Consider the following 56,916-nt stretch of genomic DNA (forward strand, 5'->3'; position numbering starts at 1 on the left):
GGATCGGGTCCGGCACCAGGATCATGATGACGTCGGCCTCGGCCGCGGCCTCGGACGGGCTCACCACGCGCAGGCCCTGCTCCTCGGCCTTCGCCTTCGACTTCGATCCCTCGTGCAGACCCACCCGCACGTCGACACCCGAGTCGCGCAGCGACAGGGCATGGGCGTGACCCTGGCTGCCGTAACCGATGACCGCGACCTTGCGGCCCTGGATGATGGACAGGTCGGCGTCGGCGTCGTAGAACAGCTCGGCCACTGGGTTCTCTCCTTGGTGTGCGGGTTGTGCGTCCCACCGTATGCCGGTGAGGGGGCGGGAAGTTTCCGGGTCTCGGCATACGGGCGGCGGTGTCGCCCGCGCGCCCGTACGCGTCGCCGTGTGTCGTTACGCCGATCGGTCGAGGGCGCGCAGCGACCGGTCCGTGATCGAACGGGCGCCGCGGCCGATCGCGATGGTGCCGGACTGCACCAGCTCCTTGATGCCGTACTGCTCCAGCATCTTGAGCATGGCGGTCAGCTTGTCGCTGGATCCGGTGGCCTCGATGGTCACGGCCTCCGGGGAGACGTCGACCGTCTTGGCGCGGAAGAGCTGGACGATCTCGGTGATCTGGGAGCGCGTCTCGTTGTCGGCGCGCACCTTCACCAGGACGAGTTCGCGCTGCACGGCCGAACCGGGTTCCAGTTCGACGATCTTCAGCACGTTGACGAGCTTGTTGAGCTGTTTGGTCACCTGCTCCAGCGGCAGGTCCTCGACACCGACCACGATGGTGATGCGGGAGATGTCGGGGTGCTCGGTGACACCGACCGCGAGGGAGTCGATGTTGAAGCCGCGGCGGGAGAACAGGGCGGCGATCCGGGCGAGGATGCCGGGGGTGTTCTCGACCAGGACCGAGAGCGTGTGCTTGGTGGACATGACGGGCGTACCTTCCTGAAGTCCCGGACGGCTCTCAGTCGTCGTCGTTGTCGCCGAAGTCGGGGCGGACGTCCCGGGCGGCCATGATCTCGTCGTTGGAGGTGCCGGCGGCGACCATCGGCCAGACCATCGCGTCCTCGTGGACGATGAAGTCGACGACGACCGGGCGGTCGTTGACCGCGTTGGCCTCCTCGATGACCTTGTCCAGGTCCTCGGGGCGCTCGCAGCGGATCGCGTAGCAGCCCATGGCCTCCGACAGCTTCACGAAGTCGGGGACGCGGGTGCCGCGGGCGTCCGGGTTGACGTCGTCCGGGCCCGAGTGCAGGACCGTGTTGGAGTAGCGCTGGTTGTAGAAGAGGGTCTGCCACTGGCGGACCATCCCGAGGGCGCCGTTGTTGATGACGGCGACCTTGATCGGGATGTTGTTCAGGGCGCAGGTGGTCAGTTCCTGGTTGGTCATCTGGAAGCAGCCGTCGCCGTCGATCGCCCAGACGGTCCGCTCGGGCCTGCCCGCCTTGGCGCCCATGGCGGCCGGGACGGCGTAGCCCATGGTCCCGGCGCCGCCGGAGTTCAGCCAGGTGGCGGGCTGCTCGTACTGGACGAAGTGCGCGGCCCACATCTGGTGCTGGCCGACGCCCGCCGCGAAGATGGTGCCCTCGGGGGCGAGCTGCCCGATCCGCTCGATGACCGCCTGCGGGGACAGCGAGCCGTCCCCGGGCTGGTCGTAGCCGAGCGGGTAGGTCTCGCGCCAGCGGCTGAGGTCGTTCCACCAGGCGGTGTAGTCGCCCCGGTGGCCCTCGGCGTGCTCCTTCTGGACGGCCTGGACCAGGTCGGCGATGACCTCGCGGGCGTCGCCGACGATCGGCACGTCGGCCTCGCGGTTCTTGCCGATCTCGGCGGGGTCGATGTCGGCGTGGACGATCTTGGCGTACGGGGCGAAGCTGTCCAGCTTGCCGGTGACGCGGTCGTCGAAGCGGGCTCCGAGGGCGACGATCAGGTCGGCCTTCTGCAACGCGGTGACGGCGGTGACCGCACCGTGCATGCCCGGCATCCCCACGTGCAGCGGGTGGCTGTCGGGGAATGCGCCGAGCGCCATCAGGGTGGTGGTGACGGGCGCTCCGGTCAGTTCGGCCAGCACCTTCAGCTCGGCGGTGGCCCCGGCCTTCAGGACGCCGCCGCCGACGTAGAGGACCGGCCGCTTGGCGGCGGTGATGAGCTTGGCGGCCTCGCGGATCTGCTTGGCGTGCGGCTTGGTGACGGGCCGATAGCCGGGCAGGTCCGTGGCGGGCGGCCAGGAGAAGGTGGTCTGCGCCTGGAGGATGTCCTTGGGGATGTCGACCAGGACCGGGCCGGGGCGGCCGGTGGAGGCGATGTGGAACGCCTCCGCGATCGTCCTCGGGATGTCCTCCGCCCGGGTGACCAGGAAGCTGTGCTTGGTGATCGGCATCGTGATGCCGACGATGTCCGCCTCCTGGAAGGCGTCGGTGCCGATCGCCTTGGAGACGACCTGGCCGGTGATGGCGACCAGCGGCACCGAGTCCATGTTGGCGTCGGCGATCGGGGTCACCAGGTTGGTGGCGCCGGGGCCCGAGGTGGCCATGCAGACACCGACCTTGCCGGTCGCCTGGGCGTAGCCGGTGGCCGCGTGGCCCGCGCCCTGCTCGTGCCGCACCAGCACGTGGCGCACCCGGCTGGAGTCCATCATCGGGTCGTACGCGGGAAGGATCGTGCCACCGGGAATGCCGAATACGGTGTCGACCCCGACCTCCTCGAGAGAGCGGATGAGGGACTTCGCACCCGTGACGTGCTCGGGCGCGGACTGGTGTCCTCCGGATCGGGGCCGCGGCTGCGGATGGTGGGCCCCGGTGGCCTGCTCGGTCATCGGCATTCTCTTCTCGATGCTGAGGTTCTGCGAGGGTTCGGGTGTCGGCTTTCGCCAGGTTCGCACGGTCTGGGACCGCGGTGCGGCAGGTGTCCGTGCAACAAAAAACCCCTCGTGCCGTGAGGCAAGCGAGGGGAGCGCGCCGGTGAGGGTCGCCGGGGTTCGCGGAGAGATCCGCTGGGCCCAGCTCAGCCGACGCGCTGTCCAAGTACGAGAATTCGGGTGCGCATGGAAATGACCCTCCCCCCGGCACGCATCCACTGTCAAGTGGGTGGGACGGGAGTCTCATCATGTGGGCGCAGGCTCGACCCGCCGCCGAAGACGACCGGCAGCTGACCGGCGCGGACGCCCGTCCCGCCGCCGCCCGCGAAGGCCGGTTCGGCCGCTCCGTGGTGCACCGGGTAGTGGCCGGAAGCGAGCGCCCGGCGCAGCCGGTACTCGTCCAGCGGACCGGAGAACGCCATGCCCTGGCCGTGGGTGCAGCCCATCGCGCGCAGCGCGGCCGCCTGCTCGGGCAGGTCCACTCCGTCGGCCACCGACTGGAGACCGAGGTCGCCCGCCATCCGCAGCAGCCCGCCGGTGATCTTGTGCAGCCGGGCCGACTCGACGACCCCCTCGACCAGGGAGCGGTCGAGCTTGAGCACGTCGACGGGGAGGCGGCGCAGGGCCATGAGGGCGCCGTGGCCGCTGCCGAAGCCGTCCAGGGCGATGCGTACGCCGATCCGGCCGAGGGCCGACAGACGGCGCTCCAGCTCGTCCGGCGACACCCGCGGGTCGGTGTCGGCCAGCTCGACCACGAGCGACCCGGCGGGCAGCCCGTGCCGGGTCAGCAGGGCCTCGACGGCGCCCGGCGGCATGGAGCGGTCCACCAGGCGGCGCGCTCCGACGCGGACCACCACCGACACGTTCAGGCCGGTCCTGGCGCGCTCGGCGGCCTGCTCCACGGCCTCCTCCAGCATCCAGCGGCCCAGCTCGGCCGTCCGGTCGCTGTCCTCGGAGACCCGCAGGAACTCGGCGGGCGTGAACAGCACCCCCTGGGAGGAGCGCCAGCGCGCCTGGGCGGCCACCGCGGTGATCCGGCCGGTGGCCAGGCAGACCACCGGCTGGTGCAGCAGCGTGAACTCGCCGTCGTGCAGCGCGGAGCGGAGCCGGGTGGCCAGTTCCGCCTTGCGGACGACGTCCTGCTGCATCTGCGGCTTGTACAGCTCGACGCGGCCCTTTCCGGCCGCCTTGGCGCGGTACATGGCGAGGTCGGCGTTGCGCAGCAGCTCGCCCGCGCCGAGGCCCGGCTCGGCGAAGGCGACGCCGATGGAGGCGGCCACGCGGACATCGTTGCCGTCGATGAGGTAGGGCTGCGAGAGGGTGACACGCAGGCGGTCGGCCAGTTCCAGGATGTGCCCCTCGCGGGCGGTGCGGTCGCGGGTGCCGTCGCCGACGATGAGCGCGGCGAACTCGTCACCGCCGAGCCGGGAGGCGGTGTCCCCGTGGCGGACCGCGTCGTGGAGTCTGCGGGCGGCCTGGACGAGCAGCGCGTCCCCGGCCTGGTGCCCGATGGTGTCGTTGACGGCCTTGAAGCCGTCCAGGTCGATGAAGAGCACGGCGGTGCCGCGGTCGGTGGAGCGGCGGCCGGACAGCGCCTGCTGCACGCGCCGGGTGAACAGCGCCCGGTTGGGCAGGTCGGTGAGCGGGTCGTGCTCGGCGTTGTGCTGGAGCTGCGCCTGGAGGCGCACCCGCTCGGTGACGTCCCGGCTGTTGAAGATGAGGCCGCCGTGGTGGCGGTTGATGGTCGACTCGACGTTGAGCCAGCCTCCCCCGCTCCCGCTCCCGCTCCCGCTCCCGTCCTCGCCCGAGCGCGGGGCGCTCCCGCCGGAGCGGAACCGGCACTCGATGCGGGTGGTGGGCTCCTCGCGCGGACTGGCGGCGAGGAAGCGGCGCACCTCGTGGACCACGCAGCCGAGGTCCTCCGGGTGGATGAGACCGGCGAGTTCGGTGCCGACCAGCTCTTCGGCGGGGCGGCCGTACACCCCGGCGGCGGCCGGGGAGACGTATCTGAGGATGCCGTTGGGCGCGGCGATCATGATGACGTCGCTGGAGCCCTGCACCAGGGAGCGGAAGTGGTTCTCCTTCTGGGCCAGCTCCTGGGTGAGGGCGATGTTGTCGAGCAGCATGATGCCCTGGCGCACGACGAGGGCGAGCACCACGGCACCGGCGGTGATCAGCACCACCCGGTCGACGCTGTGGCCGTTCAGCACGTTGTACAGCACGCCCAGCGTGCACACGGCGGCGGCGGCGTAGGGCGTGAGGGCCGCGAGGGAACCGGCGATGGGCCGGGTGGCCGGATACCGCTCGGTGGCGGCCTCCGGGACGGGCGGGCGGACGGCCGGGCGCGGGGGCGCCTGGCGCTGGCCGGGCACCCGCTCGGGCGCCGTACGCGTGTGGCCCTCGGTCCCGGGGGCGTCGCCCGCGGGGGCGTGCCCGTCGGCCTCGGGCAGCTGTCCGTCGGCCACGCGCGCGTGCGGGACGGCGGTCTCGTGAACGTGCGGGACGGCGGTCTCGTGAACGTGCGGTGCGGCCGTCTCGTGGTCGGTGGTGCTGTGGTGCGTGGTGCGGTGGTCCGTGGTGCGCCGGGCCGTGGTGGGGTCGTCGGTGGTGCGGTCGTCGGTGGTGCGGCGCTCGGCGGTGTGCGGGCCCACCCAGGGGGCGTACGCCAGCAGCAGTGAGCCCGCGAACCAGCCCGCGTCGAGCAACTGCCCGGAGCGGTAGCTGTGGTGCATCAGCGGCGAGGTGAACAGGGCGTCGCTCAGCACGGTCAGGGCCAGTCCGCCGATCGCGGTGTTCACCGCGGTGCGGTTGAGCGGTGAGCGCCGGAAGTGCAGCGCCAGCACCATGCTGACCAGGACGATGTCCAGCAGCGGATAGGCCAGGGAGAGCGCGGTGTGCGCGACGCTCGGGCCGTCGAATCTGGCCGCCTGGGCGAGCGCGAGGCTCCAGGAGAGGGTGAGCAGCGAGCCGCCGATCAGCCAGGCGTCCAGCACCAGGCAGACCCAGCCGGCCCTGGTCACCGGGCGCTTGGCGAGCACCAGCAGTCCGACGATCGCGGGCGGCGCGAAACACAGGAAGAACAGGTCCGCGTAGCTGGGGCTGGGCACCGGCACGGCGAGGACGACCTCGTACCACCCCCAGATCCCGTTGCCCAGGGAGGCCATCGCCGAGGAGAGGGCGAACAGCAGCCAGGCGGAGCGGAAGCGGACGCGCTGCCCCCGCGCGAACAGGGCGCACGAGACGGCGGCGGTGCCGGCCGCCGCGGACAGCCCGAAGTCGCCCATGATCAGCGCGGCCTGGCGGGAGCCCCAGTCGCAGGCGGAACCCACGGCGTACCCGGCGCACACCAGTGCCAGGGTCAGCTGGGAGGCGAGCCGGCGCCGTCCGCCCGGTGCGGGCGGCGGTCCGGCGGGCCGGACGGGCGGCGGGGGCGGGACGCGGCGCGCCGCGTCGGGCGCGGTGACGGCGGAGACGGGCGGGCTCACCGGAGCCACCCGGTCCGCACCGCCGCTTCCCCGGCGCCCCGCGGCCGCGGACGGACCGGGTGCGGGCGCCTCCGGCGGGCACCGGTCCGGTCGTCCCCGCGGCTCCCGCCGTGCCGGTCACCGCGGTCTGCGCCGTACCGGTCGCCGCCACCGGCGCCGTACCGGTGGTCTCGGCTGCCGCGGCCGTCACCGAGGCCGCCGCCGCGCCCTTCGCCGTGCGGGCCGCTGTCGTACGCGGCCGTGTGCCAGGGCCTCCGGTGGCGGCTCCGCCGCGTCGGATCGTTCGTCCATAGGCCGTGCATCGCCCGTCGCCCCCCTCACAGTCCGAAATGTCCATCCCCGGCGCCGAATGTGCACGGCGCAGCCCCTGTCGGGGACGATACACCAGTCTCGTCACTCAGGGACATAGCCTCTCTACGCTCCGTGACGACCAGCGCATATGCGAATACGCCCCGCGTCCGGAGGGTCGCGGACGGTGCCCGGAGGGGGTTATACGCCCGCCGCGCCCGTCGTCAGCACCACGTTCGCGAGCGGCTCATGGTTCACGAACCGGTGCAATTGCCCCGTCAGCAGCCGCTCGGCGCGCGGCCGGAACGCCGAGGTGGGTCCGCCGACGTGCGGACTGATGAGCACCCCCGGAGCCTGCCACAGGGGGTGACCGGCGGGCAGCGGCTCGGGGTCGGTGACGTCGAGGGCGGCGGTGATCCGGCCGCGCTCCAGCTCGGCCAGGAGCGCCCCGGTGTCGACCACGCCGCCGCGCGCCACGTTCACCAGGAGCGCGCCGTCCTTCATCCGCGCCAGGAACTCCGCGTCGGCCAGGCCGCGCGTGGTCTCGGTCAGCGGCGTGGAGAGGATGACCACGTCGGCGTCGGGCAGCAGGGCGGGCAGGTCGGTGAGCGGGTGCACCGGACCGCGCGGCGTGGTGCGCGCCGAGCGCGCCACCCGCGTCACGCGCGCCACCTCGAAGGGCACCAGCCGGTCCTCGATGGCGGCGCCGATGGCCCCGTAGCCCACGATGAGGACGTTCCGGTCGGCGAGCGCCGGGTGGAAGCCCCCGCCCCAGCGGCCGCGGTCCTGGTCCCGTACGAAGCCGGGGACGCCGCGCAGGGAGGCGAGGACGAGCGTCAGGGCCAGCTCCGCCGTGCTCGCCTCGTGCACCCCGCGCGCGTTGCACAGCAGCACGCCCGGCGGGAGGTGCCGCAGACCGGGCTCCACGGCGTCGGTGCCCGCGGACAGGGTCTGCACGACCCGCAGCGCGCGCATCCGCTCCAGCGGGCGGATGCCGGTCCTGGCGGGGCGCATGTACGGCACGACGTAGAACACGCAGTCGGCCGGGTCGCCGGGGAACTCCTGCCCGCCGTCGTCGCCGCCGTCCCAGAAGAGGTAGTTCGGCCCCTTCGGGAGCCCTTCGATCTCCTCCGGCGGAAGCGGCAGCCATATGTCAGCAGTCATGGTCAGGAGGCTATGCCAGGGGCGCGCGCACGCAGAGGTTAGGTTGGTCCACCGAGCAGAGGGAGGGTTACGGCGAGGTGGAGCGCAGGACGATCGGCGCGGCGGCACTCGCGGTGGGGGCCGTAGGACTTGGCTGCATGCCGATGAGCTGGGCCTACAGCACGTCCCGGCAGCGGGGGGAGGAGTCGCTGCGGGCGGCGCACCGGGCACTGGACCTGGGCTCGTCGCTGCTGGACACCGCCGACATGTACGGCCCGTTCACCAATGAGCTGCTGCTGGGCCGGGTGCTGAAGGAGCGGCGCTCCGACGCCTTCGTCTCGACCAAGGTCGGGCTGCTGGTGGGCGAGCAGCACATCGTGGCCAACGGGCGCCCCGGGTACGTGAGACGGGCCTGCGACGCGTCGCTGCGGCGGTTGCAGACGGAGGTGATCGACCTCTACCAGCTGCACCGGGCCGATCCGGAGGTGCCGGTGGAGGAGACCTGGGGGGCGATGGCGGAGCTGGTGCGGGCCGGGAAGGTGCGGGCGCTCGGGCTGAGCACGGTGGGGGCGCGCGGCGGGCGCCGGTCCCGGGGGCGGCTCCATGACGGAACGATCCGGCAACTGGAGCGGGTGCAGCAGGTGTTCCCGGTGAGCGCGGTGCAGGCCGAACTGTCGGTGTGGTCGCCCGACGCACTGGAGTCGCTGCTGCCGTGGTGCACCGCGCGGGGCGTGGGCCTGCTGGCCGCGATGCCGCTCGGCAACGGCTTCCTGACCGGCACGCTCACCCCCGGCGAGGGCTTCGAACGGGACGACCTGCGGGCCCGCCACCCCCGCTTCACCGCCGAGATGATGGCCGCGAACCAGCCGGTCGTCGCCGGTCTGCGCCGAGTGGCCGCCCGGCACGGCGACGGCGTCACCCCCGCCCAGGTGGCCCTGGCCTGGGTGCTCGCCCAGGGCCCGCACGTGATCCCCGTGCCGGGCGCCAAGCGGGAACGCTGGGTCACGGAGAACGCCGCCGCCGCGGACCTCCGCCTGACCGCCCGAGACCTCGCGGAACTGGGCGCACTGCCCGCGGCACGGGGGTCGTGGGACTGAGCGGGAGCCGGTCACCCACGGACCCGGGGTCCCGGGACGCGGCATCCCGGGACGCGGGCGCCTGCCGGGACGGGATCCGGCCGATCGGCGGCCCGGCCCGGGTACGGGGGTGTATGAGATGAGGGGGACCGCCGCGTCGAAGGGACAGGCATGAACGTGCGGGCTGGAGCTGTGACCGGGGCGCTGGCCGCCGCCCTGCTGCTGGCGGCCGGGTGCTCGTCCGGGCCGCCGCCGCCCGGGGACCGCGGCACACCGCCCGGCTCGGCCGCCGCCAGCCCCTCGCCGGGCCGGACCGCCGGGGAGAGCGCCCCGCCGGCCAAGGGCACCGTCACCGTGCTGCGCACCGTCGCCGAGGGCCTGGACTCACCGTGGGGCCTGGCCCCGCTGCCGGACGGCGGGCTGCTGGTCTCCTCCCGCGACCGGGCCACCCTCACCCGCGTGGACGAGCGGACGGGCCGTACGACGGAACTGGGCACCGTGTCCGGGGTGGCACCGCAGGGCGAGGGCGGCCTCCTCGGCATCGCCCTCTCCCCCGGCTTCGCCTCCGACCACATGATCTACGCGTACTTCACCTCCGCCTCCGACAACCGCATCGTCCGGATGCTGTACGACCCGAAGAAGCCCCCCAAGGAGCAGCTCGGCGCGCCCGACACGGTGTTCCGGGGCATCCCCAAGGGGTTCGTGCACAACGGCGGCCGGATCGCCTTCGGCCCCGACGGCATGCTGTACGCGGGCACCGGCGAGAGCGGGGAACGCGGCCTGGCCCAGGACACCAGGTCGCTGGGCGGCAAGATCCTGCGGCTGACCCCGGAGGGCGAACCGGCCCCCGGCAACCCCTTCCCGGACTCCCCCGTGTACTCCTACGGCCACCGCAATGTGCAGGGCCTGGCCTGGGACAGCAGGCAGCGGCTGTTCGCGTCCGAGTTCGGCCAGGACACCTGGGACGAGCTGAACGCGATCGTGCCCGGCGGCGACTACGGCTGGCCGGAAGCGGAGGGGAAGTCCGGCGACCGCCGGTACCGCGACCCGGTCGCCCAGTGGCACACCGACCAGGCGTCCCCCAGCGGCATCGCCTACGCCGACGGCTCGATCTGGATGGCGGGGCTCAAGGGCGAGCGGCTGTGGCGGATCCCGCTGCGCGGCACGGCCGCCTCGGCGGCCCCGCAGTCCTTCCTGACCGGTGAGTACGGCCGCCTGCGCACGGTCGCCCCGGCGGGTGACGGCAGGCTGTGGCTGGTCACCAGCAACACCGACGGGCGCGGCAGCCCGAAGAAGGGCGACGACCGGATCCTGGAGATCCGGGTGACGTGACACGGGGGGAGACACGGGGGGGGGAGAGAAGGGAGGAGGTCGGGCGGGCAGGGCAGGGCAGGGGCCCGTGCGGGCCCGGTGGTTACCCGGCGCCCTCCTCGGGCTCCCCGGCGTCCTCGGGCGCCCTGGCTTCCTCGGGCTCCCCGGCCTCTCCGGCTTCCTCGGGCCCTTCGGCTTCCGCCGCGGGTCCGGGCGGGCGGACGACGACCTTTCCGGAGGCGAGGTCTATCGGTCCCCGGCCGGGGTCGTTGTCCCCGATGTCCTCCCGGCTCAGCTCCAGCCGCTTCTGCTCGTCGTGGGTGTGCTTGCGGCCCGGTGCGAACAGTTCCTCGAAGGCGTTGAACACGGCCCCTCCCTCCCGGTCCCCACCACCGTACGTCTCAGCCGGGCGCGGGGGCGGTGAGCGGGTCACCGGGGAAGAGCTCCAGCCGGTGCGCCACCGCCGCCGCCTCGCCCCGGCCGGAGACGCCGAGCTTCGCCAGGATGTTCGACACATGCACGCTGGCCGTCTTGGGCGAGATGAACAGCTCCTCGGCTATCTGGCGGTTGGTGCGGCCCCGGGCGACCAGGCGCAGCACGTCGCGCTCCCGCTGGGTGAGGCCCAGGGCCTCGGCGGGATCCGCGGGCGCCCTGGGCGGCGGGGCGCAGGTCAGGGAGAGGCGGGCGCGCTGGGCGAGCAGGGCCGCGGAGTCGGCCAGCGGCCGGGCCCGCAGATGCTCGGCGACCGCGTGGGACAGCCGGAGCAGTTCCGTGGCGCGCTCGCGGCCGTCCTCGCCCCCGGTGAGCAGCGCCTCGGCCAGGCGCAGCCGGACCCTGGCCAGTTCGTAGGGGCGCTCCAGGGTCTCGAAGGCGGCGACGACCGGCGCCCAGTCCTCGGGGTCCGCGCTCCCCTCGGCGTACGCGAGCTCGGCGTGCACCCAGCGCTCGTACGCCAGCCAGACGGGCACGTTTACGGTCAGTGCCCCGGCGGCCCGGCGGATGCGGGCGAGGGCGTCGGCGCGTCCCTCCTCGGTGGCGGGCAGCCCGGCCGTGCGGGTCTCCACGGTGGCGGCGCTCAGCAGCAGCGGCCAGGCGTAGCGCTGGGTGCCGGGCGGGAAGCCGTCCTTCAGGGCGCGTCCGGCTTCGGCGCGGGCGTCCAGCAGACGGCCCTCGCCCGCCGCGACGCCGATGGCGATACGGACCAGGGGCAGGGTGTGCTGCGGGGCGCAGTCATGGGTGCCGAAGTAGGCCCGGCCGTCCGCCAGATGGGCGGCCGCCTTGGCCAGCTCGCCCCGGGCGAGGGCGAGTTCGGCGCGGATGCGGGCGTGGAAGGCGCGCGGTTTGGCGCTCTGCCCGACCCGCCGCGAGCGGCAGGCCGCTTCGGCCGACTCCTCCCAGCGGCCCAGGGTGAACAGCGACTCGGCGAGATTGCCCCAGACGTACGCCTCGTGGTCGAACCGGCCGAAGCGTTGGGTGTACTCGATGCCCTGCTCCAGCAGGGGCACGGCCTCGCGGGAGCGGCCCACGGACTCCAGCTCGGAGGGCAGGTTGACGTAGGAGCGGCCGGCCACGGAGGCGATGCCGTCCGCCACCGTGCGCCGGTTGACCTCGCGCATCTCGGCGAGTCCGGCGTCCACGTCGCCCGCCTCGACCCGCAGGCCGCCCAGGGTGAGGCGGGCGGTCATCTCGATCTCCTGGGCGCCGACCATGCGCGCGTACTCCACGGCCTGCTCGGCGGCCGAGAAGGCGTCGGGGCCGGGCTCGTGGATCATGGACCAGTTGGCGACGTTGGCCAGGACCTCGGCGTGCACCTCGGAGGGCGGCAGGCCGCGCACCAGGTCCTGGGCGCGGGCCAGTTCCTGCCAGCCGTCGCCCTGGGCCTTCGCCTGGACCAGGCGGGAGCGCTGGATCCAGAACCAGGCGGCGCGCAGCGGGTCGTGGTCGTCGTCCAGATGGCGCAGCGCCCGCTTGATGATCTTCATGGCGCGGTCCCGCTCCCCGCACAGGCGGCCCGCGACGGCGGCCTCGGCCATCAGGTCCAGATAGCGCAGCGGGGTGGTGGCCGGATCGCAGCCGCACGGGGGGTAGACCTCGGTGTAGTCCACCGGGCGCAGCCGGGCGCGCACCTCCGCGGGGGCGGTGTCCCACAGCTCCATCGCCCGCTCCAGGAGGCGCAGTTGCTCGCTGTAGGCGTGCCGGGCGCGGGCGGTGACGGAGGCGTCGAGGACGGCGGGCAGCGCCTTGGCCGGGTCGTGGGCGTGGTACCAGTAGCTGGCCAGCCGCAGGACGCGCTGGTCGGCGGGGACGAGGGAGGCGTCGGCCTCCAGGGCTTCGGCGTAGCGGCGGTTGAGGCGGGAGCGCTCGCCGGGCAGCAGGTCGTCGCCGACGGCCTCGCGGACCAGGGCGTGCCGGAAGCGGTAGGCGTCGCCGGTGGGGGCGGCGGTGAGGATGTGGGCGTTCACCGCGGCGCGCAGCGCCTCGATGAGGTCGTCCTCGGCGAGCCGGGCCACGGCGGCGAGCAGCCGGTACTCGACGGTGGAGCCGCCCTCGGCGGCGATCCGGACGACCCGCTGGGCGTCCTCGGGCAGGGCCTCGACGCGGACGAGGAGCAGATCGCGCAGGGAGTCGCTGAGGTCGGCGCAGCGCTCGCTGGCGCAGACGGCCAGTTCCTCGACGAAGAAGGCGTTGCCGTCGGAGCGTTCGAAGATGCGGTCGATCTGCGCGGGGTCGGGTTCGGTGGCGAGGATGCCGGCGATCTGGCGGCCGACCTCCTGCCGGGTGAAGCGCTCCAGTTCGATGCGGCGGACCGTGCGCAGCCGGTCGAGCTCGGCGAGCAGGGGGCGCAGCGGGTGGCGGCGGTGGATGTCGTCGGAGCGGTAGGTGGCCAGGACGACCAGCCGGCCGGTGCGCAGGGTGCGGAAGAGATAGCTGAGCAGGTGCCGGGTGGAGGCGTCGGCCCAGTGCAGGTCCTCCAGGACGAGGAGGACGGTGTGACCGGCGCCGATCTGCTCCAGCAGGCGGGCGGTGAGCTCGAAGAGGCGGGCCGTGCCCTCCTCGTCGGGCCGGCCGGTGCCGCGCGCGGCGGGCTGCTCGGCCAGCTCGGGCAGGAGCCGGGCCAGTTCCTCCTCCTGGCCCGCGCTCGCGGCGGCGAGCGCGTCGGGCAGTTCGCGGCGCAGGGCGCGCAGCGCGGTGGAGAAGGCGGCGAAGGGCAGCCCGTCGGCGCCCATCTCCACACAGCCGCCGAGCGCGACGACCGCGCCCCCGCGGGCGGCGGCCGCAGCGAACTCCTCGACGAGCCGGGTCTTGCCGACGCCGGCCTCGCCGCCGATCAGCAGGGCCTGCGGCTCCCCCGCCCCGGCCCTGGCGAGCGCCTCGTGCAGTGTGTCCGATTCGTGCTCGCGGCCCACGAACACCGGACTGACAGACCTGGTCTCCACGGGTCCGAGCATCGCACGGGGGTGTGACAGCGCGGGAGCGGATTTCGGCACGGGAGCGGATCCCGGGGTGCCGCCCGGCGGCGGGCGCCGACCCGGTTCCGGCCGCCCCGGGACCGGCCGGCCGGGCGCCCGCCGCGCCGGGACGGTCATGCGGCGCGGGTGAACCGGTGCCGCCCGGGGCCGCCGCTATGCGACTCGGCCTCCGGCGCCTCGCGGGAGGCTGTACGGCGGGCGGCGCGGCGCCCGCGCAGCGCCTCGGCGGCCAGCCGCTCCTGCTCGGCCAGGCGGCGCAGTTCGGCGGAGCGCAGCTCGTGGAGTTCGTAGGCGAACATGGTCTCTCCCCTGGTGAAGTGGTGTCCGGCACCTCTTCTCGCGGTGCCGGAGACCACTTTCGCCGTCCAGGGGACCGGCCCGCATCGGGCGAGTTCCGCATCTTCGGCGGCGCCCGGGGCCTTAGAGGCACCCGGGGGTCCTCAGAGCCGCCCTAAGGTACCTGAGGCGGTTCTGAGGACGGGTCGGACGGGTCGGACGGGTCAGGCCGAGGGCAGCCCGAGCAGGACGTCGGTGTACTTCAGGACGGCCAGCAACAGCCCGAGGACGCCGAGCGCGGCTCCCGCCCAGGCCACCGACTTGATCCAGGGCGCCTGCGGCTGGCCCGGTGCCCCGAACGCGGGCCGGGCGAGCACCACGACGCCGACGATCAGGGCGAGCAGCGCGAACAGCCCGCCCCACAGCGCGGTGGTGTGCCAGGCGTCGCCGTAGACCTCCTTGATCTGCGTCGCGACGCTGGCGGTGGTGGAGGTCCGCAGCTGGCCGGTCAGCTGCTCGCGCGCACCGGCGACGGTGCCGAGCCAGCTGCCGCTGAGCGACACCAGACCGAGCGCCGCGGCCACGACGGCGGCCGCGCCCTGCCCCACTCCGGCCGGGCGGGGCGCGGCCGGTCCGGCGGCCTCCTCGTCCGCGTCCGCGTCCGCCGCGGCCTCGGCATCGGCATCGGCCGTCTCGTCGGCGGTGGCGGCCCCGGTCCCGGCCTCGGCGGTCTCCGCGGCGGAGGCGGTCCCGGCGGCGGTGGCCGGAGCGTCCTCCGTCTCCGGTGCCCCGGCGGTGGCCGCCCGGTCCTCGGCGGCGGTCCCGTCCTTCGTGTCGGCGCCGGTGGTGGTGCTGGTCTCGTCTGCGGTCCTGGTTCCCATGCGGGCACCGTACGGACGCAGTCTGAGAGGTCCCTTAACGGTCGCCGCCGCTGTCCACGCGCGCGCGTGCCGCGCGCCACTCGGGGGCGAGCACGGCCCAGATCTCGGTGTCCTGGCGTACGCCCCGGTAGGGGTAGTGCTCGCGGAGCACGCCCTCGCGGGTCAGGCCGAGGCGCCGGGCGACGTTGACGCTGGGCTCGTTGGCCGAGGACACGTGCCACTCCACGCGGTGCATGTCCCGCTCGTCGAACGCCCAGTCGACGAGGATGCGGGCGCCCCGGGTGACCAGGCCCTTGCCGGTCCCCGCGGGCTCCAGCCAGCAGCCGATCTCGCACACGCCGGTCTCCGCGTCGAAGACCCGGAACAGCAGCCCGCCCACCAGCCGGTCCGCCAGCCACAGCCCGTGCAGGAAGCCGGTGTCGGCGGCGCGCTTGTCCGCGTACGACCGCAGGACGGCGCGGGCGGCGTCCACATCGGTGGCGTGCGCGCCGAACGGGATGTGCCGGGTGATGAACTCCCGCCCTCGGTCGAGGTGGGCGAGGAACTCCTCGGCGTGCCAGGGCTCCAGGGGCCGCAGTTCCGCGCCGTCACCCAGGGATATCGCGTACATCCGGTTCCTGCTCCTTCACGAGTTCCGCCATGTTCGCCAGGCCCGCCATGTCCGGCGTGACGTCGCCGAGCCTCTCATGGGCGGCCCGGCACTCCGGCGGCTCGATGCTGATGCGGGGCAGGACACGGTCCAGGCGGCGCGGCAGCCACCAGTTGGCGCGGCCGAGCAGGTGCATCAGCGCGGGCACGAGCAGGGTGCGCAGGACGAACGCGTCCAGCGCCACGGCGGCGGCGAGCGCGATGCCGAACATGGCGATCACCCGGTCGCCGCCGAGCACGAAGGCGAGGAAGACGGAGATCATGATGACTGCGGCGGAGTTGATCACCCGGCTGGTCTCGGCCAGGCCGACCCGGACCGCGCGCCGGTTGTCGCCGGTCTCCAGCCACTCCTCGTACATCCGGCTGACCAGGAAGACCTGGTAGTCCATGGAGAGCCCGAAGAGCACCGAGACCATGATCACGGGCAGGAACGGCTCGATGGGCCCGGCCCGGCCGAGGCCCAGGAACTCGCTGCCCCAGCCCCACTGGAAGATCGTGACGACGACACCGAAGGAGGCGGCGACGGCGGCGACGTTCATGGCGGCGGCCTTGAGCGGGATGCCCACCGACCGGAAGGCGAGCAGCAGCAGGACGCAGCCGAGGCCGACGACCACGCCGACGAACAGCGGCAGCCGGCCGACGATCACCCCGGCGAAGTCGTCGTACCCGGCGGTCACCCCGCCGACGTGCACATCGAGCGAGGTGCCGGTCTCGGCGCGTGGCAGCACCCGCTCGCGCAGCCGGTCGACGAGGTCGCTGGTGCGCTGCGACTGGGGCGCCGAGTCGGGGACGACGCTCAGCGTGGCGGTGGTGCCGCCGGTGTTGTAGGTCACCGGGGTGACGGCGGCGACGCCGTCGGTGGCGCGCAGGGTGGTGCCCAGGTTGTCCAGGGCGAGCCGGTCGGCGGCGCCGTCGACGCGGGTGACCAGGGTGAGCGGGCCGTTGACGCCGGGCCCGAAGCCGTCGGCGATCAGGTCGTAGGCCCGCCGGGTGGTCGAGGAGGCCGGGTCGTTGCCCTGGTCGGAGGTGCCCAGGTGCAGGAAGAGCGTGGGCAGGGCGAGCACGGTGACGACGGCGAGGGCCAGCGCGCCGAGCAGCTTGGGCCGGCGCTCCACGAAGGCCGACCAGCGGGCGGCGAACCCGGTGGGCAGTTCGGGCTGCGGTCCGTGCTCGGCGAGCCGCCGCCGCTCGCGGCGGCTGAGGGCGCGCGGGCCGATGAAGGACAGCAGTGCGGGCAGCAGGGTCACCGAGGCCGCGACGGTGAGGACGACGGTGGACGCGGCGGCGAGGGCGACGCCGTTGAGGAAGCCGAGCCGCAGGATCAGCATGCCCAGCAGCGCGATGCAGACGGTGGCGCCCGCGAAGACCACGGCCCGGCCGGTGGTGGCGACGGCGTTCGTGGCGGCCTCGGCGACGCCGAGCCCGCGTTTGAGGCCGCGCCGGTGGCGGGTGACGATGAAGAGCGCGTAGTCGATGCCGACGCCGAGGCCGATGAGCATGCCGAGCATGGGCGCGAAGTCGGCCACCGTCATGGCGTGGCCGAGCAGCCCGATGGCGGCGTGGGCGGTGCCGACGCTGACCAGCGCGGTGGCGATGGGCAGCAGGGAGGCGGCGAGCGAGCCGAAGGCGAGCAGCAGCACCAGACCGGCCACGGCGACGCCCAGGATCTCCGCCAGATGCCCGCCGGAGGACTGGGTGGCGCCGACGGCACTGCCGCCCAGCTCCACCTGGAGTCCGTCGCCCTGTGCCTCCTTGGCGGTGTGCACGACGGCCTTCGCCTGGGCCTCGGTGATGTCCTGGGCCGGGCGGGTGAAGGTCACCGTCGCGTACGCGGTGCGGCCGTCCCGGCTGATCCGGTCCGTGCTCCGGCCGCTCTGGCCGCCCTGGTCGCTCTGGCCCTTGTACGGGCTGGTCACGGAGGCCACCTCGGGCAGCGCCTCGATACGGTCCAGGGCCCGGGTCATCGTCTGCTCGACGTCGGCGGCGCGCACGGTGCCGTCCTCGGTGTGCCAGACGACGGTGTCGCTGTCCCCGCCGAGGCCGGGGAAGCCCTGGCGCAGCAACTGGGTGGCGCGGCCGGAGTCGGTGCCGGGGACCTCGTAGTCGTTGGAGTACGCCGGGCCGGCGACGGCGGCGGCGACCGTGACCCCGCCGAGGGCCAGCAGCCAGAGCAGGACGGTGACGAGGCGGTACCGGACACACCAGCGCGCGAGGGCTGCCACGAAACGTGCTCCCAGGGAACTGTATGGGGATCTTTGGCCGGGAACAGTCGTCCATGAACGGAACGGCCCGCAAAGAACGCATGAGCAAGGTGAAAACACTCTTGCAGGCGAATGTGATCGTTTAGCGCATTCGTGGCGTTACTCACAGGAATGCGGCCCGGTTCACCCGCGATCGGGTGAACCCGGGGCCGGTCCGCTCACACAGCGGGAGGGACCGTCACGGAAGCGTGGTCGCGGGGCTCGCAGGGTGGTTCAGGGCTCAGCCGGGCTGAGGGCTCAGCCGGGCTGGTCGCCGAGGGCCATCATCATGACCCCGGCGACGAGCAGCCACAGGGCCCGCCGGGTGCGGCCGCGCTGCCCGAGGACGGCCGCACAGGCGCAGACGGCGGCCCCGGCGGCGTAGGCGGCCGGTACGCGGGCGGAGGACGCGTCGGCGAGCCGCAGCAGGGCGGCGGCGCACCCGGCGAGCGTCAACAGGGCACCGGCCCCGGCCGCCGTCCAGCGGGCGCGGCGGGCGACGGTGACGCCTTCCGGGCGGCCGTCGTCCCCAGTCAGGTCGTCCCCAGTCAGGTCGTCCCCGGTCGGATCATCTCCGGTCAGAACGCCCCTGGTCGGATCGTCGTCCAGGAGGGCGGTCGGTGCCGGGGATATCGCGGCGGGCGTCTCGGAGGCGGCGCGTCCACTCATGGCGGGCGAGCGTAGCGGCCCGGCGCGGCGGCCCGGACAGGGGGGTGGTGCGGACGGGGGCCGAAGGCATCCCGGGGACGGGTCCGGGAACATCCCCGGACGGACGCCCACCGATCGGGCACATACCAAAGGGGGGATGCATCGGATTCGATGCATCCCCCCTCGGGTGACTGCTCGGCGGCCTCGGGCGGCTCAGCCCTCGCTGACGCCGAGCTTCTCCAGGATCAGTTCCTTGACGCGGGCCGCGTCCGCCTGGCCGCGCGTGGCCTTCATGACCGCGCCGACCAGCGCACCGGCCGCCGCCACCTTGCCGCCGCGGATCTTGTCCGCGACGCCCGGGTTGCCGGCGATGGCCTCGTCGACGGCGGCGGTCAGCGCGCCCTCGTCGGAGACGACCTTGAGACCGCGCTTGTCGACGACCTCGTCCGGGGTGCCCTCGCCCGCGAGGACGCCCTCGATGACCTGCCGGGCGAGCTTGTCGTTCAGATCGCCGGAGGACACCAGCTCGGTGACCCGGGCGACCTGCTGCGGAGTGATCGCCAGCTCGTCCAGGGAGGCGGCGGACTCGTTGGCGCTGCGCGCCAGCTCGCCCATCCACCACTTGCGGGCGGAGGTGGCGTCGGACCCGGCGTCGATGGTGGCGACGATCAGGTCCAGCGCACCGGCGTTGAGGATGGCCTGCATGTCGGTGGCCGTGATGCCCCACTCCGCCAGGAGGCGGGTGCGGCGGGCCAGCGGCGGCTCGGGCAGGGCGGCCCGGATCTGCTCCACCCACTCACGGGCGGGGGCCACCGGGACCAGGTCGGGCTCCGGGAAGTACCGGTAGTCCTCGGCCTCCTCCTTGATGCGGCCCGAGGTGGTGGAACCGGTGTCCTCGTGGAAGTGGCGGGTCTCCTGGACGATGGTGCCGCCGGAGGAGAGCACCGCGGCGTGCCGCTGGATCTCGAACCGGGCGGCACGCTCGACGGAGCGCAGCGAGTTCACGTTCTTGGTCTCGCTGCGGGTGCCGAACTTGTCGGCGTCCTTGGGCATCAGCGACAGGTTCACGTCGCAGCGCATCTGGCCCATCTCCATGCGGGCCTCGGAGACGCCCAGGGCACGGATGACCTCGCGCAGCTCGCGGACGTAGGCCTTGGCGACCTCCGGGGCGCGCTCGCCTGCCCCGACGATCGGCTTGGTGACGATCTCGATGAGCGGGATGCCGGCGCGGTTGTAGTCGAGCAGGGAGTGGGACGCGCCGTGGATGCGGCCGGTGGCGCCGCCGACGTGCGTCGACTTGCCGGTGTCCTCCTCCATGTGGGCGCGCTCGATCTCCACGCGGAAGGTCTCGCCGTCCTCCAGCTGCACGTCGAGGTAGCCGTCGAAGGCGATCGGCTCGTCGTACTGGGAGGTCTGGAAGTTCTTCGGCATGTCCGGATAGAAGTAGTTCTTCCGGGCGAAGCGGCACCATTCGGCGATCGAGCAGTTCAGCGCGAGGCCGATCTTGATCGCGGACTCGACGCCGGTCGCGTTGACGACCGGGAGCGCGCCGGGCATGCCGAGGCAGACCGGGCAGGTCTGGGAGTTCGGCTCGGCGCCAAGCGCCGTCGAACAGCCGCAGAACATCTTCGTCTTGGTGCCGAGTTCGACATGGACCTCAAGGCCCATGACGGGGTCGTACGACGCCAGCGCGTCCTCGTACGACACCAGGTCGGTCGTGGTGGTCACGGTGAAAACTTCCCTCTCAGCCCAGCAGGACGTCGTCGTCGCCCAGCCGCTTCAGCTCGCGGTAGAGGATGGCGAGGCCGGTGACGATGGCCGCGGCGGACACGGCGGCGTCGATCAGACGCAGCGTGTCGCTCTCCGAGCGGGCCTTCCTGGCCTGCTTGATGACGCCGACGGCGCCGAACGCGGTCGTCGCCATGGACAGGTACGTACCGGACTTGGACTTCTTGAAGCCCTTGGCCTTGGACAGGGCATTGCTCACAGCGACGGAGCCTCCTCGAGCAGCGGGTGTCCCCACTTTTCCACGAACGCGGCCTCGACGGCGGCGCCCACCTTGTAGAGACGGTCGTCCTTCATCACCGGGGCGATGATCTGCAGGCCGACCGGGAGATTGTCCTCCGGGGCCAGACCGCAGGGCAGGGACATGGCCGCGTTGCCCGCCAGGTTGGTGGGGATGGTGCACAGGTCGGCCAGGTACATCGCCATCGGGTCGTCGGCGCGCTCGCCGATCGCGAAGGCGGTGGTCGGGGTCGTCGGGGAGACGATCACGTCGACCTGCTCGAACGCCGCGTCGAAGTCCTGCTTGATCAGCGTACGGACCTTCTGGGCGCTGCCGTAGTACGCGTCGTAGTAGCCGGAGCTGAGCGCGTAGGTGCCGAGCATGACGCGGCGCTTGACCTCGGGGCCGAAGCCCGCCTCACGGGTGAGCGAGGTGACGTCCTCCGCCGAACGGGTGCCGTCGTCGCCGGTGCGCAGGCCGTAGCGCAGGCCGTCGAAGCGGGCCAGGTTGGAGGAGCACTCCGAGGGCGCGATCAGGTAGTACGCCGAGAGGGCCAGGTCGAAGGACGGGCAGTCCAGCTCGACGATCTCGGCGCCCAGCTCCCTGAGCACCTCGACGGACTCGTCGAAGCGCTGGATGACGCCGGCCTGGTAGCCCTCGCCGCGGAACTGCTTGACCACGCCGACGCGCATGCCCGCCACGCTGCCGTTGCGCGCGGCCTCGACGACCGGCGGGACCGGCGCGTCGATGGAGGTGGAGTCCATCGGGTCGTGCCCGGCGATCACCTCGTGCAGCAGGGCCGCGTCCAGGACCGTGCGGGCGCAGGGGCCGCCCTGGTCCAGCGAGGAGGAGAACGCCACCATGCCGTAGCGGGAGACCGCGCCGTAGGTCGGCTTGACGCCGACGGTGCCGGTGACGGCGGCCGGCTGGCGGATGGAGCCGCCGGTGTCGGTGCCGATGGCCAGCGGCGCCTGGTAGGAGGCGAGCGCGGCCGAGGAGCCGCCGCCGGAGCCGCCGGGGATCCGGGTGAGGTCCCAGGGGTTGCCGGTGGGGCCGTAGGCGCTGTTCTCGGTGGAGGAGCCCATGGCGAACTCGTCCATGTTGGTCTTGCCGAGGATGACGACGCCGGCGTCCTTGAGGCGCTTGGTGAGCGTCGCGTCGTACGGCGGGATCCAGCCTTCGAGGATCTTGGAGCCGACGGTGGTCGGCACGCCCTCGGTGGTGAAGATGTCCTTGAGCGCGAGGGGGACGCCGGCCAGCGGGCCGAGCTTCTCCCCGCGCTCGCGCTTCTCGTCCACGGCGCGGGCCTGGGCGAGGGCGCCCTCGCGGTCGACGTGCAGGAAGGCGTGCACCTTCTCGTCGACGGCGTCGATCCGGGCCAGGTGCGCCTCGGTCACCTCGACGGCCGTCAGCTCGCCGGAGGCGATCCTCGCGGCGGTCTCGGCGGCGGTGAGCTTGATGATGTCCGTCATGACTGCTTACTCCTCCCCCAGGATCTGCGGCACCTTGAAACGCTGCTGCTCCTGGGCCGGGGCGCCGGACAGCGCCTGCTCGGGGGTGAGCGACGGACGGACCTCGTCCGCGCGCATGACGTTCGTCAGCGGCAGCGGGTGAGAGGTCGGCGGTACGTCTTGGTCGGCGACCTCACTGACGCGGGCCACCGCGCCGATGATGTCGTCCAGCTGTCCCGCGAAGTGGTCGAGCTCTTCGGGCTTCAGCTCCAGACGCGCCAGCCGGGCGAGGTGGGCGACCTCCTCGCGCGTGATGCCAGGCATGCAGCGTTCCTCTGGGGTGAGTGTGCGGTTCGGGCAAACCGGCTTGGACACGTCGGTTCGGGCAAGTCGGTTTGGCCCAATCCTATGGGGCCGGGGCGGGTGCCCGTACAGCGGTTTCCCCCGGGGCGCCCGGGGCGCGTCACAGGGCGAAGAGCAGTCCGGCGCCGATCAGCACGACGACCGCCGTGGCGAAGTGGATCCCGAAGGCGACGGCCTTCGTGCCGCCGTGGCGCAGGACTATCAGGGTGTCGCCGAGCGGCACGAGGGCCACGCAGAGCAGGAACCACGCCTCGGCCCCGGCGCCCGCGAAGGCCAGCAGCGCCAGGCCCACGACGCCGAGGGTGCCGTCCCTGAGGCCCTTGATCGTCAGATAGGCGCCGGCGTCGCCGGACGGGTCGGCGGGGACGCCGTACCCGGCGGCGGCCGGGCCGGGCTGGAACAGGAAGCGGTAGCCGAGGAACACGCAGAACAGGTCGAGCACGACGGCCAGGGTGTACGCGGTGACGGTCACGTCTCTTCTCCCGAATCTCCAGGGCTGGCACCTAGCGGTGCTAGCGGTGAGAGCGAAGCTAGCAGAGCATCGACAGATTGGCTAGCGCCGCTAGAATGGGGCGTATGACCATCCAGAAGCGCCGGGAGCGCGAACGAGCGGACCGCGAACGGCTGATCGTGACGGCCGCGCGGGAACTGGCCGAGGCGGAGGGCTGGGACGCGGTCACCACCCGTCGGCTCGCCGCCGAGATCGAGTACAGCCAGCCGGTCCTCTACAGCCACTTCAAGGGCAAGGACGCGATCATGGCGGCGGTCGCCGTGCAGGGCTGCGCGGAACTCGCCGTCGAGCTGCGCGCGGCGCGTACGACGGCCGAGGGCGTACGCCAGGCGCTCACCGCGGTGGGCGAGGCGTACACCGCCTTCGCCCGGCGGCGGCCCGCGCTCTACGACGCGATCTTCACCCACGAGACCGAGCTGCCGTTCGCCACCCCCGAGGCCCCGGCGGCCCTCCAGGAGGCGTTCGGCGAACTGCTGGCGGCGGTCACCCCCGTCGCGGCCGAGGGCGACGACCCGGCGCTCCTCACGGAGACGTACTGGGCCGGTCTGCACGGCCTGGTCACCCTGATGCGCAGCGGCCGCCTCCCGGAAGCCGCCCACGAACAGCGCCTCGCCCTCCTGACCAGCCACTTCGCACCACCGGGCACGGCCTGACCCGGCCTGCGGGCCGGGCGTCCGGCCACGGCGGGCGGGCGGGCGCCGGGGTCACTCGTCGCCCGTCCGCCCGTCGACGGGGCGGGGCCGCCGACGGGCGGGGCCGCCGACGGGGCGGGACCAGTCGCGCGCGCCGCAGGGCGCGAACGGACGTCGCCCCTCCCGCAGGGTCCCGGGCCCGGACCGACCGGACCGTGCTCCCCCACCGGGACGGCCGGGGGCCGCAGGGGCGGGTCATCGGGTGCGGACGGCTCGCCCGCGCCGCGTCCCGCCACGCCTGCGGCCCCCGGGCCGGGCGACCGGCACCGCCGCCGCGGGCTGCGGCTCCGCGGAGGACAGCACCGCCGGGGCTCAGCCGCGCGCCGGGCCCGGTCGGAGGACACCCATCCGTCGCCGCCCGCACAGCCGCCGCCGGACGGCTTCGGGCACCCGACGAGGCATCGCCTTCTCACCGCGGCCCGCACCAGACCTGACCGGACCGGCCGGATGTCGCCCTGCGGAGAGCACGCGACGGTGAGCGTGACGCGGGCCGACGCACCCGCCCCGCGTCCGCGCGCCGCGCGGGCCGGGCGGACCGCGCCGTCGTCAGACCCGGTGCGCCGCCCGCAGGCAGCACCGAGAGCCGAGGACAGGCGGCCAGGCGGCCCAGGTCACTCGTCCGTCGCCGCCGCCAGCAGGACCGCCGCCGGGCCGACGCACCGCGCGAGCCGCGACCGCACGGACGGGCGTCGCCTCCGCGCGGGGCCCCGGCACCGACCCGACCGCCGGTCGCCGCCCCGACCAGGACGACGCGACGACAGTGGGCGCGGCAGGGCGCGGGCAGGCCCGCCCGCCGATGCGTGGCCGCGACCCGCGCGGGCCGGGCGCGGACCGCGCCGTCGTCAGACCCGGTGCGCCGCCCGTGAACAGCGGCGGCCGGGCGCCGGGGTCACTCGTCCGTCGCCGCCGCGGGCAGGGCCGCCGCCGGGCGGATCCAGCCTCGGGAGCCGCGGGCGCGGAGCCAGGCCGTGGTCTCCTCGGGGGGCATCGCGGCGGCGACCAGCCAGCCCTGTACGGCGTCGCAGCGCAGGTCGCGCAGCCGCTCCCAGGTCTCGTCGTCCTCGACGCCCTCGGCGACGACCAGGAGGCCGAGGGAGTGGGCGAGGTCGACGGTGCAGCGCACGATCTCGGCGTCCTCGGTGTCCACCGCGAGGCGGGCCACGAAGGAGCGGTCGATCTTCAGTTCGCTCACCGGCAGCCGGCGCAGATGCACCAGCGAGGAGTAGCCGGTGCCGAAGTCGTCCAGGGACATCTTCACGCCGTGCGCGGTCAGGCCGGCCAGGGTGTCGGCGGCCCGCTGCGGGTCCTCCAGGAGGACATGCTCGGTGATCTCCAGCTGGAGGGCGCCCGCCGGGACGCCGTGCCGGGCGAGGCGGGCGGCCACCGAACCGGCGAAGCCGGGGGTGTGCACATCGCGCGGGGAGACATTGACGGCCACCGGCACGAACAGGCCCTGCGCGCGCCACGCGGCGACCTGGCCGAGGGCGGTCTCCAGCACGTACTCCGTCAGATGGGGCATCAGCCCGGAGGACTCGGCGATGGCTATGAACTCGTCCGGCGGCACCTTGCCGCGCTCGGGGTGCACCCAGCGCACCAGCGCCTCCAGGCCGGCCACCTGGCCGTCGAAGCGCACCTTGGGCTGGTAGTGCAGCTGCACCTCGTGGGCGTCCAGGGCGCGGCGCAGGTCGCCCAGGAGCCCGAGCCGGTCGGGGGTGTTGGAGTCCCGCTTGGACTCGTACGCCTCCACGCCGGTGCGGTCCCGCTTGGCCTGGTACATCGCCACGTCCGCCCGGCGCAGCATGCCCTCGGCGTCCAGGGCGTGGTCGGGGAAGACGGCGACCCCGGCGCTGGCCTCCAGGACGAGGGTGAGCCCGTCCAGGTCGAGGGGCGAGCTGAGCGTGGTGACCAGGCCGCGCGCGATACGGGTCGCCGAGGTCGTGGAGTCGGCGACCGGCAGTAACACGGCGAACTCGTCCCCGCCGAGCCGCGCGGCCTCCGCCCCGCGCGGCAGCGCCTGCCGCAGCCGGTCGGCGATCTGGAGCAGCAGCCGGTCCCCGGCGAGATGCCCGAGGGTGTCGTTGACCGAGCGGAAGCGGTCGAGGTCGATCAGCATGAGGGCGGCGCGGGCGCCGATGCGCTCGGCGTCGTCCAGGGCGGTCCAGATGCGCTCCAGCAGCCACTGCCGGTTGGGCAGCCCGGTCAGCGGGTCGCGCAACTGCTCCTCGGCGCGGGCGCGGGCGATCCACAGGGTGGAGTCCAGGGCGATGAGCGGGATGGCGAACAGCGGCAGCAGGATTGGTTCGGCGACGGCGACGACGCAGACCAGCGGCGCGATGCCGAGCAGCGCCACCGCGACCAGGCCCTGTCTGACGAGCGCGGTGCGGGCCACGGTGGGCACCGGGTCGGTGCGCGGGGAGTGCAGGTACCACAGCAGGACGCGGGTCACCGCCAGGTAGACGGCGGCGACGAGCACCACCTGGAGGGCGGTGTACACGGTCCAGGTGCCCGGGTCCCAGGGGTGCTCCACGGTCGGCACCCGGCCGAAGGCACCGAGCAGCAGGGCGGCGGCGGCGATGCCGAGGATGTCGGCCGAGCCGTGCAGCACGCCGGGGCGCCAGCGGTGGCGCCGGGCCACCCCGACCAGCACGACGACGGTGAGACTGACCAGTCCGGCCGGCACCCAGCCGTAGAGCAGCAGCACGGCGAGCGTGAGGGCGGCGCCGGAGCCGGTGCCGCCCCACCAGCGGGCCCGGCCGAGCATGACCAGATGGCCGACGATGACGCCGGTGAGCACGGCCAGCGACCAGCCGGCCGTGCCGGACGGGAAGAGGGCGTGGCCCGCGGTGAACGCGCCGTAGAAACCGGCGGCGAGGGTGAGAGCGGCGGCCGAGGTGACCACCGCGGGCAGGGCCGGGCGGGACGGCTGCGTGCCGGTGCCGGGAAGTCCTGACAGGTGCTCACCGGGCGGGCGGACGGGCGGGCGCACCTCCGTGACCGCGTACGGCCGGGCGGCGCGGCCCGGGTGCCCCGGCGGTGCGGTGCGCCGGTCCGGGCGCGAACGCTGTCCCGTCCGCCTCCCCCGCGCGCGCCACGCGCCGGTCATCCGGCGCAGCCGTGAGTGCGGGGAGGCGCTCTCGGTCGGTTCCATTCCCGTCCCTCTCACAGCCGGCGGTGCCCACGCCACGCGGCCCGATGCCCGACGTCCCCTGGGCACAGCCGCGCTGGAAAACCCTTCCACGTACTCGTCAGGAGCACGGGGATGGCCCGGCCGCAACTGGGCACGGCGGGCGCACTCCACAACAGTAGGCCGCGGAAGGCTTCCTCGGGCAGCGGTCGCCGACGGTTGCCCGAATGCGCCCCGGCCACCCGTATGCATCTGATATGCGCCGATCGGAGGGCCTTCAACCGCTACTCTTCGGTCGGTAGAGCGACTTCGGCCGCCGCTTCCGGGCCCTGTTCCAGCAGAATTCCGAAACCTTCCTCGTTCAGCACCGGAACCTTCGCCTGCATCGCCTTGTCGTATTTCGAACCGGGGTTGTCGCCCACCACGACGAACGACGTCTTCTTCGACACCGCACCGGTCACCTTGGCGCCCCGGCTCTGGAGCGCGTCCTTGGCTCCGTCCCTGGTGAAGTGTTCGAGGGTGCCGGTGACCACGACCGTCAGGCCCTCCAGCGGACGCGGCCCCTCCGCCGCGCCGGAGGACGCGTCCTCCAACGGCACCCCGGCCGCCTTCCACTTGCGCACGATCTCGCGGTGCCAGTCCTCGGTGAACCACTCCTTGACGGCCGCCGCGATGATCGGGCCGACGCCGTCGATATTGGCCAGTTCCTCTTCGGTGGCCTGCTCGATCCGGTCCAGGGAACGGAACTCGCGCGCGAGTGCCTGCGCGGCGACCGGGCCCACATGGCGGATGGAAAGCCCGTTCAGGAAGCGGGCCAGCGGGCGGTCCTTGGCCGCCGCGATGTTCTCCAGCAGCGCCAGGGTGTTCTTCTTCGGCTCGCCCTTCTGGTTGGCGAAGACGGTGACGACCTTCGCCTCGCCGGTCTTCGGGTCCCGCTTGGGCAGACCGCTGTCCGGGTCGAGGACATGGGCCTTGATGGGCAGCAGCTTCTCCACCGTCAGGTCGAACAGGTCGCCCTCGTCGGCCAGCGGCGGATCGGCCGGTTCCAGCGGGTGGGTGAGCGCGGCGGCGGCGACCCCGCCGAAGTGCTCGATGTCCAGGCACTGCCGGCCCGCCAGATACGAGACCCGCTCGCGCAACTGCGCCGGGCACGTACGGGCGTTGGGGCAGCGCAGGTCGATGTCGCCCTCCTTCATGGCCCGCAGCGGCGTCCCGCACTCGGGGCACTCGGCGGGCATGACGAACTCCCGCTCGCCGCCGTCCCGCAGGTCGACCACCGGGCCGAGGATCTCCGGGATGACGTCACCGGCCTTGCGCAGCACCACGGTGTCCCCGATGAGGACGCCCTTGGCCTTGACCACGTCCTGGTTGTGCAGGGTGGCGAACTCGACCTCGGAGCCGGCCACCGTGACCGGCTCGACCTGTGCGTAGGGCGTGACCCGGCCGGTGCGTCCGACGCCCACCTTGATGTCGACGAGCTTGGTGTTGACCTCCTCGGGCGCGTACTTGTACGCGATGGCCCAGCGGGGCGCGCGGGCCGTGGAGCCGAGGCGGCCCTGGAGGCGGATCTCGTCGAGCTTGATGACGGCGCCGTCGATCTCGTGCGCCACGGAGTGCCGGTGCTCGCCGTAGTACGCGATGAACGCGCGCACGCCCGCGAGGTCGTCCACCACCCTGTTGTGCGGGGAGGTGGGCAGGCCCCAGCCGTGCAGCAGCTCGTAGGCCTGGGAGAGGCGGTTCAGGCCCTCGTAGCCCTCCAGGGCGCCGATGCCGTGGACCACCATGTGCAGCGGGCGGGTGGCGGTGACGCGCGGGTCCTTCTGGCGCAGCGAACCGGCCGCCGCGTTGCGCGGGTTGGCGAAGGGCTTGTCGCCGGCCTCGACCAGCCGGGCGTTCAGCTCCTCGAACTTGTCCATCGGGAAGAAGACCTCGCCGCGGATCTCCACGAGGCCGGGCACCTTCTCGCCGTGCAGCCGGTCGGGGATCTCCGCGATGGTGCGCACATTGGGCGTGATGTCCTCGCCGGTGCGGCCGTCACCGCGGGTGGCCGCGCGGGTCAGCCGTCCGTGCTCGTACGTCAGGTTGACCGCGAGGCCGTCGACCTTCAGCTCGCACAGGAAGTGGTACTCCTGCTCGCCCAGCTCGCGGGCGATGCGGTCGGCCCAGGCGGCGAGGTCGTCGTCGTTGAACGTGTTGTCCAGGGAGAGCATCCGCTCGCGGTGCTCGACGGCGGTGAACTCCGTGGCGTACGAACCCGCCACCTTCTGGGTGGGCGAGTCGGGCGTGCGCAGCTCCGGGTAGGTGTCCTCCAGGGCCTCCAGGGAGCGCAGCAGCCGGTCGAAGTCGGCGTCGCTGACGACGGGGGCGTCCTTCACGTAGTACCGGAAGCGGTGCTCCTCGACCTGCTCCGCGAGCCGGGCGTGCTCCTCCCGCGCCTCGGCGGGCACCGCTGTTTCCGCTTGCTGCTTGTCGCCGGCCACCGTGTTGTCCTCCCGATTACTCTGGGTTGTCCGCGAGGGATCTCGCCGCCCGGACGCAGTGGGCGAGCGCCTGGCGTGCGTACGCGGGGGAAGCGCCCGCGAGTCCGCACGCCGGGGTGAGGGTGACCGACCGGGCGAGCAGCTCCGGTCGCAGCCCCAGCCTGCGCCACAGCGTTCTGACACCCATGACGCTACCGGCAGGGTCTGACAATGGGCCGTCCGTGGTGGGGACGACACCGGCGAAGAGCCGGGTGCCGCCCTCCACCGCCTCCCCGATCGCCTCGTCGTCACGCTCGGTGAGGAGCGAGAGGTCGAAGGAGATGCCCGCGGCACCGGTCCGGCGCAGCAGCGCGAAGGGCACGTCGGGCGCGCAGGAGTGGACGACGACGGGGCCGCCGGAGTGCGCGCCGAGGACGTCGCGCAGACCGGCCTCCACGATCTGCCGGTCGACGGCCCGGTGGGTGCGGTAGCCGCTGGCGGTGCGCACCTGGCCGCGCAGCACGGCGGTCAGGGACGGCTCGTCCAGCTGGAGGACGAGGCGGGCGCCGGGCACCCGCCGCCGCACCTCCGCCAGGTGCAGCCGCAGCCCCTCGGCGAGCGAGGCGGTCAGGTCCCGGCAGGCGCCCGGGTCGGACAGGACCGCCTCGCCGTTCCTCAGCTCCAGTGCCGCGGCGAGCGTCCACGGCCCGGTCGCCTGGACCTTCAGCGCGCCCTCGTGGCCCTGGGTGAACTCCTCCAGGGCGTCCAGGTCCTCGCCCAGCCAGGACCTGGCCCGCCGGGTGTCGCGGCCCGGCCGGTCGCCCAGGCGCCAGCCGCTGGGCTCCACGCGCGCGTACATCTCCACGAGCATCCCGGCGGTGCGTCCGATCATGTCGGCGCCGGGCCCGCGCGCGGGCAGTTCGGGCAGGAAGGGGAAGTCCTCGAAGGTCCCGGTGACGGTCCTGACGGCCTCACGGGCGTCCCCGCCGGGCATCGACCCGAGGCCGGTGGCCGGGGCGAGGCCGAACTCGCTGTTTTCGCTCACCGCAGCAGCGTACGGAACGCCGCGGCGCGCTCAGTGCCCCGGCCGCACCGTGAGGTCGGTGACCTCCGCGTCCCGGGGCAGGTCGAGGGCCGTGAGGACGCTCGTCGCCACCGACTCGGGGTCGATCCAGCGGGCCGGGTCGTACTCCTTGCCCTCCTGCCGGTGCACCTTGGCCTGCATGGGGCTCGCGGTGCGGCCCGGGTACACGGAGGTGACGCGGACGCCGTTGCCGTGCTCCTCCTGGCGCAGGGCGTCGGCGAGCGCCTTCAGACCGTGCTTGGAGGCGGCGTACGCGGCCCAGTCGGCGTGCGCGGCCAGGCCCGCGCCGGAGTTGACGAAGACGACGTGGCCGCGGGCGGCGCGCAGTTGCGGCAGGAAGTGGCGGGTCAGCTCGGCGGGGGCGACCAGGTTGACGTTCAGCTGGTGGTGCCATGCCTTGGGGGTCAGTTCGCCGACCGGGCCGAGGTCGACGACGCCCGCGACGTGCAGCAGGGAGTCGACCCGGTCGGGCAGGCTCTGGTGCGAGAACGCCCAGCTGAGCCGGTCCGGGTCGGCGAGGTCGCCGACGAGGGTGCGGGCGCCGGGGAGCTCGGCCGCCAGTTCCTTGGCGCGGCCCGCGTCGCGCGCGTGCAGCACGAGGTCGTCCCCGCGCGCGTGCAGGCGGCGGGCGAGGGCCGCGCCGATGCCGGAACCGGCCCCGGTGATCACATGTGTAGCCATGCCCGCCATGCTCGCACCCGCACGTCAGCGGCCGCTCAGCGACTCCTCCAGGTATGTGAGCGCCCCGGCGGGCTCCTCGGCGAAGAACGCCAGCTCGGCCAGCGGGCGGGGCAGGAAGCCCTCCTCCTCCATCCGGCGGAACTGCTCGCGCAGACCGTCGTAGAAGCCGGCCGTGTTGAGCAGCACCACGGGCTTGTCGGTGCGGCCGTGCTTCTTCAGCTCCAGGATCTCGGTGGCCTCGTCCAGGGTGCCGGTGCCGCCCACCATGACGACGACGGCGTCGGCCTTCTCCAGGAGGAGCTTCTTGCGCTCGGCGAGGTCGCCCGCGATCACCATCTCGTCGGCGCCGGGCCGGGCCTTGGCCGCCAGGAAGTCGACCGACACGCCGATCAGCCGTCCGCCCGCCTCCTGCACGCCGTCCGCGACGACCTTCATCAGGCCGGTGTCCGAGCCGCCCCACACCAGGCTGTGCCCGCCCTTGCCGAGCAGCCGGGCGAAGTCCCGGGCGGGGCGGGTGTAGCGGTCGTCGAGGTCGGCGGCGGAGAGGAAGACGCAGATGTTCATGCGCCTCACGGTACGCGGCGCCCGGCCGCCTTTCGCACAGCGGGAAGAAGCACGCGCGCGCGAGCGCTGTTCCCGGTATGACACAAGGACACACGATCACCGTCGAGCAGGGCGACGAGCGGGTGCGCGTGGTGCGCGCGGGGCAGGTCCTGGCGGAGAGCCGCCGCCCCCTGGTGCTGCGCGAGACCGGCTGTCCCCCGCGCTACTACCTGCCCGCCGAGGACGTACGCCTGGACCTGCTGACGCCCTCGGACACGCACACGCACTGCCCCTTCAAGGGCGACGCGTCCTACTGGTCGCTGCCGGACGCACCGGACCTGGTGTGGGCCTATCCCGACCCGAAACCGGAGGTCGCGGCGATCAAGGACCACCTCTGCTTCTACGACACCGAAGTGTTGTAGCCCGGCGAGCCGCCGCGCGCGTGGCAGTCTGCACAGCCATGGACAAGAAGACCCTCTCCCGTGACGGCACCCCGATCGCCCTTCAGCGCACCGGCACGGGCCCGGTGGTCGTACTGGTCAGCGGGGCGATGTCGACGGGCGCCACGGTCGCGCCGCTGGCGGCGGCGCTGGCGCCGGGGTGCACCGCGGTGGTGTACGACCGGCGGGGCCGCGGGGAGAGCGGCGACACGCCGCCGTACGCGGTGGAGCGCGAGGTGGAGGACCTGGCGGCCGTGGTGGAGGCGGCGGGCGGCGAGGCGGCGCTCTACGGCATCTCCTCGGGCGCCGTGCTGGCGCTGCGGGCGGCGGCCGCCGGGGTGCCGGTGCGGCGGGTGGCGGTGTACGAGCCGCCGTTCGAGGTGCGCCAGGACCGCGGCGCCGAGCGCGCGCGGTACTCCGCCGAGCTGGACCGGGCGCTGGCCGAGGGGCGGCGCGGGGACGCGGTGGAACTGTTCCTGCGGCTGACCGGGCTGGCCGAGCAGATGATCGCGAACGCCCGGCACTCCCCCATGTGGCCGGGTCTGGAGGCGGTCGCGCCCACCCTCGCGTACGACGACGCCGTCATGGGCGACGGCACCGTGCCGGAGGCGCTGCTGGCGTCGGTCGCCGTGCCGGTGCTGGCCCTTGCGGGCGGCGCGAGCCCCGCCCCGATGCGCGAGGCGGCCCGCCGGGTCGCGCAGGCGGTGCCCGACGGCACGTACGGCGTCCTGGAGGGCCAGACGCACGCGGTGGAGCCGGAGGCGCTGGCGCCGGTGCTCACGGACTTCTACGGGGCGTAGGGCGCCCTCGCGGCCGCCGCAGAGCCGTACGGCGGCCGGACGGCGGCCGGGAGTCAGCCGGACGGCGGCCGGGAGCCGGGCAGGCCCTCAGAGCGCGTCGGCCGTCGCCCGCCGGGTGGAGGCGATCGTCGCCGAGCCGACGACGCGGGTGCCGTCGTAGAGCACGATCGCCTGGCCGGGGGCCACGCCGCGCACGGGCTCGGCGAAGGACACCTCCAGGGTGCCGTCGACGAGTGCCGCGCTCACCTCGGTCTCGTCGCCGTGGGCGCGCAGCTGGGCGGTGTAGGTGCCGGGGCCGGTGGGGGCGGTGCCGCACCAGCGGGGGCGGACGGCGGTGAGGGCGTCGACGTCGAGGGCGGCGGCGGGGCCGACCGTGACGGTGTTGGTCACCGGGGAGATGTCCAGGACGTAGCGCGGCTTGCCGTCGGGGGCCGGGGTGCCGATCCGCAGGCCCTTGCGCTGGCCGATGGTGAAGCCGTAGGCGCCCTCGTGGCTGCCGACGACCGCGCCGGACTCGTCGACGATGTCGCCCTCGGCGCGGCCCAGGCGCTGCGCCAGGAAGCCCTGGGTGTCGCCGTCGGCGATGAAGCAGATGTCGTGGGAGTCGGGCTTCTTGGCGACGGCGAGGCCGCGGCGCTCGGCCTCGGCGCGGATCTCGTCCTTGGTGGTGACGGTGTCGCCCAGCGGGAAGAGCGCGTGCGCGAGCTGCCGCTCGTCCAGGACGCCGAGGACATAGGACTGATCCTTGGCCAGGTCGGAGGCGCGGTGCAGTTCGCGGGAGCCGTCCTCGCGCCGGACCACCTGCGCGTAGTGGCCGGTGCAGACCGCGTCGAAGCCGAGGGCGAGGGCCTTGTCCAGCAGCGCGGCGAACTTGATCTTCTCGTTGCAGCGCAGGCACGGGTTGGGGGTGCGGCCGGCCTCGTACTCGGCGACGAAGTCCTCCACGACGTCCTCGCGGAAGCGCTCGGCGAGGTCCCACACGTAGAAGGGGATGCCGATGACGTCGGCGGCGCGGCGGGCGTCGCGCGAGTCCTCGATGGTGCAGCAGCCCCGCGCGCCCGTGCGGAAGGACTGCGGGTTCGCGGAGAGCGCGAGGTGGACGCCGGTGACGTCGTGGCCTGCTTCCGCCGCGCGGGCCGCGGCGACGGCGGAGTCGACGCCGCCGGACATGGCGGCGAGGACGCGGAGGGGGCGGGGGCGCTGCGGGGTCTCAGTCATAGCCCCTCCAGGGTACGGGGCGCGGGAACCGGGGCCGCCGGATATCCGTTGGAGGTCGCATGGCGACGGAGAAGGCCCGGCAGGGCGGCGGGGACGGCGGCGCGGGACGGTGGCCGGGCCGCCGCGCGGTGCTGGTCGGCGGGGCGGCGGCCGCCGCGGGCGGGGCGGTGCTGTGGCGCGGGGAGCTGTCCCGGCTGTGGTGGCGGCTGCCGGGCGACCAGCGGCCCCGGGTGGCGGGCGCGGTGGACTTCGCCGGTGCGCGCTGGGTGGCGGCCTCGTCGGCGAACTACCGGCGCGCGGACCGGCCGGACGACTACGCGGTGGACCGGGTGGTCGTCCATGTGACGCAGGGCAGTTACACGAGCGCGGTCAAGGCGTTCGAGGATCCGGGGCACCAGGCCGCCGCGCACTACATCGTGCGCGCGGACGGGCGGGTGACGCAGATGATCCGGGAGCTGGACGTGGCCTTCCACGCGGGCAACCGGGAGTACAACGAGCGCAGTGTCGGGATAGAGCACGAGGGGTTCGTGGAGAAGGCCGCGTCCTTCACGGACGCGATGTACGCCGCTTCGGCGCGGCTGACGGCGCGGATCTGCGCGCGGTACGCGATACCCGTGGACCGCGCGCACATCATCGGACATGTGGAGGTGCCGGGCACCGACCACACGGACCCGGGTCCGCACTGGGACTGGGACCGCTATCTGCGGCTGGTGCTGCGGGAGCGGACCGCGCGCACCTGAGTCCTCGCGCCGGCGCCCTCAGCTCAGGCCCGCCGCCCGTGCCCGCTCCACCGCCGGGCCGATGGCGCGGGCGACGGCCTCCACATCGGCCTCGGTGGAGGTGTGGCCGAGGGAGAAGCGCAGGGTGCCGCGGGCCAGGTCGGGGTCGGCGCCGGTGGCGAGCAGGACGTGGCTGGGCTGGGCGACGCCCGCGGTGCAGGCGGAGCCGGTGGAGCACTCGATGCCCTGGGCGTCCAGCAGGAGCAGCAGCGAGTCGCCCTCGCAGCCGGGGAAGGTGAAGTGGGCGTTGGCCGGGAGCCGTCCCCCGGGCGCCGGGTCGCCGCCGAGGATCGCGTCGGGGACGGCGGCGCGGACCGCGGTGACCAGGTCGTCGCGCAGGGCGCCGATCTCGCGGGCGAACCACTCGCGCTGTTCGGCGGCGAGCCGGCCGGCCACGGCGAAGGAGGCGACGGCGGGCACGTCGAGGGTGCCGGAGCGGACGTGGCGCTCCTGGCCGCCGCCGTGCAGCACCGGTACGGGGGTGTACTCGCGGCCCAGCAGCAGCGCGCCGATGCCGTAGGGGCCGCCGATCTTGTGGCCGGACACGGTCATCGCGGCGAGCCCGGAGGCGGCGAAGTCGACCGGGACCTGGCCGAACGCCTGGACGGCGTCCGCGTGCAGCGGTACGCCGAACTCGGCGGCCGCTTCCGCCAGTTCGCGGACCGGGAGGACGGTGCCGATCTCGTTGTTGGCCCACATCACGGTGGCCAGGGCCACGTCGCCGGGGTCGCGGGCGATGGCCTCGCGCAGGGCCTCGGGGTGGACGCGGCCGTGGGAGTCGACCGGGAGGTACTCGACGGTGGCGCCCTCGTGCTCGCCGAGCCAGTGGACGGCGTCGAGGACCGCGTGGTGCTCGACGGGGCTGGCCAGGACGCGGGTGCGGGCGGGGTCGGCGGCGCGGCGGGCCCAGTACAGGCCCTTGACGGCGAGGTTGTCGGCCTCGGTGCCGCCGGAGGTGTAGACGACCTCGCTGGGGCGGGCGCCGAGTGCTTCGGCGAGGATCTCGCGGGACTCCTCGACCGTGCGGCGGGCCCGGCGGCCGGACGCGTGGAGGGAGGAGGCGTTGCCGGTGAGGCCCAGCGCGGCGGTGAGTGCCTCTGCCGCCTCCGGGAGCATGGGGGTGGTCGCGGCGTGGTCGAGGTAAGCCATGGTGGGGCTGATTCTACGGGGCGCCCGCGGGCGCCCCCCGGTCACGGTCGCGCCGCAGCGCGGTCCTGCCGGGCGGCCGGTGTCCGGGCCGCTCAGAAGCTCCAGGACAGGGTGTGGTCCAGTTGGGCGAAGGAGAACAGGACGACCAGGTCGGCGATGCCGAGGGTCAGTCCGAGCAGGGCGCGGCCGCGGCGGGCGGTGCCGCGCCACAGGGCGACGGCGGCCAGGACGACGGCGATGGGGCCGAGGACGACGTTGAGGACGAGCAGTCCGATCAGGCCGAGGACGAAGGACGCGACGGCCATGCCGTCGGCGTCGCGGGCGAGCCGGCGGCTCGTGGCCGGTGCGGTGAGCTGCATGGCGGATGCCTCCTGCGGTGGCGGTCGGGCGGGCCGGGCGGCGTCAGTGGGAGGTGCCGCGGCGGCGGGCGTGGCGCTCGCGGAGCGCGAAGACGGCGAGCCAGGCGGCGATGACGGTGGCGGCGACGGCGGTGAAGCCGAGCGGGACGTGGGCGACGGTGCCCAGGGTCACGCCGAACAGCAGCAGGGCGGCGACGAGGAACAGCATGGGATCGGATCCCCCTTCGGCGCCGGCCGGGATCGGCCCGGCGGACGCTTGCGGTAACAGTTGTTCACTGACTACCCAGTCTAGCGCCGCTCTCGCTTGGAAATTACGGAGAACAGTTGTTAACTGTATGGCATGAGTCACACGCTCGGCGCCCGCCAGGCCCAGAAGCAGAAGACCCGCCGGGCCCTGCTGGACGCGGCGCTGGCCCTGCTGGAGGAGCAGAGCCTGAGCAGCCTGGGCCTACGCGAGGTCACCCGCGCCGTGGGCGTGGCGCCGACCGCGTTCTACCGGCACTTCCGCTCCACCGCCGACCTCGGTGTCGTCCTGGTCGAGGAGGCGCTCGGCGGGCTGCACCCGATGATCCGGACCACGGTCTCCACGGCGGACGGCAGTGAGGAACGCATCACCCGTGCCGTGGAACTGATCGCCCGTCATGTGGCGGAGCAGCCCTCGCACGTCCGCTTCATCGCCCGCGAGCGGCACGGCGGGGTGCAGCCGGTGCGCGAGGCGATACGCGACCAACTGGCCCGCTTCGCCCGCGAGGTGAAGGACGAGCTGGCCAAGGACCCGCAGGCGCGCGGCTGGAGCGACGACGACCTGCTCATGCTCGCGCATCTGTACGTCGACCAGATGCTGATCACCGCCTCGCTCTTCCTGGAGGCCCCCGACTCCCCCGCGGAACGCGACCGGGTCGCCCGCCTCGCCACCCGCCGGCTGCGGCTGATCAGCATCGGCCGCCGGCACTGGCTGGAGTGAGCGGGGCCGCTGCGCCCGCTGCACCCGCTGTGCCCGCCGGGGTGGCCGTGTCCGCTCTCCGCTGAAGCCGGGAGGAAGTCCGGGGCCGGCGGCCAGGGTGGGGGCGTACCGACGAAGTGATCACACCCGCCGGAAGGAAGCGCTCATGAACACCGCCGACCCCCGTGCCGCCTACGCCCGCGCCACCGAACAGGCCGCCGCGCTGATCAGGGCCGTACGCCCGGAGCAGCTCACGGACCCGACGCCGTGCACCGAGTTCGACGTCCGGGCGCTGCTGGGCCACATCGTGGGCGGCACCCTGCGGATCGCGGTCGCCGGGGAGGGCGGGGACGGGCTCTCCGTCGACCCCTCCGCCGTGGTCGTCGCCGACGACGACTGGTCCGGTGCCTACGAGGAGGCGCGCGGCCGGGCCGTGAAGGCGTGGGAGCCCGAGGAGCGGCTGACCGCGCCGGTGCGGGTGCCGTGGGGCGAGGTGCCGGGGCAGGCGGCGCTGGCCGGCTATCTGATGGAGCTGGTGGGGCACACCTGGGACCTCAACGAGGCCGTCGGCCGCCCCCTGGCGCTGGACCCCGCGCTCTCCGAGGCCGCGCTCGACGCCGCCCGCCGGGTGCTGCCGGAGTCCGGGCGCGGGGACGGCGTCCCGTTCGCCGACGCCCGTCCGGTGGCCGAGGGCGCCGACGTGCACGAGCGGCTCGCGGCCTGGCTGGGCCGGACCCCGGTCAGCCGAGCCTGACCCGGGCGAGCTGCCGGGACTGCGCCACCAGCCGCCCGGCCTCGTCCCAGACCTCGGCGTCCTCCTCCAGGAAGCCTCCGGCCAGGTTGCGGGTGGTGATGGACACCCGCAGCGGGCCCGGGGCCGGGCGGCAGCGGATGTGCACGGTCAGCTCGACGGTCGGGACCCAGCCCTTGAGCCCCAGCTCGAAGGCGGTGGGCGGCAGCGCGTCCACCGCGAGCAGCAGGGAGAGCGGGTCGGCGTCGCGGCCGTCGGCCAGGCCGAACCAGGCGCGCATCTCGCCCCGGCCGCTCGGCGCGCCGAGCGCCCAGCCCAGGGTGGCGGGGTCCAGCTTGAGCATCAGCCGGTCGGCGATGGCGGAGCTGCCGTCGACCGGGGCGGGCCCGTCCTCGGGGCCGAAGCACTGCGCGGCGGGCGGCAGGGCGGGCGGCTCGGCCGTGGTGCGCACGTCGTCGGGGAGCGCGTCCAGGTCGCCGTAGGAGGCCAGGACGCGGATGCGCTCCACCTCGGTGCCGTCCTCCTCCTGCTGGAAGAGCGAGGCCTGGCCGGTGGAGAGGGTGCGGCCGGTGCGGACCACCTCGGTGCGCACCACGGCGGGGCCGGGCCGGGAGGCGGTCAGGTAGTGCGCGGAGACGGTGAAGGGGTCGCTGTGCGGCAGGGCGTCCGCGAGCGCGCGGCCGAGGACGGCCAGCAGATAGCCGCCGTTGACGGCGTTGATGATCGTCCAGCCGGCGGAGAGGTCGATGTCGTAGACGCCGGGGGCGCGCCGGACGACGGCGGTGTCCCGGTCGAACTCGCTGTCGCCGATCGTGGCCCGCACGGCCGGGGCGGAGGCTGCATCTGGCATACCGGAACGGTACAACAGCAAACTACTAAGCGGTAGCTTTCAGTCTGACGGCCGGATGACGGCTGTGTGACGGATGATGTCCGCTGCGTGAGTGTCGGCAATTTCTCGGTAAGTGTCCGCACTCGTCCGTAAACCCGGGGCCCCGGTTTTCCCTCTACGGGGACATGAGCCTCACCGGGACTCCGTTCCTGTACACCACCGTCGCCCTCGCCGTGATCGCCCTGGTCCTGCCGTTCGTCCTGTGGACCCGCACCCGGGGCCCCAAGGTGCTGCGCACGGCCCTGCGGGGGCTGATGCTGCTGTTCGCCCAGGCCACCGCCATCACCCTGGTCTTCGTCCTGGTGAACAACAGCAACAACCTCTACGACAACTGGGACGACCTGCTCGGCACCGGCAACCATGTGCAGCAGGCCGCCGACCTGGGCGCGGACGGCACCGGCGGGATCGCCTACCGCAAGCTGCCCAAGGTCCGCCAGACGTTCTCCGCGGCCGACGGGCCGTCCATGGGCGCGGCCGGCGGGGTCCGGGTCACCCAGCTCAAGGGCCGGGTCTCCGGGGTGGACGCCGAGGTCTACGTCTGGCTGCCGCCGCAGTACGACGACCCGGCGTACCGCGACAAGAAGTTCCCGGTGGTGGAGCTGCTGTCCGGCTACCCCGGCTCCGCCAAGGCGTGGTTCGGCTCACTGCACGTGCACCAGCAGCTCGAACCGCTGATGCGCTCCGGCCAGGTCGCCCCGTTCATCCTGGTCTCCCCGCGCACCAACGTGATAGCCAAGGCGGACACCGGCTGCGCCAACATCCCGGGCACCGTGAACGCCGACACCTGGCTGAGCATCGACGTACCGAAGATGATCACGGACAACTTCCGGGCCCAGGGCGCGCCCGACGGCTGGTCCACCGCGGGCTACTCGGCCGGCGCGCACTGCGCGGCCAAGCTCGCCGTCGCCCACCCCGACCGCTACCGGGCCGCGATCAGCCTGTCCGGCTACAACGACCCGATCGGCGAGAGCGCCTCCCTGGCCGCCCAGAGCCCCGCCCTGCGCCAGGCCAACAACCCCTACCTGCTGCTGAAGAAGGCCCCCACCCCGCCGCGCGTCTCGCTCTACGTCTCCGGCGAGCCGGGCGACGGCTACCAGGCCGGGGTCGCCCTGGCCCAGGTGGCGAAGGCGCCGACGAAGGTGCACGTGGTCTATCTGCCGCGCAGCGCCGGCGGGCACAGCATGGCGCTGTGGCGGCCCCAGGTGCCCACCGCGTTCCGCTGGCTGACCGCGGAGCTGAGCCACAAGCCGGCCGGGAAGCAGGGGCACACCGGCCCGGCTACTCCTCACGGACGGTCGAACGCCGGTTCCACGCCCGCGGAGCTCGCCAGTGGTACTTCATCGCGAGCAGGCGGAGCGCGAAAGCCGTGACCACCGCGAGCCCGCTGGTGAACGGCGTCAGCGCGTCGTAGTGGATGCACAGCACCACCATGGTGGAGCCGACGATCGCCGGGACCGCGTACAGGTCGCGGTCCCAGCGCAGCAGTGAGGGCACCTCGTTGGCGAGCACGTCGCGCAGCACACCGCCGCCCACCGCGGTGGCCAGGCCCAGGGTGGCCGACGAGGTGAGGCCGAGCCCGTAGTCGTACGCCTTGACCGTGCCCGAGACGCAGAACAGGCCGAGGCCGGCCGCGTCGAAGACGTACACCGCGCGCTGGATGCGCTCCACGTGCGGGTGCAGGAAGAAGACCACGAGCGTGGCGAGCAGCGGCGTCAGGAAGTAGCCGAGGTCGGTGAAGGCGGCCGGGGGCACGGCCCCGATGACGATGTCGCGGAACAGCCCTCCGCCCAGCGCGGTGACCTCGGCGAGCACGGCGATGCCGAAGACGTCGAAGTTCTTGCGGACGGCCAGCAGCGCGCCGGAGATGGCGAACACGAAGATGCCGACGACGTCCACCGTGTGCTGGACGGAGGGGCTGAACAGTTGCTGAAGCACCCCATATTCTTACGCGGGGCGCGGCCGGGTCCGGACCGGACGCGGGGCCCCTACAGCGCGGGCTTGCCCGGGGTGGAGAGCCAGGCGCGGAAGAAGTCGCCGAGCCGCTGGCCCGAGACCTGCTCCGCGAGCCGCACGAAGTCGGCGGTCTCGGCGTTGCCGTAGCGGTGCTGGGACGTCCAGGCGGGCAGCAGCCGGAAGAACGCCTTGTCGCCGATGCGTTCGCGCAGCGCCTGGAGGGTCATCGCGCCCCGGTCGTAGACCGCGCCGTCGAACATGGTGTCGCGCTGCGGGTCGGCGATCCTCAGCTGCCAGAAGGAGTCGTCGGCCGGGATGGCGTCGTACTCGGCGCGGAAGGAGTCGTGCGCCGAGCGGGTGCCCTTGTGCTCGCTCCACAGCCACTGCGCGTAGCTGGCGAAGCCCTCGTTGAGCCAGATGTCCTTCCAGTGCTTCACCGACACCGAGTCGCCGAACCACTGGTGGGCCAGCTCGTGCACGATGGTCGTCTCGTTGCGCACGGCCGAGTAGGCGGGCTTGCTCTGCACCTCCAGCGAGAACCCGGCCTGCGGCATGTCGTCGACGATCGCGCCGGTCTCCTCGAAGGGGTACGGCCCGAAGACCTGCGACCAGTAGTCGGTGGCGGCGGCGGTCACCGCGTACACGTCGACCTTGTTGCTGTCCTTCAGCTTGGGGTCGATGGCCACGTACATCGGGATGCCGCCGGGCGTCCGGCCGGTGCGCACATCGAACTTCCCGATGGTGGCGGTCGCCAGATAGCTCGCCATCGGCCGGCTCTCGCGCCAGTGCGTGTACGTCGAGCCGCCCCGGTCGTACGTGGCGACGAGGCGGCCGTTGGACACCCCGGTCAGGCCCTTGGGCGCCTTGATCCGGATGTCGTAGGTGGCCTTGTCCGAGGGGTGGTCGCTGGAGGGGAACCAGGTGGAGGCGGCGTTGGGCTCGCACGCCACGAAGACGCCGTCCGCGGTCTTCATCCAGCCGTACTGGGAGCCGAACACAATGGGGCCGCTGAGCGGCTCGGGTATGCCCCCGTAGGTGACGGACACCGTGAAGGTCCGGTTCTTGCCCAGCACACCGCGCGGGGTGATGCGCAGCTCGTCGCCGTCCCGGCTGAAGCGGGCGGCTCTGCCGTTCACCTCGACCCGGGTGACCTCCAGTTTCTGTAGGTCCAGGTCGAAGGAGGACAGGTTCTCGGTGGCGCGCGCGGTGAGCGTGGTGCGGCCGTCGAGGCGGTCGGTATCGGGGTTGTACGCGATGTCGAGGTCGTAGTGGCGGGCGTCGAAGCCGCCGTTGCCCAGCCGGGGGAAGTAGGAGTCGCCGATGCCGGGGGCGCCGTGGGTGGGGGCGGAGGATGCGGCGACGGCGAGGAAGGAGGCCGCCGCGGTCGCGACGGCCCCCAGACGTGCCGAACGGGAGAGTGCCATGAATCGTCCCTTCGCGCGTGGACCGGTTGATCACACGGACTGGGACGACTCTGCGCTCTCCCGTTCGGTCATGAGCATGACTTTGCCAAGTCGTCACGCCTCGGGCGTCACGCCTCCCTCACCGGCCGGCTTGCGGCCCTCGGCACCGGTGTCCTGCGAGGCAGCGGGCTCGTCGGAGGCGACGGAGGCGGCAGCCTCCGGCGTCTCGCCGGGCTCGGCCGCTTCATCCGCCTCGGCGGGTCCGGCGGACTCGGCGGGTGCGGTCGGCTTCACGGGCTCGGTCGGCTTCGCGGGCTCCGCGACCTCCGCCGCCACCGCCGCCGAGGTCTCGGCCGACTTGGCCAGCGCCTCCTCGGACACCAGCTCGGCCGCCTCCTTCGCGGCCGACAGCAGCACGGTGTCCTGCGGTGCCTGGTCCTCGAAGTTCTCCGGGTGGTGGCAGGCCACCCGCTGACCGGGCTTCAGCTCCACCAGCGCGGGCTCGGTGGTCCGGCAGACCTCCGTCGCCTTCCAGCAGCGGGTGTGGAACCGGCAGCCGCTCGGCGGGGAGATCGGCGAGGGCACGTCGCCCTGGAGCAGGATGCGCTCGCTCTTGGCGTTCTTGCGCCGCGGGTCCGGGATCGGCACCGCCGACATCAGCGCCTTGGTGTACGGGTGCATCGGCGCCCGGTACAGCGAGTCCCGGTCGGCCAGCTCGACGACCTTGCCCAGGTACATCACCGCGATCCGGTCCGACACATGGCGGACCACCGACAGGTCGTGCGCGATGATCACGTACGTCAGGCCCAGCTCCTGCTGGAGGTCGTCCAGCAGGTTGACGACCTGGGCCTGGATCGACACGTCCAGCGCGGAGACCGGCTCGTCGGCCACCACCAGCTTCGGCTTGAGCGCGAGCGCGCGGGCGATGCCGATGCGCTGGCGCTGGCCGCCGGAGAACTCGTGCGGGTAGCGGTTGTAGTGCTCGGGGCTGAGCCCGACCACCGACAGCAGCCGCTGCACCTCCTTCTTGACCCCGCCCTCGGGCTCGACGCCCTGGAGCCGGAAGGGGGCGCCGACGATGCTGCCGATGGTGTGCCGGGGGTTCAGCGACGAGTACGGGTCCTGGAAGATCATCTGCACATCGCGGCGCAGCGGGCGCATCCCGCCGACCCCGAGGTGGGTGATGTCCTTGCCCTCGAACTCTATGCGGCCCGCGGTGGGTTCGAGCAGCCGCGTGATCAGCCGGCCCATCGTCGACTTGCCGCAGCCGGACTCGCCCACGACACCGAGGGTCTCGCCGGAGCGCACCTCGAAGTCGATGCCGTCCACGGCGCGTACGGCTCCGACCTCGCGCTGGAGCAGGCCCTTCCTGATGGGGAAGTGCTTCTGCAACCCGCTCACCCGCAGCAGGACCTCACCGGGGGCGGTCTCCTCGGTGGCCACCGCGGTGCCCTTGCCGTTCTCGGCGTTCTCGGCGTTCTCGCTCACAGCTTCGGCGCAATCTCTTCGGTCCAGATCCGCTGCCGCTGCTCCTGCGACATGTGGCAGGCGGCCCAGTGCTTGCCGCCGACCTCGGTCAGCTCGGGGCGCACCGTGCGGGTCACATTGTCCTTGGGGACGTCGGCGTACGGGCAGCGCGGGTTGAAGGCGCAGCCGGAGGGGACGTTGATCAGGGAGGGCGGGGACCCCTTGACGGGGATCAGCCGTTCCTGCTGCTCGCGGTCCAGGCGCGGCATCGAGCCGAGCAGTCCCCAGGTGTAGGGGTGGCGGGGCTCGTAGAAGACCTCTTCGGCCGGGCCGCGCTCCACGCACCGGCCGCCGTACATCACCAGGATGTCGTCGGCGAGTTCGGCGACGACGCCCAGGTCGTGGGTGATGACGATGACCGCGGAGCCGAACTCCTTCTGGAGGTCCCGGATGAGGTCGAGGATCTGCGCCTGCACGGTGACGTCCAGGGCGGTGGTCGGCTCGTCCGCGATGAGCAGCTCGGGGTTGTTCACCAGCGACATCGCGATCATCGCGCGCTGGCGCATGCCGCCGGAGAACTCGTGCGGGTAGCTGTCCACCCGCTTGTCCGGCTGCGGGATGCCCACCCGGTCGAGCATCTCGACCGCGCGCCTGCGGGCGGTCTTCTTGTCGACGTCGTGGTGGATGCGGTACGCCTCCACGATCTGCTGGCCGATCGTGAAGTACGGGTGCAGCGCGGACAGCGGGTCCTGGAAGATCATCGCCATCTCGCGGCCACGCAGCTTGCGCACGTGGTCGGGGTCGGCGGAGAGCAGTTCCGTGCCGTCCAGCCAGATCTCGCCCGAGATCCGCGCCTTGCGCTTGCCGTACTGGCCTGCGGTGTGCAGACCCATGATGCCGAGCGAGGTCACCGACTTGCCGGAGCCGGACTCGCCCACGATGCCGAGGGTCTTGCCCTTCTCCAGCTGGAAGCTGAGTCCGTCGACGGACTTGACCAGGCCGTCGTCGGTGGGGAAGTGCACCTTGAGGTCGCGCACCTCCAGGAAGGCGGTCGGTGCGGCCGCGGCCGCCGTGGGCTCGCCCACCGCCGCGCCGGTCTTGCTGAGTTCGGTCATGCCAGCCTCACTCGGGGGTCGATCACGGCGTACAGGACGTCCACCACGAGGTTGGCGACGAGCACCGCGAGGGAGGTGATCAGGGTGACGCCCAGGATGATGGGCAGGTCCTGGTTCTTGATGCCGTTGAGCACCGCCTGGCCGAGGCCGGGCAGGCTGAACGTGGTCTCGGTCAGGATCGCGCCGCCGATCAGGGCGCCGAGGTCCATGCCGAGCATGGTCAGGATTGGGGTCAGCGTCGAGCGCATGGCGTGCTTGCCGATGACGGTCTGCTCGCGCAGGCCCTTGGCGCGGGCGGTGCGGATGTAGTCCTCGCCGAGGATCTCCAGCATCGTGGCCCGGGTGATGCGCGCGTACATCGCCGCATAGAGGAAGGCCAGGGTGATCCAGGGCAGGATCATGCCGCCGAGCCAGCCGGTGAAGCTGTCGCCGATGGGCACGTACTGGCCGTCGATCCAGCCGAGGCCGTAGCTGAAGACGGCCAGGGAGAGCAGACCGGTGAAGTAGATCGGCAGCGAGACGCCGCTCAGGGCGACGACCATCGCGCCGCGGTCCCAGATGCTGCCCCGCTTGAGGGCGGAGAGCACACCGGCGGCGACACCGAAGACCAGCCACAGCACCGCGGCGCCGAGCGCGAGTCCCAGGGTCACCGGGAAGCGGTCGGTGAGCACCGGCCAGATGGCCTGCTCGCTCTTGAAGGAGTAGCCGAAGCACGGGGCGGAGCAGTGGGTGACGTCGCCGCCGCCCACATAGGTGCGGCCCGCGAAGATCCCCTGGAAGAAGTGCCAGACCTGGGTGTAGACCGGGGCACCCAGGTCGAGCTTCTGCCGGACCCCCTCGACGGCGGCCGGGTCGGCCTGTTTGCCCACGAAGCTCAGGGCGATGTCGACGCCCGCCCACTTGGGGACGAGGAAGAAGATGCTGAAGACCACCACGATGATGACCACCAGCATCACTGCGGCGGCGAACAGCCGCCTGATGAGGTAAGCGAGCACAGCTTACGGCCCGCCGCGGACCGCGGGCCCGGAGGTCTTCCGGAGCCCGCGGTCACGCCGCGCCGGCCTTCACCTGCCTTTCGTGCGGTACGGCGGGTGTGCCGGGTCTACTTCGAGGAGGACAGGCCGAGGTTGACGAAGTCGTAGTACCCGCTGTACGCGTTCGTCGTGTACACGTTCGCCAGTCGCGAGGAGCGCCAGTTCAGGAGCTTCTCGAAGACGAAGGGCAGGTAGTAGCCGCCCTCCATGACCTTGTGGTTGATCTGGGTGGCGATCTCCGCCTTCTTCGCCTCGTCCAGCGTGGTGCCGTACTGGTCGAAGAGGCCGTCGATCGTCTTGTCGTTGATCAGCGCGTAGTTGTTGTTGCCGCTCTGGAGGGTGTAGCGGCTGTCCCACAGCGGCACGCCGTAGCCCTGGACGGTCGGGAAGTCCGGGCCCCAGCCCATGATGATGATGCCGAACTTCTTCTTCTCGACGTTCGAGGGGCTGCCGATGATGCCGGCGGTCTGCGAGCCGTCGTACTGGTAGATCTCCGCGTCGATGTTGATCTTCTTCAGCGACGCCTGGAGCGACTGGGCGGTGGCCACCTCGACCGGCTTGTTGTTGCGGACCGCGATGGTGGTCTTGAAGCCGTTCGGCTGGTTGCAGGCCTTCAGCTCTTCCTTGGCCTTCTCGATGTTGCCGTTCTTGCCGGCCCCGGCCAGCTCGTACGGGTCGTACTTCTGGCCCTCGCCACCGGCGACGGACGGCGGGAGCATGTTGGTGCCGATGTCACCGCCGGCCACCGGGCCGCCTCGGGCGGTCTGGAGCGAGACGTGGTCGGCGCCGTAGATCACGGCCTTGCGGCAGTGCTCGTTGTCGAACGGCTTGACGCTCTGCGGGAAGACCGCGTAGCGGATGAAGCCGGAGACCGGGTTGTCCAGGTTGCCCTTGTGCTGCTTGAGGGCGATCTGGCGGCCCTGCGGCGACAGACCGGTCTGGCTCAGGTCCAGGTCGTAGTCGCCGTTGATCAGGCGCTGGTCCAGGTCGTTGGCGTTGGTGAAGAGCTTGATCGACACCTTGTCCGGGTACGCCTTGCGGACCGGGTCCGAGGACGCCTTCCAGTTGGTGTTGCGCACCAGCACGAGGCTCTTGCCCGGGTCGTAGGACTCGAACTTGTACGGGCCGGAGGAGAACGGGTGCAGGCCGTACTTCGACTTGGTGTCCTTGTCCTGGCGGACCGGGGAGGCCGAGGTCAGCGCCAGCATCTGGATGAAGTCGGAGTTCGCCGTGGGCAGGTGGAAGACGATCGTCTTGTCGTCCGGCGTGTCGATCGCCTTCAGGCCCAGGTGGTCGGCGGCCTTGTCCTTGTACGGGCCCGGGTAGGTCTTCTTCGGGTCCAGCGCCTGCTGGAGGTAGATCGGACCGCCGGACAGGACGTCCTGCGCCCAGACGCGCTCGATGCCGTACTTGATGTCCTTGGAGGTGATCGGCTTGCCGTCCTCCCAGGTGGACCCGTCGCGCAGCGTGAACGTGTAGGTCTTGCCGCCGTCGGTGACCTTGCCGGTGTCCGTGGCCAGGTCCGGGGTGAGCTTGGCGCCGTCGGCGCCCGGGGCGGTCGAGTAGGTCAGCAGCTGGCGGCTGTAGTAGCGCGAGAAGTCCCACATGAAGCCGTAGTAACCGCGTGTGGTGTCCCACGAGTCGGCGTCCTGGGTGCCGGCGAACTTCAGCTCGCCGCCCTTCTTGACCTTCGACGCGTTGACGACCTTGTTGTTCGCCGCGTCAAAGCCGGCGGCGCCGCTCTTCGAGCCGCCGTCGTCGCCGCCGCCGCACGCCGCCGTGGTCAGCAGTCCTGCGACCACGGCCGCAGCGGCCAGTGCCTTCTTGCGCCGCCCTGAGGTGCGTTGGGTAGTCACGATCTCGGTTCCTCCGGAATTGATGAGAGACCCCGTGCATGCGCCACGGGTCGCTTGGATACGGCGGTTCAGCGGGAGCCCTTGGGATCCAGCGCGTCCCGCACGCCGTCGCCGAAGAGGTTGAAGGCGAGGACGGTGATGAAGATCGCCACGCCGGGGATCACCATGTACATGGGGTCCGAGTCGTAGTAATCGATCGCGCTCGACAGCATCTGTCCCCAGGAGGCCGTCGGAGGCTTGACGCCCACGCCCAGGAAGCTGAGGGCCGCCTCGGTGAGGATGTTCGTCGGGATCATCATCGTCGTGTACACGATGATGGGGGCGACGAGGTTGGGCAGCAGCTCCTTGAACAGGATGTAGAACCGCCCGGCACCCAGCGAGCGCGCCGCCTCGACGTACTCGCGCTCCCGGAGCGAGAGCGTCTGGCCGCGCACCACCCGGCCGATGTAGGGCCAGCCGAAGAAGCCGATGACCAGCACCATCACGAACACGCGCACACTCGACCCGGTCAGCCCCAGCATGTCGTTCGGCATGACCGAGACCAGCGCGATGATGAAGAGCAGCTGCGGGAAGGCCAGCAGGCCGTCCATGACCCGGCTGACGACGGCGTCCACCCAGCCGCCGAAGAAGCCGGCCAGGATGCCGAGGACCGTGCCGAGCACGACGGCGACCAGCGCGGACAGGAAGCCGACCAGGAGCGAGATCTGCGCGCCGTAGAGGATGCGGGCGAAGATGTCGCGGCCGTTGACCGGCTCGACACCCAGCAGATGGTCGCCGCTGATGCCGCCGAGGGAGCCCGTGGGCGTACCGAACAGCGGGTCGATCAGGTTCTCGTGGTAGAGGTCCGGGTCCTGCCCGATCAGCTTGGCGAGCGCGGGTGCGAGCACCGCGACCACGATGAGCAGGAGCACGACGACGCCGCCCGTCAGGGCGAGCTTGTCCCGCTTCAGGCGCTCCCAGGCGATCCGCCCCAGGGACCGGCCCTGGACGGCCTTGGCGCCCGGGGCGGCCACCGCCGCCTCGTCGGCCGCGCTCGGGGCCGCTTCGGCGGTCGGCTCGTGCAATGGTGCCGTCATTAGGCAGGGACCCCTCTCAACCGGCGGTAGCCGGCCCGCACTTGCCGCTGTGGCGGCATCGTCAGTCCGTCGTACACAGAGGCGAACGCCCCTTGTTGCGGGAGTCTTCAACGGGCGGGCGATCTGTTGCCAGACTTGACGGTGAAAGGATGCGCAAACGTGATGCGGGTAGGGGGGTTCCGTTATCCGGACGCTGGGTAACGGGGGGCGGACGCGGGCCAGTTGGCGTTTTCCTCCGCAGAACCGGACCTTCCGACCTCATCTACGCGCGAAGAGGATCACAGGGCGTGTCGGCCGGTCGGGGCGGTACGCGTGGTTCCGGTTCCGGTCGCCGCTCCGGATCAGTGTCCGCCGGCCGGCGGGTAGCCGTAGCCGCCCGCGGCGGCCTGCCCGGCGCCGCCGTGCGCCTCGCGGTCGTAGAAGGGCCGCGCGTTGGCGCGCAGCCACATCACCACCGGGTCGTACTCGTCGGACATCACCACGGTCGAGACCGGCAGCCCGTCCGGGACGGCCGCCATGGACTGCTGCATCATCGAGCGCACCGAGTCGACGGCGGCCGGCGAGGTGTCGTAGACGTCCAGGCCGATGGCCAGATACGGGGACCCGACGGCGGGCTGCACCCAGGTGCGGCGCAGCGAGCGCAGCGCGGGCGTGTGGTGGGCGGTCTGGGTGAGCAGCGCGTAGAACTGCGGGATCTCCAGGGCCGGTTCGGACAGTCTGAGCGGTCCGGCGGGCTGGCGGTCCAGGCCGGAGGCGATCCGGCGCAGATCCAGCCAGGGGATGCCGACGCCGCCGCCCGGGGCGTGCGGATTGAGCCAGAGGCCGAAGTGGTCGGGGTAGAGGGTGCGGGCGACGTCCAGCCCGTCCACCACCTCGTAGGAGCGCATCCAGCCGCTGGCCGACAGTTCCTGGGCGGAGGTGACGCAGGGCGCGTAGCCGTGGCCGCCGACCTCCATGTGGCCGTACTGGGCGTCGGGGGCACCGGCCTGGCCGTGCCAGAGCAGCATCCAGACCTGGCCGGTGGACGGGGTCGCGAGGGTGCGCAGCAGCGCTTCGTAGGCGTCGTACCGCCCGGGTGTCACCTGGCGGAGCATCTGCTCGACATGCCCGGCCGCGGTGTCGCTGGCGCTCACCATTTACCGCCCCTCCGTGTTGCCCTCGACCGGGCTGTGCGTCCAGCTTAAAGCCGCCCGGCGGCCCGGTCCGTGCCGCGGTCGCGCGCGCGGGCGGCGCCGGTCCGTGCCGCCGGCGTCCGCGCGCCCCCCGCCGTCTCAGTGTCCGTGCCCGTAGAAGGGCCTGACCTTCTCCCGCAGCCATACGGCCACCGGGTCGTCCGTGATGTCCAGCAGGACCAGGTTCACCGGCCAGGCCGGGGGCGCCGCCGCCAGGGCGCGGCCCAGGGCGTCGAGCGGGCGGGCGCGCGCCTCGTCGTCCGCCGAGGTCAGCTCGACGCCGACGAACAGGACCGGGTCGGCGGTCTCGACGGCGGCCAGGCAGCGGCGGGCGGTGCGCACCACGCCGGTGGCGTCGAACTCGGCGGAGGCGGCGGACAGGAAGTCCACCGGGTCGTCCTGCCAGTCGGGTTCGTAGAGCCGGACCCGGCCGCCGGCGGCGGGGCCGTCCAGCGCGGTGCGCCCGGCCCGGCACAGTGCGGCCACGGCGGGCGGCGGCAGCGGCATTCCGGCCACGCCGTCCGGGTTGAGCGCGATGCCGACCTGGGCGGGCAGCCCGCGGGCGAACTCCACGGCGGGCGCGACGGTGTACGCCATGTGCGCGCCGACGACGTGGCGGAACTGCTCCTCGGAGCTGAAGACCGGTACGTACGCCTGGCCGTCGATCTCCAGCGTGGGCAGGTCGAGCGGGCCGCTGTCCGGGCCGCCGCCGTTCGGCAGCGGCACCCACAGGAAGCTGCGGCCGAGCACCTCGATGACGCGGCCGCCGGCCGTGGGGATGCCGAGGGCCGCGGAGAGCACCTCCTCCAGCTCGTTGCCGGGCCACCCGCCGTGCGGGTGGGGGTGTGCCTGTGCCGGGAAGTCCCCCGGAATGTCCGCGGAGAAGTCCGCCGGGAAGTCCATCTGCCTACCGCCTGCCGGAAACCACTGGTGTGACCGGAAGGTTATCGGGTGCCGGGGCCGGGCCGGCCGGTGAAGGCGATCCGGCGCAGCCCGGCCGCCGCCGCGCGGTCCAGCAGCACCGCCGAGGCGCAGCCCTCGGGCAGCTCGCCGCGCTCCACCGCGGCCAGCAGCCGGGCGACGGACCTGCGGTGGCGGCCGAAGGCGTAGCGCGAGACCCGGCGGCCGCGCTCGCGCTGGCCGGTGAGCGCCGCCTCGGGGGCGACGTCCAGCAGGACCAGGTGGAGGGCGCCGCCGCGGCGGCGGGCGGCGCGGGCCAGCCAGCCGCGCACCCAGCGCTGGGTGCCGCAGTCGTGGACCACGACGCCCTCGCCGCCGCGCAGGGCGCGGCGCAGCGCGGCGTAGTGGGCGAGGCGGACCAGGGGGCGGTAGAGCGCGTAGGGCAGGCGGTGCGCCAGACGGGCGTCCCAGCGGTCGCGGGTGTCCTGCGAGTCGATGCGGGGGCCGGGCGCGGCGCGGCGCATCAGCGTGGACTTGCCGCCGCCGGGCAGTCCGGTGACCACGACCACGTCGCCCGGTCCGAAGAGCAGGGCGTGCGGGGCGCGGCCGGGGCGCTCGCGCAGGTCGCGGACGACGGGGGCCGGGGGCCCGTCGCACCGCTCGCGGGCCGGGGCCCCCGGCTGTCCCGGCAGGGCGGGCGCCCGGGTGATCACGTACGCCGGCGCGGTCCTGTTCACCGTCATCGTCCTCCCCGGGGCGGTGACGGTTCACCTTCCCCTTGAGTGTAAAGAGAAGGTAATGGACGGTGTCTGCCGTTTCCGTGCGCGTTCTGCCACAGCACGGTTACAGATCCGGCCTGCCGTGAAGTGTCCGGGCATGCAATGATGTGCGCGCCAACTGCATACCGGCCGTTTGAATCCGCGCGGGAGAGTCCCCGGCAGCGTGTCTGCCCGGGGCGCCGAAGGAGCAAGTCCCTCCCTTGAATCTCTCAGGCACCGTTACCGCGCGGGCGAGGCACATCTGAAAAGCGGGCCGCCCGCCCTGCCGCGGCGGCCCCACCCAAGGTGCAAGCCGTGTCCGTCCGTCCTCGGGCGGTCATGGCGAACCTCTCAGGTTCCGATGACAGATGGGGAGGACACGCCCCGTCCTCGCCCGCCATGCCTGGGAGACCGACCGATGAGCAGTTCCGTGTCCCGTCCGCTCCGTCACACCGCCCTCGACGCGGTGCACCGCTCGCTCGGTGCCACGATGACCGACTTCGCCGGCTGGGACATGCCGCTGCGCTACGGCTCCGAGCGCGACGAGCATGTCGCCGTGCGCACCCGGGCCGGTCTGTTCGACCTGTCCCACATGGGCGAGATCACCGTGACCGGCCCCCAGGCCGCCGCCCTGCTGAACTTCGCGCTGGTCGGCAACATCGCCTCGGTCGGCGTCGGCCGCGCCCGCTACACCATGATCTGCCGCGCGGACGGCGGCATCCTGGACGACCTGATCGTCTACCGGCTCGCCGACACCGAGTACATGGTGGTGGCCAACGCCTCCAACGCCCAGGTGGTGCTGGACTCGCTCACCGAGCGGGCGGCGGGCTTCGACGCCGAGGTCCGCGACGACCGGGACGCCTACGCGCTGCTCGCGATCCAGGGCCCGGAGTCCTCCGGCATCCTGAAGTCTCTCACCGACGCCGACCTGGACGGCCTGAAGTACTACGCGGGTCTGCCCGGCACGGTCGCCGGGGTGCCCGCGCTGATCGCGCGCACCGGCTACACCGGCGAGGACGGCTTCGAGCTGTTCGTGAAGCCGGAGCACGCCGTGGAGCTGTGGCAGGCGCTGACCGAGGCCGGCGCGGGCGCGGGCCTGGTGGCCTGCGGTCTGTCCTGCCGCGACACGCTGCGCCTGGAGGCGGGCATGCCGCTGTACGGGCACGAGCTGACCACCGCCCTGACCCCGTTCGACGCGGGTCTGGGCCGGGTGGTGAAGTTCGAGAAGGAGGGCGACTTCGTCGGCCGCGAGGCGCTGCTGGCCGCCGCCGGGCGCGCCGAGCAGGCCCCGCCGCGCGTCCTGGTCGGGCTGGTCGCCGAGGGCCGCCGGGTGCCGCGCGCCGGGTACTCCGTGGTGTCCGGCGGCGAGGTGATCGGCGAGGTCACCTCCGGCGCCCCCTCCCCCACCCTGGGCAAGCCGATCGCCATGGCCTACGTCGACGCCGCGCACGCCGCGCCGGGCACGGCCGGGGTCGGCGTGGACATCCGGGGCAGCCACGAGCCGTTCGAGGTCGTGGCGCTGCCCTTCTACAAGCGGCAGAAGTGACACCGTCGAGCCACGGCCGACGGTGATCCGGGTCACCCGACCCGCCTCACGCATGCCCGCGCACTCCCTCATTCACCACCACTGACCCGCGTACAGGAGAATTCAGGCATGAACAACCCCCAGCAGCTGCGCTACAGCAAGGAGCACGAGTGGCTGTCGCCCGCCGAGGACGGCGTCGCGACGGTCGGCATCACGGAGTTCGCGGCCAACGCGCTCGGCGATGTCGTCTACGCCGACCTCCCGGCGGTGGGCACCACCGTGACCGCGGGCGAGACCTGCGGCGAACTGGAGTCGACCAAGTCGGTCTCCGACCTGTACTCCCCGGTCAGCGGTGAGATCACCGAGGCCAACCAGGACGTGGTGGACGACCCGTCGCTGGTGAACTCCGCCCCCTTCGAGGGCGGCTGGCTGTTCAAGGTCCGCCTCTCGGAGGAGCCGGCCGACCTGCTCTCCGCCGACGAGTACACCGCGCAGAACGCCGGCTGAGGGGCGGAGGGACACCGATGAGCGTTCTCGACACCCCCCTGCACGAGCTGGACCCGGACGTGGCCGCCGCGGTCGACGCGGAGCTGCGCCGCCAGCAGTCCACGCTGGAGATGATCGCCTCGGAGAACTTCGCTCCGGTCGCGGTCATGGAGGCGCAGGGCTCGGTCCTCACCAACAAGTACGCCGAGGGCTACCCGGGCCGCCGCTACTACGGCGGCTGCGAGCACGTCGACGTGGTCGAGCAGATCGCGATCGACCGGGTCAAGGCGCTGTTCGGCGCCGAGCACGCCAACGTGCAGCCGCACTCGGGCGCCCAGGCCAACGCGGCGGCGATGTTCGCGCTGCTCAAGCCGGGCGACACGATCATGGGTCTGAACCTCGCGCACGGCGGGCACCTGACCCACGGCATGAAGATCAACTTCTCCGGCAAGCTCTACGACGTCGTCGCCTACCACGTGGGCGAGGACGGCCAGGTCGACATGGCCGAGGTGGAGAAGCTGGCCAAGGAGTCCAAGCCGAAGCTGATCGTGGCCGGCTGGTCGGCGTACCCGCGGCAGCTGGACTTCGCCGCGTTCCGCCGGATCGCGGACGAGGTCGGCGCGTATCTGATGGTCGACATGGCGCACTTCGCCGGTCTGGTCGCGGCGGGCCTGCACCCCAACCCGGTGCCGCACGCCCATGTGGTGACCACCACCACCCACAAGACGCTGGGCGGCCCGCGCGGCGGTGTGATCCTCTCCACGGCCGAACTCGCCAAGAAGATCAACTCCGCGGTCTTCCCCGGTCAGCAGGGTGGCCCGCTGGAGCATGTGATCGCCGCGAAGGCCGTGGCCTTCAAGGTCGCCGCGGGCGAGGACTTCAAGGAGCGCCAGCGGCGTACCCTGGAGGGCGCCCGGATCCTGGCCGAGCGCCTGGTCCAGGAGGACGCCAGGGCGGTGGGCGTGGACGTGCTGTCCGGCGGCACCGACGTGCACCTGGTCCTGGTGGACCTGCGCCACTCGGAGCTGGACGGCCAGCAGGCCGAGGACCGCCTCCACGAGGTCGGGATCACCGTCAACCGCAACGCGGTCCCGAACGACCCGCGGCCGCCGATGGTCACCTCCGGCCTCCGGATCGGCACCCCGGCCCTGGCGACCCGCGGCTTCACGGCCGAGGACTTCACCGAGGTCGCGGACGTGATCGCCGAGGCGCTGAAGCCGTCCTACGACGCCGAGGCGCTCAAGGCCCGGGTGAAGGCCCTGGCCGACAAGCACCCGCTGTACCCGGGTCTGGACAAGTAAGACACCCCGAGGGGCACCGCGCACCGGCCGGCGACCCCGGCCCGGCACCGCGCGGTGCCCCGCCCCTCGCACCACCCCCCGCATTGAGGAGTCCCCCCGTGGCCATCTCGGTCTTCGACCTGTTCTCGATCGGCATCGGCCCGTCCAGCTCCCACACGGTCGGCCCGATGCGCGCGGCCCGCATGTTCGCCCGCCGACTGCGGAGCGAGGGGGTCCTGGAGCCGGTCGCCTCGCTGCGCGCGGAGCTGTACGGCTCCCTCGGCGCCACCGGCCACGGCCACGGCACCCCCAAGGCGGTGCTGCTCGGCCTGGAGGGCGACTCGCCGCGCACGGTGGACGTGGAGACCGCCGACGACCGGGTCGCGCGGATCAAGGAGTCCGGCCGGCTGAACGTGCTCGGCGAGCACGAGATCGCGTTCTCCTTCGACGACGACATGGTCCTGCACCGCCGCAAGGCCCTCCCCTACCACGCCAACGGCATGACCCTGTGGGCGTACGACGCCTCGGGCGCCGAGCTGCTCACCAAGACGTACTACTCGGTGGGCGGCGGCTTCGTCGTGGACGAGGACGCGGTGGGCGCCGACCGCATCAAGCTGGACGACACGGTCCTGAAGTACCCCTTCCGCACGGGCGACGAGCTGCTGCGCCTGACCCGCGAGACCGGTCTGTCGATCTCCGCGCTGATGCTGGAGAACGAGCGGGCCTGGCGCACCGAGGACGAGATCCGCACCGGCCTGCTGGAGATATGGCGGGTGATGCAGGCGTGCGTGACGCGCGGCATGAGCCGCGAGGGCATCCTGCCCGGCGGCCTGAAGGTGCGCCGCCGCGCGGCCGTCACCGCCCGCCAGCTCCGGGCCGAGGGCGACCCGGCCGCCCGCGCCATGGAGTGGATCACCCTGTACGCGATGGCGGTGAACGAGGAGAACGCGGCCGGCGGCCGGGTGGTCACCGCCCCCACCAACGGCGCGGCCGGCATCATCCCCGCCGTCCTGCACTACTACCTGAACTTCATCCCGGGCGCCGACGAGGAGGGCGTGGTCCGCTTCCTGCTGGCCGCCGGGGCGATCGGCATGCTCTTCAAGGAGAACGCCTCCATCTCCGGCGCCGAGGTCGGCTGCCAGGGCGAGGTCGGCTCGGCCTGCTCGATGGCGGCGGGCGCGCTCGCCGAGGTGATGGGCGGCACGCCCGAGCAGGTGGAGAACGCCGCCGAGATCGGCATGGAGCACAACCTCGGCCTCACCTGCGACCCGGTCGGCGGCCTGGTCCAGATCCCGTGCATCGAACGCAACGGCATGGCCGCCGTCAAGGCCGTCACCGCCGCCCGCATGGCCCTGCGCGGCGACGGCTCCCACAAGGTCTCCCTCGACAAGGTCATCAAGACCATGAAGGACACCGGCGCGGACATGTCGGTGAAGTACAAGGAGACGGCGCGGGGCGGGCTGGCGGTGAACATCATCGAGTGCTGAGCAAGTAGGCCCTGAACAGCGCGTTCGTGTCTTTCGGCGCTGTCGGGGCCTTCCCTGCTTACGCGGCGGAAAGTCCCTGGAACATCCCCTGGAAGGGGCTTTTGACCTGCAGGTTCACGGCACGTGATCAACGCCGGATGTGCCGATCACCCACCAGCTGATGTATCAAATCGATCCCTTCCCCCCGCTCAAGGGATGCCATTCGATACATGAACTCTGCGGAAAACCCGCGCTTGAAGCAGCGGCTGGCCGGCCTCTCCCCCCACATTCACGACGGCGCAGGCGCGACAGGCCCTGTTCTCCCCTCCCTCTCTGGCGCACTTGGTCACGGAGGGGGAGATAGACGAACTGTGCCATGGGGTGTACCGGCGGGCAGACGCCCCGGAAACGGCGCACACGGATCTGCTGGCCGTGTGCGCACGGGCCCCTCGCGCCGTCTTGTGCGGTGAATCCGCCCTGGCCCTGCATGAGCTGATCGATGACATCCCGGCAGCAGTACACATCGCCGTGCCGCGCGGTACACGCCGCCCGACGATTTCCTACCCGCCGATGGTGGTGGCGCAGTACGCCGCGAAGACCTTCGCTCTCGGTATCGAACGGTTCGAAGCAGCCCCGGGAGAGACCGTCCGCAGTCTCGTCGCAGGACAAACGGGATCACGTCGTCCGGCGTGGGCCGGCATCGCGAGGGTGAACCGGCGGGCCCAAGCGGGGCAGCAGCGGACCTGGTGCCCATCCAGCCTGCCCGGCCTTGGTGACGACTGATGCCGCCAGAGGCCGTTGTGCCTGGTCAAACCACATGCGTTACTGGGCGCCGGTGCTTCGTACTGCAACGCCCAAAGGCCTCCGGCCACCCTATGGCCACC

The 56,916-nt window shown here is 72.8% G+C and carries 50 protein-coding genes and 2 riboswitches; of the genes, 13 read left to right on the plus strand and 37 right to left on the minus strand.

Annotated features, from left to right (window positions below; translation table 11 throughout):
- The 5 genes from ACWDYF_RS34010 to ACWDYF_RS34030 all read right to left on the minus strand — a co-directional run.
- The coding region (locus ACWDYF_RS34010; protein ID WP_451584320.1) for an NAD(P)-binding domain-containing protein at positions 1–256 on the minus strand (256 nt) is incomplete at its 3' end.
- A 126-nt stretch (positions 257–382) separates the two neighbouring features.
- Positions 383–910 carry an acetolactate synthase small subunit gene (gene ilvN / locus ACWDYF_RS34015; protein ID WP_018568644.1) on the minus strand — a complete coding sequence of 176 codons (528 nt, stop codon included), beginning with the start codon at positions 908–910 and terminating at the stop codon, positions 383–385.
- Between the two features lie 34 nt (positions 911–944).
- A complete protein-coding gene (locus tag ACWDYF_RS34020) occupies positions 945–2,792 on the minus strand; it encodes an acetolactate synthase large subunit (RefSeq protein WP_106967213.1) in 1,848 nt (615 codons plus the stop codon).
- A 263-nt stretch (positions 2,793–3,055) separates the two neighbouring features.
- A complete protein-coding gene (locus ACWDYF_RS34025; protein WP_389473815.1) occupies positions 3,056–6,319 on the minus strand; it encodes a putative bifunctional diguanylate cyclase/phosphodiesterase in 3,264 nt (1,087 codons plus the stop codon).
- Positions 6,320–6,808: 489 nt separating this feature from the next.
- Positions 6,809–7,771, minus strand: coding sequence for a 2-hydroxyacid dehydrogenase (locus ACWDYF_RS34030; protein WP_199785514.1), 963 nt, complete (start codon positions 7,769–7,771; stop codon positions 6,809–6,811).
- A 77-nt stretch (positions 7,772–7,848) separates the two neighbouring features.
- Between ACWDYF_RS34030 and ACWDYF_RS34035 the strand changes: the two genes are divergently transcribed.
- Complete coding sequence (locus ACWDYF_RS34035) at positions 7,849–8,847, plus strand: aldo/keto reductase (protein WP_389473812.1); 999 nt, start codon at positions 7,849–7,851, stop codon at positions 8,845–8,847.
- A gap of 150 nt (positions 8,848–8,997) precedes the next feature.
- Entirely contained in the window at positions 8,998–10,158 is a 1,161-nt protein-coding gene (locus ACWDYF_RS34040) for a PQQ-dependent sugar dehydrogenase (protein WP_389473810.1), read from the plus strand.
- A gap of 82 nt (positions 10,159–10,240) precedes the next feature.
- Here the strand turns inward: ACWDYF_RS34040 and ACWDYF_RS34045 are convergent, their stop codons facing one another.
- From ACWDYF_RS34045 to ACWDYF_RS34100, 12 genes are all read right to left on the minus strand, one after another.
- Positions 10,241–10,504: a DUF6191 domain-containing protein gene (locus tag ACWDYF_RS34045; protein WP_389473808.1), complete on the minus strand. Its 264-nt coding sequence runs from the start codon at positions 10,502–10,504 to the stop codon at positions 10,241–10,243.
- A gap of 34 nt (positions 10,505–10,538) precedes the next feature.
- Positions 10,539–13,586 (minus strand): helix-turn-helix transcriptional regulator, encoded by a 3,048-nt coding sequence (locus ACWDYF_RS34050; protein ID WP_389473806.1) that lies wholly within the window; start codon positions 13,584–13,586, stop codon positions 10,539–10,541.
- A 134-nt stretch (positions 13,587–13,720) separates the two neighbouring features.
- The gene (locus tag ACWDYF_RS34055; protein WP_381741060.1) at positions 13,721–13,906 is read right to left on the minus strand and encodes a hypothetical protein; all 186 of its coding nucleotides are present in this window, start codon (positions 13,904–13,906) and stop codon (positions 13,721–13,723) included.
- A 201-nt stretch (positions 13,907–14,107) separates the two neighbouring features.
- On the minus strand, positions 14,108–14,764 hold the full coding sequence (locus ACWDYF_RS34060; protein WP_389473803.1) for a hypothetical protein: 657 nt from the start codon (positions 14,762–14,764) through the stop codon (positions 14,108–14,110).
- Positions 14,765–14,798: 34 nt separating this feature from the next.
- Positions 14,799–15,374 carry a GNAT family N-acetyltransferase gene (locus ACWDYF_RS34065; protein WP_389473801.1) on the minus strand — a complete coding sequence of 192 codons (576 nt, stop codon included), beginning with the start codon at positions 15,372–15,374 and terminating at the stop codon, positions 14,799–14,801.
- The gene (locus ACWDYF_RS34070; protein ID WP_389473798.1) at positions 15,352–17,634 is read right to left on the minus strand and encodes an MMPL family transporter; all 2,283 of its coding nucleotides are present in this window, start codon (positions 17,632–17,634) and stop codon (positions 15,352–15,354) included. The genes ACWDYF_RS34065 and ACWDYF_RS34070 overlap by 23 nt, the downstream gene beginning before the upstream one ends.
- A gap of 276 nt (positions 17,635–17,910) precedes the next feature.
- Positions 17,911–18,321: a hypothetical protein gene (locus tag ACWDYF_RS34075; protein ID WP_389473796.1), complete on the minus strand. Its 411-nt coding sequence runs from the start codon at positions 18,319–18,321 to the stop codon at positions 17,911–17,913.
- A gap of 192 nt (positions 18,322–18,513) precedes the next feature.
- Positions 18,514–20,028, minus strand: a complete 1,515-nt coding sequence (gene gatB, locus ACWDYF_RS34080) for an Asp-tRNA(Asn)/Glu-tRNA(Gln) amidotransferase subunit GatB (RefSeq protein WP_389473794.1) — start codon at positions 20,026–20,028, stop codon at positions 18,514–18,516.
- A gap of 16 nt (positions 20,029–20,044) precedes the next feature.
- The gene (locus ACWDYF_RS34085; RefSeq protein WP_018568630.1) at positions 20,045–20,287 is read right to left on the minus strand and encodes a hypothetical protein; all 243 of its coding nucleotides are present in this window, start codon (positions 20,285–20,287) and stop codon (positions 20,045–20,047) included.
- Complete coding sequence (gatA, locus tag ACWDYF_RS34090; protein ID WP_018568629.1) at positions 20,284–21,777, minus strand: Asp-tRNA(Asn)/Glu-tRNA(Gln) amidotransferase subunit GatA; 1,494 nt, start codon at positions 21,775–21,777, stop codon at positions 20,284–20,286. Before gatA ends, ACWDYF_RS34085 begins: the two co-directional genes overlap by 4 nt.
- A 6-nt stretch (positions 21,778–21,783) precedes the next feature.
- Positions 21,784–22,080, minus strand: coding sequence for an Asp-tRNA(Asn)/Glu-tRNA(Gln) amidotransferase subunit GatC (gene gatC / locus ACWDYF_RS34095; RefSeq protein ID WP_006130840.1), 297 nt, complete (start codon positions 22,078–22,080; stop codon positions 21,784–21,786).
- Positions 22,081–22,219: 139 nt separating this feature from the next.
- Positions 22,220–22,591: a DUF4267 domain-containing protein gene (locus ACWDYF_RS34100; RefSeq protein ID WP_018568628.1), complete on the minus strand. Its 372-nt coding sequence runs from the start codon at positions 22,589–22,591 to the stop codon at positions 22,220–22,222.
- A gap of 104 nt (positions 22,592–22,695) precedes the next feature.
- Between ACWDYF_RS34100 and ACWDYF_RS34105 the strand changes: the two genes are divergently transcribed.
- A complete protein-coding gene (locus ACWDYF_RS34105; RefSeq protein ID WP_018568627.1) occupies positions 22,696–23,283 on the plus strand; it encodes a TetR/AcrR family transcriptional regulator in 588 nt (195 codons plus the stop codon).
- 928 nt (positions 23,284–24,211) lie between these two features.
- Here the strand turns inward: ACWDYF_RS34105 and ACWDYF_RS34110 are convergent.
- The 5 genes from ACWDYF_RS34110 to ACWDYF_RS34130 form a co-directional block, all read right to left on the minus strand.
- The gene (locus ACWDYF_RS34110; RefSeq protein WP_389473790.1) at positions 24,212–26,470 is read right to left on the minus strand and encodes a putative bifunctional diguanylate cyclase/phosphodiesterase; all 2,259 of its coding nucleotides are present in this window, start codon (positions 26,468–26,470) and stop codon (positions 24,212–24,214) included.
- Between the two features lie 260 nt (positions 26,471–26,730).
- A complete protein-coding gene (gene ligA / locus ACWDYF_RS34115) occupies positions 26,731–28,926 on the minus strand; it encodes an NAD-dependent DNA ligase LigA (RefSeq protein WP_381742795.1) in 2,196 nt (731 codons plus the stop codon).
- A gap of 16 nt (positions 28,927–28,942) precedes the next feature.
- Positions 28,943–29,950: a methionine synthase gene (locus ACWDYF_RS34120; protein WP_389473788.1), complete on the minus strand. Its 1,008-nt coding sequence runs from the start codon at positions 29,948–29,950 to the stop codon at positions 28,943–28,945.
- A 30-nt stretch (positions 29,951–29,980) separates the two neighbouring features.
- On the minus strand, positions 29,981–30,679 hold the full coding sequence (locus ACWDYF_RS34125) for an SDR family oxidoreductase (RefSeq protein WP_389473786.1): 699 nt from the start codon (positions 30,677–30,679) through the stop codon (positions 29,981–29,983).
- A gap of 15 nt (positions 30,680–30,694) precedes the next feature.
- Positions 30,695–31,234 (minus strand): LOG family protein, encoded by a 540-nt coding sequence (locus ACWDYF_RS34130; RefSeq protein WP_018568622.1) that lies wholly within the window; start codon positions 31,232–31,234, stop codon positions 30,695–30,697.
- A 77-nt stretch (positions 31,235–31,311) separates the two neighbouring features.
- Here ACWDYF_RS34130 and ACWDYF_RS34135 point away from each other — a divergent pair, with 77 nt between their 5' ends.
- A complete protein-coding gene (locus tag ACWDYF_RS34135; RefSeq protein WP_381742790.1) occupies positions 31,312–31,635 on the plus strand; it encodes a DUF427 domain-containing protein in 324 nt (107 codons plus the stop codon).
- Between the two features lie 38 nt (positions 31,636–31,673).
- Complete coding sequence (locus ACWDYF_RS34140; RefSeq protein WP_389473783.1) at positions 31,674–32,453, plus strand: alpha/beta fold hydrolase; 780 nt, start codon at positions 31,674–31,676, stop codon at positions 32,451–32,453.
- A gap of 87 nt (positions 32,454–32,540) precedes the next feature.
- Here the strand turns inward: ACWDYF_RS34140 and mnmA are convergent, their stop codons facing one another.
- Positions 32,541–33,671, minus strand: a complete 1,131-nt coding sequence (gene mnmA, locus ACWDYF_RS34145; protein WP_381742786.1) for a tRNA 2-thiouridine(34) synthase MnmA — start codon at positions 33,669–33,671, stop codon at positions 32,541–32,543.
- A gap of 59 nt (positions 33,672–33,730) precedes the next feature.
- On the opposite strand from mnmA, the gene ACWDYF_RS34150 reads away from it, so the two are divergent.
- Positions 33,731–34,411 carry an N-acetylmuramoyl-L-alanine amidase gene (locus ACWDYF_RS34150; protein ID WP_381742784.1) on the plus strand — a complete coding sequence of 227 codons (681 nt, stop codon included), beginning with the start codon at positions 33,731–33,733 and terminating at the stop codon, positions 34,409–34,411.
- An 18-nt stretch (positions 34,412–34,429) separates the two neighbouring features.
- Here the strand turns inward: ACWDYF_RS34150 and ACWDYF_RS34155 are convergent, their stop codons facing one another.
- The 3 genes from ACWDYF_RS34155 to ACWDYF_RS34165 all read right to left on the minus strand — a co-directional run bounded on the left by ACWDYF_RS34155 (position 34,430) and on the right by ACWDYF_RS34165 (position 36,166).
- Positions 34,430–35,599, minus strand: coding sequence for a cysteine desulfurase family protein (locus ACWDYF_RS34155; protein ID WP_389473780.1), 1,170 nt, complete (start codon positions 35,597–35,599; stop codon positions 34,430–34,432).
- Positions 35,600–35,691: 92 nt separating this feature from the next.
- Entirely contained in the window at positions 35,692–35,958 is a 267-nt protein-coding gene (locus ACWDYF_RS34160; RefSeq protein ID WP_018568616.1) for a hypothetical protein, read from the minus strand.
- Between the two features lie 43 nt (positions 35,959–36,001).
- Positions 36,002–36,166, minus strand: a complete 165-nt coding sequence (locus ACWDYF_RS34165; protein WP_018568615.1) for a hypothetical protein — start codon at positions 36,164–36,166, stop codon at positions 36,002–36,004.
- A gap of 132 nt (positions 36,167–36,298) precedes the next feature.
- Between ACWDYF_RS34165 and ACWDYF_RS34170 the strand changes: the two genes are divergently transcribed.
- Complete coding sequence (locus ACWDYF_RS34170; RefSeq protein WP_389473778.1) at positions 36,299–36,922, plus strand: TetR family transcriptional regulator; 624 nt, start codon at positions 36,299–36,301, stop codon at positions 36,920–36,922.
- A 145-nt stretch (positions 36,923–37,067) separates the two neighbouring features.
- Entirely contained in the window at positions 37,068–37,655 is a 588-nt protein-coding gene (locus ACWDYF_RS34175; protein ID WP_381742778.1) for a TIGR03086 family metal-binding protein, read from the plus strand.
- Here ACWDYF_RS34175 and ACWDYF_RS34180 read toward each other — a convergent pair.
- Positions 37,642–38,502: a thioesterase family protein gene (locus ACWDYF_RS34180; protein WP_037888666.1), complete on the minus strand. Its 861-nt coding sequence runs from the start codon at positions 38,500–38,502 to the stop codon at positions 37,642–37,644. The genes ACWDYF_RS34175 and ACWDYF_RS34180 overlap by 14 nt on opposite strands.
- A 164-nt stretch (positions 38,503–38,666) precedes the next feature.
- Here ACWDYF_RS34180 and ACWDYF_RS34185 point away from each other — a divergent pair, with 164 nt between their 5' ends.
- Complete coding sequence (locus ACWDYF_RS34185) at positions 38,667–39,911, plus strand: alpha/beta hydrolase (RefSeq protein ID WP_381742776.1); 1,245 nt, start codon at positions 38,667–38,669, stop codon at positions 39,909–39,911.
- Here the strand turns inward: ACWDYF_RS34185 and ACWDYF_RS34190 are convergent.
- The 10 genes from ACWDYF_RS34190 to ACWDYF_RS34235 form a co-directional block, all read right to left on the minus strand.
- Positions 39,820–40,476, minus strand: a complete 657-nt coding sequence (locus ACWDYF_RS34190) for a trimeric intracellular cation channel family protein (protein ID WP_037888661.1) — start codon at positions 40,474–40,476, stop codon at positions 39,820–39,822. The genes ACWDYF_RS34185 and ACWDYF_RS34190 overlap by 92 nt on opposite strands.
- 50 nt (positions 40,477–40,526) lie before the next feature.
- A complete protein-coding gene (locus ACWDYF_RS34195; protein ID WP_018568609.1) occupies positions 40,527–41,918 on the minus strand; it encodes a M1 family metallopeptidase in 1,392 nt (463 codons plus the stop codon).
- 93 nt (positions 41,919–42,011) lie between these two features.
- On the minus strand, positions 42,012–43,385 hold the full coding sequence (locus ACWDYF_RS34200) for an ABC transporter ATP-binding protein (protein ID WP_389473774.1): 1,374 nt from the start codon (positions 43,383–43,385) through the stop codon (positions 42,012–42,014).
- A complete protein-coding gene (locus ACWDYF_RS34205) occupies positions 43,382–44,479 on the minus strand; it encodes an ABC transporter ATP-binding protein (RefSeq protein ID WP_389473772.1) in 1,098 nt (365 codons plus the stop codon). The genes ACWDYF_RS34200 and ACWDYF_RS34205 overlap by 4 nt, the downstream gene beginning before the upstream one ends.
- Entirely contained in the window at positions 44,476–45,474 is a 999-nt protein-coding gene (locus tag ACWDYF_RS34210) for an ABC transporter permease (RefSeq protein WP_389473770.1), read from the minus strand. The genes ACWDYF_RS34205 and ACWDYF_RS34210 overlap by 4 nt, the downstream gene beginning before the upstream one ends.
- Positions 45,475–45,581: 107 nt before the next feature.
- Positions 45,582–47,369: an ABC transporter substrate-binding protein gene (locus ACWDYF_RS34215; RefSeq protein WP_389473768.1), complete on the minus strand. Its 1,788-nt coding sequence runs from the start codon at positions 47,367–47,369 to the stop codon at positions 45,582–45,584.
- A gap of 68 nt (positions 47,370–47,437) precedes the next feature.
- The gene (locus ACWDYF_RS34220; RefSeq protein WP_026252655.1) at positions 47,438–48,445 is read right to left on the minus strand and encodes an ABC transporter permease; all 1,008 of its coding nucleotides are present in this window, start codon (positions 48,443–48,445) and stop codon (positions 47,438–47,440) included.
- A gap of 341 nt (positions 48,446–48,786) precedes the next feature.
- On the minus strand, positions 48,787–49,578 hold the full coding sequence (locus ACWDYF_RS34225) for an enhanced serine sensitivity protein SseB C-terminal domain-containing protein (protein ID WP_026252654.1): 792 nt from the start codon (positions 49,576–49,578) through the stop codon (positions 48,787–48,789).
- A gap of 138 nt (positions 49,579–49,716) precedes the next feature.
- Positions 49,717–50,520: an enhanced serine sensitivity protein SseB gene (locus ACWDYF_RS34230; protein ID WP_389473766.1), complete on the minus strand. Its 804-nt coding sequence runs from the start codon at positions 50,518–50,520 to the stop codon at positions 49,717–49,719.
- Positions 50,521–50,561: 41 nt separating this feature from the next.
- A complete protein-coding gene (locus ACWDYF_RS34235) occupies positions 50,562–51,260 on the minus strand; it encodes an AAA family ATPase (protein ID WP_381742760.1) in 699 nt (232 codons plus the stop codon).
- A gap of 170 nt (positions 51,261–51,430) precedes the next feature.
- Positions 51,431–51,531: riboswitch (glycine riboswitch) on the plus strand.
- A riboswitch (glycine riboswitch) is annotated at positions 51,532–51,653 on the plus strand.
- A gap of 40 nt (positions 51,654–51,693) precedes the next feature.
- Between ACWDYF_RS34235 and gcvT the strand changes: the two genes are divergently transcribed.
- From gcvT to ACWDYF_RS34255, 4 genes are all read left to right on the plus strand, one after another.
- Positions 51,694–52,821 carry a glycine cleavage system aminomethyltransferase GcvT gene (gene gcvT, locus ACWDYF_RS34240; RefSeq protein ID WP_389473763.1) on the plus strand — a complete coding sequence of 376 codons (1,128 nt, stop codon included), beginning with the start codon at positions 51,694–51,696 and terminating at the stop codon, positions 52,819–52,821.
- Between the two features lie 108 nt (positions 52,822–52,929).
- On the plus strand, positions 52,930–53,307 hold the full coding sequence (gene gcvH, locus ACWDYF_RS34245; protein WP_018568599.1) for a glycine cleavage system protein GcvH: 378 nt from the start codon (positions 52,930–52,932) through the stop codon (positions 53,305–53,307).
- 17 nt (positions 53,308–53,324) lie between these two features.
- A complete protein-coding gene (glyA, locus tag ACWDYF_RS34250; RefSeq protein ID WP_381742757.1) occupies positions 53,325–54,587 on the plus strand; it encodes a serine hydroxymethyltransferase in 1,263 nt (420 codons plus the stop codon).
- Between the two features lie 98 nt (positions 54,588–54,685).
- Positions 54,686–56,053 carry an L-serine ammonia-lyase gene (locus tag ACWDYF_RS34255; protein ID WP_381742755.1) on the plus strand — a complete coding sequence of 456 codons (1,368 nt, stop codon included), beginning with the start codon at positions 54,686–54,688 and terminating at the stop codon, positions 56,051–56,053.
- Positions 56,054–56,916: the final 863 nt, after the last annotated feature.

The organism is Streptomyces sp. NPDC003284, from assembly GCF_053589675.1.

Coding starts and splice junctions, on each gene's coding strand:
- ilvN (WP_018568644.1), bottom strand. CDS start 910: ATGTCCACCAAGCACACGCTCTCGGTCCTGGTCGAGAACACCCCCGGC.
- ACWDYF_RS34020 (WP_106967213.1), bottom strand. CDS start 2,792: ATGACCGAGCAGGCCACCGGGGCCCACCATCCGCAGCCGCGGCCCCGA.
- ACWDYF_RS34030 (WP_199785514.1), bottom strand. CDS start 7,771: ATGACTGCTGACATATGGCTGCCGCTTCCGCCGGAGGAGATCGAAGGG.
- ACWDYF_RS34040 (WP_389473810.1), top strand. CDS start 8,998: ATGAACGTGCGGGCTGGAGCTGTGACCGGGGCGCTGGCCGCCGCCCTG.
- ACWDYF_RS34050 (WP_389473806.1), bottom strand. CDS start 13,586: ATGCTCGGACCCGTGGAGACCAGGTCTGTCAGTCCGGTGTTCGTGGGC.
- ACWDYF_RS34055 (WP_381741060.1), bottom strand. CDS start 13,906: ATGTTCGCCTACGAACTCCACGAGCTGCGCTCCGCCGAACTGCGCCGC.
- ACWDYF_RS34060 (WP_389473803.1), bottom strand. CDS start 14,764: ATGGGAACCAGGACCGCAGACGAGACCAGCACCACCACCGGCGCCGAC.
- ACWDYF_RS34065 (WP_389473801.1), bottom strand. CDS start 15,374: ATGTACGCGATATCCCTGGGTGACGGCGCGGAACTGCGGCCCCTGGAG.
- ACWDYF_RS34075 (WP_389473796.1), bottom strand. CDS start 18,321: ATGAGTGGACGCGCCGCCTCCGAGACGCCCGCCGCGATATCCCCGGCA.
- gatA (WP_018568629.1), bottom strand. CDS start 21,777: ATGACGGACATCATCAAGCTCACCGCCGCCGAGACCGCCGCGAGGATC.
- gatC (WP_006130840.1), bottom strand. CDS start 22,080: ATGCCTGGCATCACGCGCGAGGAGGTCGCCCACCTCGCCCGGCTGGCG.
- ACWDYF_RS34105 (WP_018568627.1), top strand. CDS start 22,696: ATGACCATCCAGAAGCGCCGGGAGCGCGAACGAGCGGACCGCGAACGG.
- ACWDYF_RS34110 (WP_389473790.1), bottom strand. CDS start 26,470: ATGGAACCGACCGAGAGCGCCTCCCCGCACTCACGGCTGCGCCGGATG.
- ACWDYF_RS34125 (WP_389473786.1), bottom strand. CDS start 30,679: ATGGCGGGCATGGCTACACATGTGATCACCGGGGCCGGTTCCGGCATC.
- ACWDYF_RS34130 (WP_018568622.1), bottom strand. CDS start 31,234: ATGAACATCTGCGTCTTCCTCTCCGCCGCCGACCTCGACGACCGCTAC.
- ACWDYF_RS34135 (WP_381742790.1), top strand. CDS start 31,312: ATGACACAAGGACACACGATCACCGTCGAGCAGGGCGACGAGCGGGTG.
- ACWDYF_RS34140 (WP_389473783.1), top strand. CDS start 31,674: ATGGACAAGAAGACCCTCTCCCGTGACGGCACCCCGATCGCCCTTCAG.
- mnmA (WP_381742786.1), bottom strand. CDS start 33,671: ATGACTGAGACCCCGCAGCGCCCCCGCCCCCTCCGCGTCCTCGCCGCC.
- ACWDYF_RS34150 (WP_381742784.1), top strand. CDS start 33,731: ATGGCGACGGAGAAGGCCCGGCAGGGCGGCGGGGACGGCGGCGCGGGA.
- ACWDYF_RS34155 (WP_389473780.1), bottom strand. CDS start 35,599: ATGGCTTACCTCGACCACGCCGCGACCACCCCCATGCTCCCGGAGGCG.
- ACWDYF_RS34160 (WP_018568616.1), bottom strand. CDS start 35,958: ATGCAGCTCACCGCACCGGCCACGAGCCGCCGGCTCGCCCGCGACGCC.
- ACWDYF_RS34165 (WP_018568615.1), bottom strand. CDS start 36,166: ATGCTGTTCCTCGTCGCCGCCCTGCTGCTGTTCGGCGTGACCCTGGGC.
- ACWDYF_RS34170 (WP_389473778.1), top strand. CDS start 36,299: ATGAGTCACACGCTCGGCGCCCGCCAGGCCCAGAAGCAGAAGACCCGC.
- ACWDYF_RS34175 (WP_381742778.1), top strand. CDS start 37,068: ATGAACACCGCCGACCCCCGTGCCGCCTACGCCCGCGCCACCGAACAG.
- ACWDYF_RS34180 (WP_037888666.1), bottom strand. CDS start 38,502: ATGCCAGATGCAGCCTCCGCCCCGGCCGTGCGGGCCACGATCGGCGAC.
- ACWDYF_RS34185 (WP_381742776.1), top strand. CDS start 38,667: ATGAGCCTCACCGGGACTCCGTTCCTGTACACCACCGTCGCCCTCGCC.
- ACWDYF_RS34195 (WP_018568609.1), bottom strand. CDS start 41,918: ATGGCACTCTCCCGTTCGGCACGTCTGGGGGCCGTCGCGACCGCGGCG.
- ACWDYF_RS34205 (WP_389473772.1), bottom strand. CDS start 44,479: ATGACCGAACTCAGCAAGACCGGCGCGGCGGTGGGCGAGCCCACGGCG.
- ACWDYF_RS34220 (WP_026252655.1), bottom strand. CDS start 48,445: ATGACGGCACCATTGCACGAGCCGACCGCCGAAGCGGCCCCGAGCGCG.
- ACWDYF_RS34230 (WP_389473766.1), bottom strand. CDS start 50,520: ATGGACTTCCCGGCGGACTTCTCCGCGGACATTCCGGGGGACTTCCCG.
- ACWDYF_RS34235 (WP_381742760.1), bottom strand. CDS start 51,260: ATGACGGTGAACAGGACCGCGCCGGCGTACGTGATCACCCGGGCGCCC.
- gcvT (WP_389473763.1), top strand. CDS start 51,694: ATGAGCAGTTCCGTGTCCCGTCCGCTCCGTCACACCGCCCTCGACGCG.
- gcvH (WP_018568599.1), top strand. CDS start 52,930: ATGAACAACCCCCAGCAGCTGCGCTACAGCAAGGAGCACGAGTGGCTG.
- glyA (WP_381742757.1), top strand. CDS start 53,325: ATGAGCGTTCTCGACACCCCCCTGCACGAGCTGGACCCGGACGTGGCC.